The organism is Nocardiopsis sp. NPDC006938, assembly GCF_042869555.1.
Lineage (GTDB): Bacteria > Actinomycetota > Actinomycetes > Streptosporangiales > Streptosporangiaceae > Nocardiopsis.
Map to the genome: position 1 here is coordinate 12,988 of NZ_JBIAGA010000009.1, position 57,671 is coordinate 70,658.

Sequence of the window (57,671 nt, forward strand, 5' to 3'; positions counted from 1 at the left end):
TTCTTCGGAGCCCATCTCTCCGGCGGCGAGGTGTTCTTCGGCCACGCTGAGTTCTCCGCTGGGAGAATCTCCTTCGCTGGGGTCCGGCTCTCCGAAGGGAGGGTGTCCTTCGAGGAGACCCAGTTCACGGGCAGCGAGGTGTCCTTCTTCGGAGCCCATCTCTCCGGCGGCGAGGTGTTCTTCGGCCACGCTGAGTTCTCCGCTGGGAGAATCTCCTTCGCTGGGGTCCGGCTCTCCGAAGGAAAAATGTCCTTCGAGGAGGCCGTGTTCGGCGGCGGGGAGTTGGATTTCCGTGGCGCTTCAGGTGAACGTCCCCCTGGGCTGATCAGCCCGTGGTGGGACAAGGCAAACGAGGTGGTCCCGGAGCCAGAAGTCCCTTGATCGGCAGGTCGGCCCGTGCTAGCAGGGGTGGCCAACAGCGACCTTCTCTGCTTGAACTCCTGGAGCCAGAGGGCCGACGGGAACGGTCGGTTGCCCTCGATATCCCCGCTGGAGCTGTGGGTTTCTACAGTGGCCTCGTGGCCGGCTCGTCCCCACTCTGACGTGCGAGACAGTCCGGCGCATCGCAGTCGAGAGCGAAGCGCTGACCACCTCGGGGTCGCGCCACACCCAAGAGGGGACGCACGCACAAGGCTTGGCCCAGTCACTCTGGGTCACTCTGGTCCCTTCCGCAGTTGCCGCACCTCACGCCGCACCATTCCCGAAGCCTCCGATCCGCTCCTCCACGCTTTCCAGGGAGGTCTCCCAAGGGAACCGCTCAAAGGCCTCCGTGCCCTGTCCAGCCGGATGGGGGAGGAATCCGCCTACACCCAAGAGCACCCTCACGCCCTCCTCCTGGAGTACGGCCACGCTCCTCCGGAAGGGGGCTCGACCCGCGTAGGCGGAGTTCACGAAGGGCAGGATCGTGACCGGCACGCCCAGTCCGATGGTCTCGTTCAGCACGTCGAGGGCGTAGTTGTCGGCGATGCCCGCGGCGAGCTTGTTGATCGTGTTGAAACTGGCCGGAGCGACGACCACCGCATCGGCCTTGGGCGAGCGCGGTGTGCCCGGCCCCCTGTGCTGGCTGCGCACGGGACGGCCAGTGAGTTCCTCGACCGCGCCAGTGTCGAAGAAGTCCACGGCGGCGGGCGTCGCGATCACCTGAACCCGCCAACCCCGAGCCTGCGCGGGGCGGATCAGCCGGTCTACACGTCCAGCCGGCCCCGCCGCGCACACGACGACGTAGAGCGTGGTGGAAGCGGGCATCAGACCACGCCCACTCGGTCGGCTAAGTGGACGAAGTCACGCTTGAGGTGACCGGTCGACCGTGTCCGTAGCTCGTCGACGAGTCGATGCACCATCGGCCTCTCCTTGAGTTCCTCCGGGGCCAGCCGCTCCGCCGCCGTCAGTGCCTCGTGGGCCTCTCGAAGCTTTCCCCACTGGGCGTAAGCACGCGCGGTGTCCAGGTACAGCACGACCTCGCGCTCGACCAGGGAAACCCGTGCGGGGTCGATCTGGCGTGCTTGGTGAATGGCTTGTCCGGCGTCGCCGAGTTCGACCGCGGTGCTCACTCGGTGCAGGAGCACGTTCGTGGGTCCGAAGGCCGTCCAACGGTGGTTGTGGTCTCCACCCAGTCGGCGAGCGGTCTGATCTGCCTCGTCCAGCAGGGAGAGCGCCCGCACGCGGTCCTCCTGCCTGGCCGCGGCCACGGCACCGATCAGCATCAGGGAGCCGTACACCGAGACCGCTGACGCCGTGGAGGAGGAACCCGTGGGACGACCCAACCGCTCGGCGGTGCTCACCGCGAGGTCGGCCGCCGTTCGGTAGTGGCGTTCGCGCATGAGCGCTCGGACGAACACCCTCGCGCTGGAGCCCACCAGCACGGGGTCCTGGGTGGCCTGGGCCGCCTGGTGGCTGCGGTCCGCCGCCAACCAAGCCAGGCCCCGTTCGTCGCACTTGAGCAACACGCTCGCGGTCACGTGGTACGCGTCCGCCCTGAGCTGGAGCCAGAGACTCCGTGCCCCTTCCTCCAAGGCAGAGGGTTCTTGACCCAGGTGGCGCAGGATACGAGGGAGGCGGCCAGCCGCCTCCGTGTACCGACATGCCTGGTAGGCGTCCTTGACCCACCGAACCTCCTGAGAGAGCCCAGTCAGGGAGGGGGTCTCCAGAGGGCTCGGTGACGGTGCGGTGTGACCGATCAGGGTGTGTGCGAGCTCGTTCAAGTTCAAGATGGGACCCACCTGGGGAACGCGTTGACGGGAACGAGGCGCCCCCGAGGAAGCGCCCTCGGTGACGGGTTCCTCAAGCGGGGCACCGAGCCCTTGGAGTGCCTCGTGGGCCTTGCGCCGGTCAGTGAGTCCCCTCCCGGACTCGGCCCGGTTGATGGTGCTCTGGGCGACTCCGCACATCCGTGCCAGGGACTCCTGGGAAAGGTTACTGACCCGCCGCCGAAGAAACTGGATCACCCGTTGGGCGTCGCGCTCATGGACCGCCGCCACCATTCCCGGGTCACGCCACACCCACGCCGGGACACACTCACAGCCGCCATGGTGGCCCTCACGGGCTCGTCCGCAGTTTCGACAGATCATACGCTCTCACTTCGTGGGCTCACGAGAGTCTTCGCGAGGCGACCGACGCCGGTAATCGGTTCGAGCAGCTCACGTAGCCGGTGTCCAAGGCCAAGGGCGGTCTCCGCGCCGACCTCGTAGGCAGTCGATACGCAACTGGGCCTCGGCCCGCATCGCGGGTTTCTCCGCGTGCTGAGCGAAGTAGGTGGTCATCCGCAGCTCGCGAATGTCCCTCATCAGCTCGAACCCCGACCAGGTGGACACCTCGCCTCCGCCGTACGCCTCCACGAAGTCGGCGTAGTCCTCAAGGCTCAACCAACTGACGGTACGGGCCTTGATCGCGGTCGAGACCAGATCCCATTCGGGTGGCCCGAGTGAGCATCGTTCCAGGTCCATCAGCGCGATGGAGCCGTCAGCGCAACGGGCGACGTTGCCGGTCCAGGCGTCCCCGTGGACGACCCTCCACGGTCGTCCGGCGGGAAGGTGGTCCCATTCCTGGCGGAGCCGCCGCGCGCGCTGGCTGAGCCAGTCGAGGTCGTCTTCGGGCAGGTGACCAGAGGCGTCAGCGATGCGCTCGGGGAGACGGACCAACGGGTCCAACTTCCCGAGTTCCAGGTCAGGAATGGGGAGTGCGTGCAGTTCGCGTAGCAGACGGGCTATGTCGAGGACTGAACCCGGGGAATGCTTGGGCAAGGGCTCCCAGAAGGAGACCGCCCGGCCCTCCACCAGCACGGGTTGTTTCACGGGAAGGGCTCGAACGGCGGGGAAATCGGAATTGGCCAGCCACCGCGCCACGTCCACTTCCCGTTGTGCCGCTCGTGCCTGCCCTTGTCTTGAGACTCGGGCGATGATGCCGGGCAGACGGAAGATCGCGTTCTCTCCGATACGGATGGGACGCGCTTGGGCAGCGATGGGAGGTAGCCCTGCCCCGGCCAAGGCTGAGCTGAGAATTCTCCCCCACGGGGTCTCGGTCTCGGTCATGGTTGGCTCTCGATCACGGTCGCGGTGTGTTCGCTCAGCTCGCTCGCCTGATGACGGGCCGCGGTGACGCTCAACTCCTTCAGGTCGTCCAAGGCGCGCTTGGAGTGCACCTGACCCATGTCGCTCAGCGCGGTCACCGCCGTGGACTGGGCCTGTTCGTGGTCTCCGAATCGCAGTCGCAGGGACGCGAGTTTGATACCGGAGATCGCTCGTGATCTGCGGTAGGCGTCGGGATGGCCGTGCACCGCCGCCGCGAGGCGCCACTCCGCGTCCTTGGGCGCCCGGAGCCCTTCCACCGCCAGGTCCCACAGCGCGTGTCCGGTATCACCGTGGTGTTGCGCTTGGTCGTAGTAGGTCATCCACGCGGGTGGCGGCACTCGTTCGGTTCTGTTGAAAGCTTCGTCCGCGGCGCCGATCGCGGCCAGGGTCGCCTGCTTGTCCTGGAGTTTGGCGAAGGCTCGCGCGCGTGCGGTGTGCAACATCGCCTGTTCCACCTCGGATAGACGATCGGCGCGCACCAGGCCGAGTTCAGCGAACGTGAGCCCCTCTTCGGGGTTGCGGCACCAGATCTCTTGCCGGGCTCGGTGGGAGAGGACCTTGGCCCTCAACTGCCAATTTCCGGCTTCTTCGGCCGCTTGGGCGGCGAAGGTGAACATCGTGCGCGCGTGTGTGTGGGCGTAGGCGTCGAAGGCCATGAACCCACTCACCATGGCTAGCCGTGCCACGGCGGAGAACACCTCAGCGTGGTGCTGCGCCGGGATGTTCCGCTCCAGCAGTTCGACCGCCCATTTCAACTGGGCCGAGACGACGGCACGCACACCCGAACCGCCATAGCTGTGGTCCCAGTTTGAGAACATCGTCGCGGCCTGGTGGACCTGGGTGATGTCGGCGACGGTTACCGCCGACGAGGTGTTGGGGAGACCGGTCAAGCTGAGCAACGGTGCCGTCGCCACACCGGTTCCGACCGTACGAAGGAAACGTCTTCTCTCCACGTCTGCCAGCTTCACCTGAATATCGCCGGATGGAACTACTTGGGCGGTAGGAAATCCCGTGAGAGGCATCACCCGATCTTCGTTTTCCAGAGGTGCCCCGAGTCCTTGGAGGGCTTCCACCGCCCTGCGCCGGTCAGTGAGTCCCTTCCCGGCTTCGGCTCGGTTGATGGTGCTCTGCGCGACCCCGCACATCCCTGCCAGGGCTTCCTGGGACAGGTTCTTCACACGACGCCGCAGGAACTGGATCACTCGTTGGGCGTCGCGCTCACGTACCGCGGTCAGCACCTCGGGATCGCGCCACACCCAGGCTGGGACGCACTCGCAGGCCTCGCGGTGACCGTCGCGGGCTCGTCCGCAGTTTCCACAACGCATCGGGGGTTCCTCCGCCACCTGGGGGTGTAACGAGATGTGCCTACCGTAACCGTGAATCCTCCAGGTGGTGGAGGCTCTTCTTGGGCTGAAGCAGCGTCGATGGAACCTTTGGGCTTTTCAGGGGCAAGGAATCGAACAGCGCGCATAAATCGAACAGGACGCTTATCCGCGTGCGCATAGGTTCCCGTACCGGAGGGCCGGACACTGCTGGACATGACGACCACGACCCCTACGCCACCGCGCTTGATGAACGCCTCGGCACCGACCCCCGAACACCACGACGACCTCCAACGCCTGTTGAACCAGCTGGTCCAGCGGACCGGCACCTCCTACGGGGTGGTGTTCGGCACGCACGGGCTGCACCTGTTGCGCGCCGGAGACCTGGACCAGGTCGGCGCGGAGAGCGTCACCGCGATCCTGACGAACGTGCTGCTACTCTCCCGCGGAGCTGGGAAGCTCACCGATCGCGGCGAGGCCGAGACGATCGTGGTCCGCTACGAGTCGGGGGCGCTCGTTCTGGCCCCGCTGGGTAGCGCGTTCGGCCTAGGCTTGTTTGTTGGTGGGTCCGACAACGAGTTGAAGCAGGTCGCCTACGCCCTGGCTCGGTTCGCCATCCAGGCCGAGCCCCTGCTGCCTCAGGAAGACCTGGCTTCGCGAGCTGAGCATCTTCGCGGACGGGAGGTCTCGCGGTGAGTGCCCAGGCACCCGCGGCGCTGTTGGTACGCCCTTCCACCGGAGTGGTCATGCACTCGTTGATCGAGGCCAACCCGGCCGTCCCCATCTCCTATGAACCCGATCTTCCCGAGTCGTTCCGCCGCTGTCTCCGGGTGTGCCGGGAGCTGGAGCGGGCGGTGACGGTCGCCGAGTTGGCCGCCCGCATGGGCCACTCCCCCGCCGTGGTCGGGGTGGTGGTCACCGAACTGGCCGATGCGGATCTGGTGCGTGTGGTGCGTGCCCCGGCCTGGGCCGAACGACTGCGTACCTGGGCCACCCTTACCCGCCCGGTACCGGTCGCGGTCTCGGTGATCAAGACGCTCATCGTCAGCACCCGCCAAGACCACACCTACAGCGCGTTGACCAGGCTCTCTGGTGACGATCCGTGGTGCTTGCAGGAATCGCCCCGCGTCGAGGTGGCCACTACCCGCCTGGCCCCGGACCTGGACATGCTGGCCCTGGGGATCAGTGACCTGGGCGGAGCGAGCCCGGTGTGGGGGGACGTGTGCCGCGAGGCGTTCGGGGCCGTGGTCGTCACCAGGGACTCACGGCAGGAACTCGCCGCGACCCGTGAGAGCCTACTGGCCCTGCGTGAGGCCGATGTGCCCGTGGTCGTGCTGGTCCACGAGACCGAAGAGGGCGAGGTGGACACCGATGTGGTGCGCGCCTGTCTCGGCTTGCCCTCACGGACCCCGGTGGTGGTTGGCGACGTACACGGGCGCGGCACGTGCGAGGCTCTCATGGACCTGTGCTCGGCGCTGATGAGCGGCGGTGGCCGATGATGAACCCGGCCCCGCGTGCGGTGGTGTTCGGCTCCGGACACTCCGCTCTCACCTTGGCCACCGGACTGCTGGACGACGGGTGGAGGGTGGACGTGTTCACACGCCACTCCACACCCGAGATCCTGGGCAACCCCGCCGGGCTGACCCAGCTCACCCTGCCCTCGGTGCACGCCACCGAACTCGCGTTGGGGTTGGGGTTGTGGCAGCACACCGCGCCGCCCGCCCACCAGGTGCGCATGCGCATGACCCCACCCGAGGGTGAAGCGTTCGCCTTCACCGCGCCGTTGCCGGGGCCGGCGGTGGCGGTCGATCACCGACTCAAGAGCGCCTACTGGCTCCAACACGTCACCAACCGGGGAGGGCGGGTGCACGAACGCACCTGCACCTCGGGCGATGTGGCCGGGTTCGCCTCCTCCCGCCTGCACGATCTGGTGGTGGTCGCCCCCGGAGTCGACTCCGACCTGCGCCACCTGTTCTCACCCGATCCCGACCGTACCGGTGGGGCCACCGACAGGGTCCTCGTCCAAGTCCACCTGGCCGTACCCGACGAGCTGCTCCCCGAACAGGTGGAGGTGCTGACCTGCCCGTGGGGCGAGGTCATGGTCTACCCCGTCCTGACCGTCGACGGCCTCGCCCCCTCCCAGGTGCGAGCCCTGTCCGCCCTGGACGCCCCACCCGTGCACGTCACCCCGTACGCGGCCCTGTGCGTGCAGGTCATGGCCCGCACCCACAGCCCACTGGACCCCGCCTCGGCCATCACACCCCAGGGCGATGACTCCGAGACGGGTTCGGGGCTACCGCGCAGGCACGGCGCGCACGCCCAAGCGGCCTGGGCCCACGTGCTGGGCCAGCTTCCCGCGCTCGCCCCCGAACTCGCTGGGCTGTGCGCCCAGGGGAGAGTGATCCCAGGGTCTGAGCTGGTGCGCGAGGTCCATCCGCAGGTGCGCCGTCCGGTCACCACCATCGCCGGCACACCCGTGGTGGGCATCGGGGACGCCACGATGACCGTCGAGCACGCCTCCGGCCAGGGTGCCGGGGCCTCGACCTGGGTGGCCTCGACGCTGCGCGACCAGATCCGCCAGCAGCGCCAAGCCAACGGAGTGCTGGACTCGGCGTTCCTGACCGGGGCCTGGGAGGCCTACTGGGCCCGACACGGCCAGTACACCTCAGCCTTCGGCGGATTCGTCTCCGCCTACTGGAGCGGTGTCCTGCCCGAGCACGTCCTGACCGGTTTCGCCGAGACCGTCTCCACCCCCGAGGGGGCCGCGGCGTGGGCGGCCGGGCTGGACGACCCCGCACGGATGAACCACCTGCTCACCCTCTGACCCCCACTTCCCCTGTCCTTCTTCGAGATGGAAGGCGTCACCGCGCCATGCCCGAGAACACCCCCCGCACCACCCGTTCCGCGCCCAACCCCCGCTTGTACAGCCACCGCAACCTCAAGCGCTACGGCCAGGTCGTGGTGCGCTGGTCGCACCGCCTGGCGTGGAAGGTCGACAACGAGAAGATCCTGGACCTGTACGCCCTGTACATGGCCCCCACCCACCTGGAGGTGGGCCCCGCCGACGGTCACTTCCTGCTCCGGGCGCCCGCCCCGGCCACGCCCGCCGGCGAAGTGGTGTCCGCGCGACTGCGGCAGATCCACCTGATGGACCTCAACCCTGCGCCGTTGGACTACTGCGTTCCCAAGCTGGCCGAGCACGGCCAAGTCATTGCGCACGAGCACGACGTGCTCACCGCCCCGTGGCCGCTGCCGGATACTTCAGTGGGCTCGGTCGCGATGTTTCACGTCTTGCACTGCGTTCCCGGCCAGACGATGCGGCACAAGGCCGCCGCGTTCTCCGAAGCCGCTCGGGTGCTGGGCGATGGTGGGGTGTTCTTCGGCTCCACCCTCCTGGGTACCGGGGACCCGCGCACCAGCAACAACTGGCTCGCCCGCCGACTCCAGGACGTCTACAACAAGCCGGGCCGGAACATGTTCCACAACAGCGGCGATCGGCTGGTCGATCTGCGGGCGATGCTGGATCTGCACTTCGCCCGCGTGGACCTGACCGTCATGGGCTCGGCGGGCGTGTGGGTGGCCCGGGAGCCGCGCCGATGACCACGACCTCCCTCACCCAAATGCGTGAGCCGGTGGCGATCATCGGCATGGGTTGTCGGCTCCCCGGGGGCGTCAACGACCCCGACCAGTTGTGGAAGGCCGTTTCCCAGGGCCGTGATCACATCACTCGTGTCCCCGAGGACCGGTGGAAGGCGATGGTCGAGCGTATGCATCCCACGCAGGTCCCGGCCGAGCCCTTCCCTGCTGGGATCGTGGACCATGGCTTCGACCACGCCTTCTTCGGGGTCACCGCCGATGAGGCCGCTGAGATGGACCCCCAGCAGGGGTGGGTCCTCGAAGTTGCCTACGAAGCGCTGGCGGACGCCGGTATCGCCCCTTTCTCGCTGGCCGGGTCACGGTCCGGGGTGTACGTGGGGGCGGCCAGCGTCGACCAAGCCGCGAAGAACTTCGCCCCCAGGAACCGGGCCGGGGTGTTCACCTCCTCGGGTGCGGGGATGGCGATCCTGGCCAACCGGCTCTCTCACGCCCTGGACTTGGACGGGCCCTCTCTGACCCTGGACACCGCCTGTTCCTCCTCGCTGACGGCGTTGCACTACGCGGTGCGCGACCTACGCACAGGCGACGTAGACCAGGCCCTGGTGGCAGGCAGCAACGTCCTGACCAACCCGGTCATCACCACCTCCTTCACCGAGACGGGGGTCCTGGCGCCTGACGGCCGGTGCAAGCCCTTCGACCAAGACGCCGACGGGTACGTGCGCTCCGAGGGCGCGGTCGTGCTCGTGCTGACCCGCGCCAATCTGGCCGTCGAACGTGGGCACCGGGTGTGGGCGAACGTGGCCGGGACCGGGCTCAGCCACGGCGGCCGGTCCCCGCACCTGTTGGCCCCGCGCTCCAGCCGCCAGGCTCAGGCGATCCGACGGGCGCTCGCCGACGCCGGGGTAGCGGCCAGGCGGGTGGGGTGGGTACAGGCCCATGGAACAGGCACCAAGGCCGGAGACCGCGTCGAGGCCGTCGGGATCTCCCAAGGGCTGGAGCAGGATCTTCCGGTTGCGGTGGGGTCGGTCAAGAGCGTGCTCGGCCACCTCGAAGGCGCCGCCGGGGTTCTGGGAGTCATGGCCGCCGCCTTGGCGGTCCACCACGGGCAGGTCCCGCCCACGTCGCACCACCATCGGCTCAGAGACGGGTTGGAAGGACGGATCCGGGTGCCCATCGAGTTGGAACCCTGGCCCTACCGGACTGGCGATGACGGAGGGCGCGTGGCGGGGGTGAGCGGTTTCGGGTTCGGCGGTTCCAACGCACACGCCCTCCTCGCGCAAGCCCCCGGGCTCGAATCGCCAGAGCGTGAGGACCCGATGCCGCTACCGGAGACGGTGTTCGTCTCCGCCCACACCCCCGCCGCTCTGTCTGCGGCCGCCGGGCACCTCGCGGTCAACGCTCCCCGGGGCGGGTCGGTGGGGACGGTGGCCGATACCTCCCTGGCGCGCGGCCCCCACCACCGTTACCGGGCCGCCGTCACCACAGCTGACCTGGGATCCCTGGTACAAGGACTGCGCGCCCTCCAAGACGGTACCCCCGATCCCCACGTCGTCGCCCCTCGCTCTGCCCCGGATAAACGACCCCGAGTCGTGTTCGTCTACACCGGGCACGGCGGACACTACCCGGCGTCCGGGGCTGAACTCATGTGTCTGCCGGCCTTCGCCCGGGCGGTGGAGGAAGCACGGGCCGCCCTGGCGCAGCAGAGCGGGTACCAGGTATGGGCGCCGGGCGAGGCCATCACCGGTTTCGTGGATGCCCAGCACTGCACGACGCTGACCCAGATCGGCCTCACCGCTCTGCTGGCCCAACGCGGAATCGAACCCGACCTGGTGCTGGGGCACTCGGTCGGGGAGATCGCCGCCGCCCACACCGCCGGGGTCCTGGGCCTGGACGCCGCTACCCGGGTCCTGGCCCGACGGTCCGAACTCCTTTCGGGCTTGTCCGACGTCGGTGGGCTGCTGGCGATCCGTGCGAGCGTCGATGAGTTCGACGCCTTCACCGCGCCCGATGAGGGCAGGGTCACCATCGCCTCCTACAGCGCACCCGCCGTGCAGGTCGTGGCCGGACCTACCCAGGATCTGGACCACCTCCAGGCACGCCTGGCCGAACGGGACGTGTGGTGCAAGCCGGTGCCCGACGTGATCCCCGCCCACTCCCCGTTCGTCGAACCTCTCGTGCCCGCGCTGCGCGAGGCCTTGGCCGGGCTGGTCCACCGCCCCGCCCAGGTCCCGATCGTCTCCACCGCCCACCCCGACCACCCCAGGGACACGGTTGGTCTGTGGAACCCCGCCTACTGGTCCGAGCAAGCCCGGCGACCGGTGCGCTTCACCCGAGCCTTGAGCGCCGCCGCGAGCGAAGGTGAGGGGCCGGTGGTGTTCGTGGAGATCGGGCCTCGCGCCCTTCTCGTGGAGCACGTGGCGCACACCCTCCCCCAGTCGGCGACATGCGCGGTGACAGGTGACCCGTATGGCCTCGCCCAGGGGATCGGGGAGCTCTACACGGCGGGGGTCACACCCACCGGACCGATCGAGCGGGCCCACCCTCACCTGGTGATCGCTCCGGGGTGGGACCGCACCGGCCGCGCCGCGCCCGTGGACGACGGCGGAGCGCTTCCCGTGCCCGCCCCTGATCAAGTCGAGGCACACCTGATTACTGAGGTTTCCCGTCTGCTCCCCTTGCCCGAGGGCCTGGACATGGACGGCACTTGGATCGAGAGCGGGTTGGAAAGCCACGGTCTGCTCCAGCTCACTTCACGGCTACGCCGTGTACCCCCGTGGGCCCGGATCGACGTCCAGGCGTTCCTTCCCGACCAGACCTGGCGCCAGGTCGCCGCGGCCCTGGTCGAACGCCTGCCCGACCCGCACCAGCCCTCCCCGGAAGGGTCTCCGTCCGTTCTCCCCTGACCCCGGAGGCGCCCCGCTGTGGTCCCGCTCCGCGAGGGACCGGAGCGGGGAGCCAACTTCGCTGAACCAGGCTGTTTCCCCTGGCCCGTCAGTTTCGTCGGTGCCCCAACAGCCCGCTGCCGTTCTACACCATCAGGTTCCCGCGTTACTCAGCAGGAAGCTCCTGCTCTTTCACCCCGCCGCCGAGAGAGTCCGCGATGGCCGCGAACTCGGAGAGTGCTGCTTGGAGGTCCTCCACAATCTCCGCGGCGATAACCTCTGGCGGAGCTAGGGAGTCCGCGTCGTCGAGCCCGGAGTCACGCATCCAGGTGATGTCGAGGTTGACCTTGTCCCGGGCCAGGAGCTCTTCGAGGGTAAACGCTTTGAACCGCTCGGTCTCGGCCCGGGTGGTGCGGTCCTCTCCTGGCTTGTAGCAGGTGACGAAGTCATCCAGGTGGGCGCGGGTCAGCGGCTTCTGCTTGAGGGTGAAGCGCTGCCCGGTGCGGAAGTCGTAGACCCACAGTTTCTGGGTCCGCCACTCGTCGGTGCTCACGGTCCGACGCTCGAAGAACAACACGTTGGCCTTCACACCACCCGCGTAGAAGATTCCGGTAGGCAGGCGGAGCATAGTGTGCAGGTCGTAGTTGCGCAGCAGCCGCTTGCGGATGGTCTCCCCCGCCCCGCCCTCGAAGAGCACGTTGTCAGGGAGGACGACGGCCGCACGCCCGTTGATCTCCATCAGCGAGGCGATGTGCTGGAGGAAGTTGAGCTGCTTGTTTGTGGTGGTGGCCCAAAAGTCCCGGCGGTTGTAGGAGATCTCCTCCCGGTTGGCTTTGCCCTCCTCGTTGAACACCGTGATGGAGGACTTGCGCCCGAACGGGGGGTTAGCCAGGACAAGGGTAGCCCGCTTAACGGGTGGCTGGGCGAGGGAGTCCCCGACCGTGATCAGCTCGGGGCCGTTGTGTTTGCCGATCCCGTGCAGGAGCAGGTTCATCGCGGCGAGACGCGCAGTGCCGTTGACAAGCTCGTTACCCCAGATCCCACCCCCGTGCAGGTGCTTGTGCTGTTCCGGGGTCAGGGAACCGCCTTTCTCTTCCGCTTTCCTCCCAATGTAGGCGCGCGCCGCGAGCAGAAAACCACCCGTTCCCGCTGCCGGGTCGGTAATGCTGTCCTCCGGTGTCGGTTGGACGCAGTCCACCATTGCGTCCACCAGAGCACGCGGGGTGAAGTACTGACCCGCGCCGGTCTTGGTGTCCTCCGCGCCCGCCTGTAGCAGTGCCTCGTAGGCGTCGCCGTTAACGTCGGTTCCCTGCTGGGACCACTGTTCCTTGCCGATGTAGTCCTGGACCAGGCGCTTGAGCTTGGCAGGGTCCTTGATCTTGTTCTCGGCCTTTCGGAAGATCACGCCGAGTGTTCCCCGCTGGGTCCCGAGGTCGTTGAGCAGCTCCTGGTAGGCCTTCTCAAGGTCGGCGCCGTCGTTGCGAACGAGCTCCGACCACCCCCGGTCCTTCCATGCAGGACTGTCCGGCAGGATCCGCTCCGGGTTGAGACCGCGGTTCTCCCGCTCATGCGCCATCTTCAGGAAGAGCAAGAAGGTGAGCTGTTCGACGTAGTCGATGGTGGAGACGCCGTCGTCGCGCATCACGTTGCGGAAGTTAATGAGCTTGCGGACGAGCCGCTGTGTCTCAGCGGCACGCTTGGGATCGGTCACTGCTCAAAACTCCAGGGTGGTCTGTTCACCGGCGTGTACCGGTTGAGGATCATCAGCGATGCGGGTGGGGGTCGCGGAGCTCGTCCGCACAGGGGCGCTAGTGGCTTTGGGCGTGGCGGTTCGGCGCCCGCGTTTGGGCGCGGGAACGCTGGCGCGCTCGGCTTTGAGCCGGTCGAGGAGTACAGAGGCCGGTTCGTCGGCCGGGTCCTGTGGGATGAGTTTGCCGGTGAACGCTGTGTTCAGCAGCGCCTGCCTGAGAGCAGCCGCCTTGACTCTGGCCGACGCCAGTTGTTCAGCGGTCCTGTCGAACACCGACATAGCTGTTTCCAGCTTCTTGACGAGTTCGGCTTGCTCCTCCTCCGGGGGGACGGGAACGGGCAGAAGTCTGATCTTGGACAGACTGATCGAGGCCAGGTTCACACTCTGCTTGCCGTTGGCCTGACACCAGCGCTGACCGAACTCGTTCGCGTGCCAGGACAACAACTTCGGGTGGATCACCTCGTCACGTACTCGTGCCCTGAAGACGTGATTCTGGTGGATGCACCCGGGGATCTGCCCCTCCCAGACCCAACCGCGTCCCAGTTTGTCGCGGTCGCCGCCCTCGTTGAGAAGAACGTCTCCGGGCAGGAGCTCCAGCTGTGAGGCCTTCTTCGGGGGGACCCGGATCGTTTTGACCTGGGTGAGGTCGAGTTCCCCCTTCTGAACGTTCGCCACCCGGAGGTAGGGAACTTCGGCACAGTCTGGATCACTCTGCTTCCGCGCATCCTTCGTCACGCCGCCGACCACGTCGGCGACCTCTTGGAGCCGCTTCCATTCCCAACCTGCGGGCAGTTCAGGAACCATGCCGTCATCGACTCCAGCAGGGGCGAGCCGCGCAGAGCCATCACTGGCGTACCCCCGACCTAGGCAGGTCTCTTCAACAAAGCGAGCACGCAGGTTCACCAACCGCTCTTGCGCTCGGGCCAACTGCCGGTCAGCCGCGTCCAACCGCGACAGCTCGACTTCCAGGACAGTAGTAATTTTTCGCTGCTCAGAAGATGGAGGGAGAGGGAACCTAATATTCCTTAGTTTTTGCTGTGGAATATGCTTGATTGTACTACCCGTAGCGTACGGAAGCAATTTCCCAGACCGACTCAAGAACTCAAATACATAGAGAAGGTATTTTGCCTCAACGCCCCGAAATGTACGCACGCGATGAAGAGCCTTTTGAAATGCCATGTAAGAGACCCCACCAGCCCACATGGCACAGCGACCAATTTCGCCCCCCTCGCAGATGATCAGGTCACCTTCTTGCAGTCGAAAAAGTTCCTGTTTTTCTGGAGGTATCTCCATCGAAAGCACGTCAGTAAGGTCAATATGCCCCCACTGCACGTTCACGTTGCGCAGATAGGGAACTGCGTGCTCTCCAGTGTTCTTCGCACGGTCGAGCATCTTACCCAGAGTCGTCTCAGCGACCTCTCCTACTGACGCCCAGACCCATCCATCGGGCAGTTCCTCGGTCACGCGCTCAGCTCCCGCTCAAGTTCATTCAGCAATGCTTCAGCCCGGTCCTCACCGAAGACACCGACGAAACCGTCCACGCCCCCGCGCTCCAGGAACGGGGATTCGTCCAGGTGTTCGGCACCGAAGGCAACACTTGTGGAGACCACATCCACGATCCTGTGCAGCCACCAGCCCTGTTCCTCGGTGAACACAGCCCCAGCCTGTTCCTGACGAGCCAGCCATGCCGAGAAGCGCTCCTCAACCAGGCTCTTGTAGGGTCTGACCTCCTGGTCAAGCCCTAGCTCGAAACGAAGGATACCGATAAGGTCCGCCACTCCACGGGTACTTCCAGGCTGTTCGGCGGCCTTGCCCAGCTCAACGTAGGCGTTGTACAACCCTTCCGGTGTCCAGTTGTAGCGCGGACGTGCGATCGCAGCTGCCAGGGCCTTCAGGTTCCGGTACACCTCACGCGGCTCTCCGCCCTCCCGAAAGGCCAGCTCGAAGGGGGCGATCTGTTCCTGGTTGGCTTGCATCCACTCGCGGAAAGAGCTCACTCGGCGCGTGACCAGCTCCTCCGAGGAGATCCCCGTGGCCTCGATCACCTGGTCACGGCTGACCTCGTCGTAGACGATGTCGTGCTTGCGGCGGATATCCACCAGCAGGTTCCTCAGCTCCGGGTTGGCGGCCAGTGGAGTGCAGGCCTCCCTGATCATCCTCTGCGGGCCGTCCTCTCCGTACCGCTGCGTCGCCTTCTCCTGCTCATCGATGTCCGCAGCTCGGACCAGTCCGTTGACGATGTCACGTAGGGGCCTGCCCGCCGCCTGTTCCACCTGCTCCTGTTCCTCGGGGCTCAGCTCGCACGCGAGCCGGGACAGACGCCCGGCCAGCGTCGCCGTCTCGTCCTCGGTCAGGGCCATGGTCGCGGCCTTGTCCATCAGCCGCTTCAGGCTGACCTGCTTCTCCTTCGAGCGCATCAGCGGGCGGGCATCCACCCGCGGTGAGTCGGTGACTCCCACCGCGTCCACGATCACGAACCGAGTCTTAGCCACGGCATCGGGGGTCACGGCCTGGAACTCGGTGCGGTCGATCGTGCGTGCACCGCGGCCCTTCATCTGCTCGAAGTAGGCCCAGCTCTTGACGTCGCGCATGAAGAACACGCACTCCAGCGGACGCACGTCCGTGCCAGTGGCGATCATGTCGACGGTGACAGCGATACGCAGATCAGGACTGTTGCGAAAGGCCTGGATGAGTTGATCGGTGTTCTTGGCAGCGTGGGTGATCTTGACGCAGAAGTCGTCGCCGAGTCCGAACACCTGGCGGGCGATGCGCACGATGTCCTCGGCGTGGTTGTCGTCGCGGGCGAAAATCAGAGTCTTAGGAACCACACTGCGTGACCCGCCTTGCTTACCGTTGCCCTCCGGCGGGAACACGTGGGTGAACAGGTTGTCCCGGAAGGTGTTCAGGACGGTACGGATCTGGTCCTCGGCGATCACCGATTTGCCCAGGTCCGCAGCGGTGTAGTCGTGGTCCTTCTCCAACTCTCGGTAGCGCTGCTGCCGTGTCCTACGGTCCTTGACCGGCACGACAGTCTCGGCGGGGATGGAACCTCCGCGCTCCCCCAGATCGGTGCGGATGCGAAACACGTCGAAGTCGACGTTGACCCCATCGGCCACAGCCTGCTCGTAGGTGTACTCGCTGACCAGGTTCTGGTGGAAGAACCCGAAGGTCTGAGCGACCGGAGTCGCGGTCAGGCCGATCAGGTGGGCGTCGAAGTACTCCAGAACGGCGCGCCACTTGCCGTAGATGGATCGATGGCATTCGTCCACCACGATGAAGTCGAAGGCCTCTGGCGGCAGGTCGGGATTGTAAGAGACCTCGGCCGGCCCGTCGATGAGGTCGTAGCGGTCCAGGTCGGAGTCGTCGGTGTCAGGGTCGGGTACATCGTGTCCGGTGAGAGCCATCCACAGGCGCTGGATGGTGGAGATGACGACCTTGGAGGAGTCGAACATCTGCGCGCCGGAGAGACGGTCCACCCCGTAGAGCTCGGTGAATTTGCGGCCGTCGTCCGGCGGCTCGTACTGGGAGAACTCCGTGTAGGCCTGTTTACCGAGGTTGTTGCGGTCGACCAGGAACAGGACCCGCTTGGCCCGGGCGTGCCTGATGAGCCGGTAGCTCTCGGCCACGACCGTGTAGGTCTTGCCCGCGCCGGTAGCCATCTGGATCAGGGCACGCGGGTTGTCCTTGGCCAGGGACTCCTCCAGCCCCTTGATGGAGCGCTCCTGCGCCGGGCGGAGGGACTCGTTCTCCAGGTAGGTGTGCGACAGCTGGCGCAGGCGTGCGCGCAGCGTGGGAGCCTGCTCGTACTCCTGGGCCTCGGCGATCCAGCGTGCAAGAGTCTGCGGCTGGTGGACAGCGAAGACGCGGCGCGAGCGTGCATCGGGGTCCAATTCGTTGATGAAACGGGTCTCATTGCCATCGCAGACGTACTGGAACGGTAGAGGGCTGCGCCAGGCTGAGACCTTCTGGTTGACGGTGAGTTTCGCGGCGTATCGGGCGGCCTGTTTCTGAGCGGCGGTCAGGTCAGCCCCCTCGCGCTTGGCCTCGATGACGCCAACCAGACGGTGATCGACGTAGAGCAGGTAGTCGGCGCGGCCCTCGGCCATAGAGACCTCGCGTACCGCCACGCCCTGGGCCGCGGTCAGGTTCATCATGTTGAAGTCCTGTACCTGCCAGCCAGCCTGGGTCAGCAGGCGATCGATCTCAGCCCGCACCTGGGCCTCGTTCATGGGCGGACGGGCAGCGCGCTGGGCGTGCTCGATGAACGCATCACGCTTGGCAGGGCTGGCCTTGGCGAAGCTGGGGTGGGTAAACCCGGCGCGTAGCTGCTCCAGCTCATCGGCCTGGGCGGTGACGAATTCCCGCAGTTCTTCGGAGTCGCGACGTGCCCGCTGGAGTTCGCGCTCGGCCCGCTCGCGAGCCACACGCTCGCGCTCCAGCCGGTCAGCCTTGCCGTCGAAATGCTCCCGGGCCTGGGCAAGCTTGTCCTCGTACTCGGCCAAGGTGGCGCGCAGCTTGTCGAGTTCGTGCTGCTCGGCATCAGAGGTCGGCACAGGACCGGCAGTGCCGGGTTGTGGAGCAAGGAAGACCCGGTGTGTCCTGTCCTGGGTCAGAGCGCGATGCAGCCAGTCAGCGAGATGGAAGCAGTTCTCGACAGCGGCCAGGGCCGCGCGAGCGCGGCGGTAGTGCTTGTGAGCGGCCCTGTTACCGAGATGGCGTACAGCCTCAAACCACTCGTGGACCTGAGGAACTAGCACACCCGTGTGCTTGAGGGCGTTGATCCGGTCGATCTGCCTGTCGCCGTCCACCCGGCAGTTGGTCAGGCGCACCAGGAGACGGGTGAGGAGCTCACTGAACAGGCGCGCCTTGTACATGGCGGCGTTGGGATCGGTGTAGACGTAGGACTCAGCTTGAGCTCCCAGGAGCACCAGCTCGTGGTCGTGCTCCAACAGGAAACCGAAGTTGGGGGTCCGCTCGGCGATCTGTCTGATACGCCGCTCGTCATCGGGGGGCAGGGAGGACACTGGTCCGGCTCCAAACAACGCTCGGGGGTGAGCAAAGCCTTGCAGAATACAGCTTCTAGCGCAGTATAGGCAAGGGTTGGGGCAGGACGCCTTCCCTGGCCAACGAATAACCAGGTGAAAGCATGTTTCAGCGTCGACCTCAGGGTTTCTCTGAGAAGCAGTGGCGCCCCTGTTCCTGCTGTGGAATCCTGAAAGGCTTTGCTTCTCCAGAGAACGGTGTCCCCAGTGAAACTCCTGCACGCAGCGGACCTGCACATCGACAGCCCCATGCGCGGCTTGGTCCGATACGAGCGCGCCCCCGTCGAACAGATGCGCGGAGCCACCCGCGCAGCCGTGGAGAACCTCGTAGACCTCGCACTCAAAGAGCAGGTCACAGCAGTTCTTCTGGCCGGGGATGTCTACGACGGCACCTGGCGGGACGTCAACACTGGCCTGTTCTTCACCGGCCAAATGGCCCGTCTCCAGGAGGCCGACATCCCCGTCTTCATGATCTCGGGCAATCACGACGCCGAAAACAAGATGACAATGGAACTCCCCCTGCCCGGGAACGTGCACCGGTTCGACAGCGGTTCCCCCGGCACCAAGGTCCGGGAGGACCTGGGCCTGGCCGTGCACGGAGAGAGCTTCGCCCGGGGCGCGGTCCCCCACAACCTCGCGGAGGGGTACCCATCGGCACGGTCCGGCCTGTTCAACGTCGGGCTGCTGCACACCTCGCTCAACGGCCGCCCCGGCCATGACCGCTACGCGCCCTGCACCGTGGAACAGCTCGCCAACCACGGCTACCAATACTGGGCTCTGGGTCACGTTCACCACCGGGCCGTCGAGCACAGCGACGGCCCGTACGTGGTCTTTCCCGGCAACACCCAGGGACGCGACGCCGGGGAGACCGGCCCCAAGGGTTGCACGCTGGTCACCGTCGAAGATCTCCAGGTGCTCGGCTCACCCGAGCACCACGACCTGGACAGTTCCGCCCGCTGGCACGAGGTACGGGTGGACATGGCCGACGTCGAGGACCTGGCAGACGCCTGCGTGCAAGTCGAGGAGCAGTTGACTTCCCAGGTCGTGGACCGGGCCCAGCCGGGACAGGCCAACGCCGTGCGCGTGGTCGCCTTCGGCCCCAGCGAGGCCCATACCGCTCTGGTCCGAGGCCGGGAGGACTTCACCAACGCAGTGCGTCGGATCGGCCAAGAGCATCCGTCGGTATGGATCGAGAAAGTCCGCGTCGAAACGGACCACCCCCGAGAGTGGGTCGACCCCGAGCAGGTGGCGGACATCGTGGCAGGGGTGCGCCAGGAGGGAGAGCGCCTGCTCGCCGACCCCGAGCAGGTACGCGGCATCGTTGACGCCACACGAATCCGGACCAAGCTGCATACCGACCTTCGGGGCTTGTTCACCGAGGACGGATGGACCGGGCGGATGTCCGGGGAGGCCGTGGAGCTGTTGACTGCGCTGCTGGAGGAGAAGCGATGAGGATCGAACGCCTGGATCTGGCCGCTTTCGGCCCTTTCACCGAAGAGAGCCTGGACCTGAGCAGGGCCGGGGTGCACGTGGTCCACGGCCCCAACGAGGCGGGCAAGAGTTCAGCTCTGGCCGCACTGCGCGCTCTGCTGTACGGCATACCGATGCAGACACCCTTCGACTTCGTGCACGCCAAGAGGCAGCTACGGCTGGGCGCGGTGCTGAGCGACGGCGACGACATTCTCGACGTGGTACGGCACAAGCGACGTGAGAACACACTGACCACCCCGGCGGGCGAGCCGGTTCCTGAGGGCCATTTGCTCGGGTTCCTCAACGGGGTCTCCGAACACGTCTTCACCACGACCTTCGCGCTCACCCTCACCGAGTTGAAGAGCGGCGGGCAAAGCCTGGTCCGGGGCGAGGGTGACATCGGCCAGGCCCTGTACTCGGCGCAATCCAGCCTGAACCTGGCCGTAGTCCTGGAGGAGCTGAGGGCCAGGAGGGAGGAACTGTACCTGCCCAAGGGCCAAAAACGCCCCCTGAACCTGGCCTCCTCGCAGTACAACGAGCTCACCGAAAGAATCGAGCAGGAGGCGACGGCGGCCGAAGGGTTCGTCCGCCTACGCCAGCAGGTCGAAGACGCCGGGAAGGAGTTCGCGAGACTGGACACGCTGTTGGACGAGGCGCGTTCGGAGCACGAACAGTGGAAGGACGTGCGCTCGGCCCTTGCTCCCCTGCACACCAGGAAGCAGGCACTGAGGGAGAGAGCAGGTCTGATGGCGGAGGGGCCGCTGGCCAGTCCAGCGGCAGAGGAACGCATGCTCTCCCTACAGGAGGAGGCCACCTCCAGCCGTTTCCAACGCGAGGAGGCCCAACGTCTCCTGGATAGGCACCGGGAGGAACTGGGCCAGCTCAGCGTTGACGCACGTCTGACGGCAGCCCGTGACGCGGTTGCGGCGCTGACACGTTCGGTGGAGGCGAACACCCAGACCGTCAGTTCCCTACAGGGGTTCGAACGCGACGCGCAGCGGTTGCGCGCGGACGCCGCGGAGCGGCTGCGCCGGGCCCGTCCCGAAGCGGCGATCGACGCGGCTGATGCCTTCCATGTGCCCGTCGCGCTGGAAACGCGGATCACCTCGCTGACTAAGGAGCACCCCGCCCTCGTCACCAGGGTGAACCATGCCCAGGCGCAGCTCGAAACCAAGACCGCTGAGGCGGACCAAACCCGCGCCCTTCTCGACGGCCTACCCGAGGCCGACAGCCACGACGTACTGGCCACCGTCGTCAAGAGCGCGCCTCAGCGCCTGGTGGAGGAGGTCACCCGGGCCCGGAAGGATCTGGCCGCCACCACGGCGGAACTGGCCAGCCTCACTTCCGAGGCCGGCTGGGACACCGAAAACCACGCAGCCGTCCTGGACGCCGTCGTTCCCACACGGTCCGAGGTCAGCGCGTACCGGATTCGCGTCACCGCCCACGCCGCCGAGGCCAAGAGCCAGCGTGCCGAACACTCCAAGATCCGCACCGGCCTCGCCAAGGCCCGGGAGGAGCTGGCGGCACTGCGCTCGCTTATGGATCCGCCCAGTGTCGAGGACCTGCACGATGCGCGGGAGCGGCGTAACGCGCTGTGGACACGGATCCGGCGGGAGGAGTCTACCGAGGACCTGTTCGGGGAGTTCGAGTCGGCGCTGGGTGTCACAGACCGCCTTGCCGACCGTCTGAGAGACCACTCCGAGGCCATCGCCCAGCGCCTCACCCTCGAAAAGCAGGTACGAGGGCTGGAACAGGACGTGCAGCACCGTGCCCAGACGGTGGAGGATCTCGACCGGGAGCGCTCCGAGCTGGATCGGGAATGGGAGTCCCTGTGGCCCGGGGAGGCGGTCCCCGCTCCGCCGTTGGACGCGGCGGAGACTGTGCTGGAAAGGCTCGATGCGCTGCGCCGCCTGTACCGGCAACGAGATGAGCAACAGCAGGACCTGGAGCAGTGGGAGCGGACCGCCCGAGCCCTCATCGACTCACTCTTCAGCATACTGACCGAAGCGGGCACCCCCCTGGAGGCCCTGGCGTCACAGACAGTGGACAACGGGCAGATCACCCTGCTCGTACCCGCACTGCTCGACCTGGCCAGCAGCGAACTCCAGCGGCGGGCCCAGGCCGTCGAACAGCACTCCGAAGCCCAACTGAGGGCCAGAACCGCCGACACGAACCTGGAGCAGGCCTACCTAACTGCGGCGACCGCTGAGACAGCACTCGCGGACTGGACCCAGCGGTGGGACGAAGCCGTCGTGCCCGCCGGGTTCGCCCCCGGCACAGCCCCGGAGGAGGTCCAGGCTGAACTGGAGCTGCTGCGCGAGGCCAACGATCTGCTGCGCCGCGCCGACGAGGCTGAACGGGACGCCGAGCAGGCACACCGAGAAGTAGATGAGTTCGACGAACGTCTCGCAGCGGCCTTCGCGCTGTGCGCACAGGAGCTGCCAGACAGCCCAAGTGAACGCGCCCGGGCTCTGGAGGAGCTCCACCAGCGGGTGACAGCGAACGCCCGCGACCACGAGAGGGCGGAGAAGCTGCGCGAGAACATCGCCTCGGCCGAGTCCGCGCTCGGGACAGCACAGGCCAGCGAACGCAAGATCGCGGAGGACCTGGCCGCACTGTGGAAGGAGTACGGGGTTACCGACAGCGCTGCGCTGCGGTCCGCGGTCGACCGTGCGACCAAGGTAGCCCAGCAGCAGAAGCGGATCGCCGAGGCCGAGGAGCACCTCGCCCAGTTGGGCGATCTCACCGCCCTGGAGCAGCAGGCCGAGGGCCTCACCGACGCCGAGATCCGGGAGCGCCTGGAACAGGCGAGCCGCCACCGGGTCGAGGTGAGCGGCCAGCGCGACGCGGCCAACACCACCCTGGCCGATGCGAACAGCGCGTTCGCCCGCGTCAACGGAACGGCCAAAGCCGCCCGGTTGGCCGAGGAACGCGCCGAGCTGGTGGCACGGGTCGCCGAGCAGACGGAGGAGTACATACGTCTGACGCTCGCTGAGCAGATCCTGCTGTCACGGGTGGAGGCCTACCGGCAGCAGAACCAGGACCCGATCCTGCGCCGGGCCGAGGAGCTGTTCGCGTTCCTCACCCTGGGTCGTTTCACCAGGTTGCGCCCAGAATTGGACGACAAGGGAAACAATGTCCTGTGGGTCGTGCGCCGCAACGGTCGTGAGGAGAAGGTCTCCGCGCTGAGTGAGGGCACCTCCGACCAGCTGTACCTGGCGTTGCGGCTGGCCTCGTTGGAGCGGTACGCAGAGTCGGGGCAGACCATGCCGTTCGTGGTGGACGACGTGTTTATGACCTTCGACGACGAGCGCAGCGAGGCTGCGCTGAAGGTGTTGGACGGGATGGCTGACCGGTTTCAGGTGGTGGTGTTCACCCACCACGATCACCTCGCGCGCCTGGCAGAGTGGGTGCTTCCCGACAACCGGGCGCACCTGCACTCGCTCCCCCGCTTCGACCCTCCACAGCACAACATCACTGCCCCAGGAGACGGAACGGCAGATGCGACTACAGGGAAGACACCCCGAAGCGGGGCGGCCCTTGCCGCTTCCCCCGGAGAGCGCACCTGCCGCAACTGCGAGAACACGTTCGTCCACACCAAGCGCGGCCGCCCTCCAGTCTTGTGTCCGCCGTGTCGGGACAAGGTTTCTGCTGTCCCAAAAGACGGTCTTAAACGATCGCAATGATGGCAGCCGAGGGACGCCCATTCCAGGACGCCATCCGAGCCAAACAGCACTTCAGACATCAATAATATTTTCCGGCTTCAAAAAATTCGAGGGGCCGTAAAGCACTAGTGCCCAACGGCCAGATTCCCACTCCATCGCAGATTTCCCGGTGTCGCCCACGCGAATCCAGCGCAAATTGGTTCGATATGTTGTTTCGTTCACGACCAGTTCGACGTCGGCGAGAGCAACAGCGGCCGCGACGTGCCGCACGCATGAAATTTTCCACTCAGAGAGTTCAAACGCCCGATACAAGTCTCTGGCCATAGGCGCAAGCTTGCCAATCGATGACCTGGCACTAATTTCCAAGAAATAAGAACCGACTAGCCCCCATTGCCCCCTCTGCCACTTCTCCAAGAAATCCACACAGACACGGGCAACCTCAGGCAAATCCTCGGAGGAAAAATCAGGCACATACTCGTAGGGCTTCCAATCCTCCACCCTGGCCTTCCGCTGCTGAGCATCCTTCCAACCAAGAAAGGATTCTCGAAACGTGGGGGTGGGCTCGACGGGTTTCGCGTGACGCTCCCGAGAATCCGCCCAGTCGACAACAGCAAAGAGACGGTTCCATGCCTTGGTAGCAACTATCTGGTTGTCAAAATTTACCAGAGTACCGTGCATGATACCGTTTCGGAACAGCTCGTTCACTTCGGCAATTTCGGTCTTTTTGTAGCTTTTAGTAAATGATCGATGGGCATGAGCCAGCCCCAAGTGGTGACCTACCACGCTGTCCCATGCCACCATATCTTCTTCCGCTTGCGCGTGAAGCCCCCGGCGAGCCGCTCTGTCGATGTCGTTCACAAAGCCATCCATCACAGAAAGCAACACGAATACCGTACTGTAGTAACGCCCAGCTTCATAGTCGGCAAGAGCCTTTTTAAGCATCTCCATCCGTGGCCGCATCGCTTCGAATCGAGTCAAGCGGTGAAGCGAAAACGAAATTCGACCTTCCCTCTTATAGTATTCAATGAGGCGTGTTTCGGCTGTCACTGCATCCTCGGTATCAATAACATGCTCGACCTCAGACAGGTTGAGGTCTTCTGTGAACACCCAGTTTCGCCCCCCAAGAAGTTCATAGAAGACATCAACGATGTTGGTTATACGACGATGTTCGCCTTCAAATTCCCTGAGCTGGTTTCGCTTATCCTTGCCCAAGAGGAATGCGAAAAGCCTAAGCCCCGCCATTTGCTGTTCTAACTCTTTGACAGTTGGAAGGTCACGCGCGGATCCGTACGGGCCCATCTGAGATTTGTCCGACATAAACTTAACCGTATCATCTGGGCACCGAACTGAAGTGGGAGTCGCCAACGCTGATTTCATCGCGACTTCCTGGGCGGCCGCTACGTGGGTTTGAACGGAGTCACTGCGAACCGCGATGACTGCGACCCGGTGGGTCAGTTACAGCAGCGCCGACCCGCAACTGTCTGAAACTTCCCCATCATCGCGCCCGCGTGAGTTCCCAGGCACCGGCCCCAGAGGTTGGTTGCAAAGGAGAGTCGCAGTGTGCAAAGAACCCGGCACGAAACACCCTGCGCCTATGTGCAGGTTTCGTGCCGGAGAGGATGCGGTGTCCGAGGCCGTGGCCATACTGGGGTGGTGAGCGTTCTCGAACAGATCATCCAGGACGCGAGCACCAGCACGGTGCCGGTCTCTGACGTGCTGCGCAAGATGCTGGTGGTGAGCCACCGCATCAGGTCCCAGGAGACCCTCACATGGGTCAAACAGGAGCTCCAGGGCTACCCGAGCAACACTGGTGCTCGGCTACCGCCGTACAGAGGCCCGTTCGTGCTGCCTGTCCAGGGCATTTACAGGGGGTCGGCCGGTGCCCAGGAGCGTCATACCTTGAGTCGGCGCGGAGTGCCCAAGGAGTATGTGCCCGCCATGTTCGAGGCCCGGATGAACGAACCCATCGTCGAGCTGGAGGCATTGACCACCGGCGAGGGAGATCCAGGCTTCCCGTGGGAGACCGACCTGATCGCTCACTGGCAGGGGTGGGAGGACGAACAACGCGTCACCACAATACCGTTCATGCGTTTGGTCGCCGCTCACGCCACCCTGCCTCGCAGCAAGGTCACCGGAGTTATCGACATGATCCGCAATAGCGCCTTGCTCTTCGCGCTGGAGTTGCAGGAGGCACATCCCCAGGCAGGTGAGGAGCAGGGACCCACCATCCACGACCCTCAGATCCAACAAGCCGTCACCTTCCTCATCACCAACGTCCACGGATCGCACAACAACGTCACCGTGGGCGATGACAACACCATGAGCCTGACGGTGGAGCAGGGAGACCTGGAGAGTCTTCTCAAAGCGGCCTCGGCACTGGGGTTGGACAAGATGGCCCGCGACGAGTTAACCGAAGCAGTGACTGGCGACCACACCGTGGAGGAGAAGCAGTCACGGCTAAAACGGTTCACTGGTCGAGTCCAGAGCGGTGCGGTCTCACTGACGGGGAATATCGCCGCGAACATCGCGGCAGCACAGATCCTGGACTGGGGAATGAAGTTCCTCGGTTGAGACCACCAGAGTCTGCTCGCCCACTGTGGCGTTCACGTCCCCCGACGGGTCGCGGCACCCGCCGACCGGTAACACGCTCCAGCAAAGCCTGCGCGGTCACGCGAGTTTGGGGGTGGGGTCAAGGCAGCGGCGCGCACTGCCGCTGCTCGCAGCGGCACCGGCGGCGTTGATGAGCAGCGATCCAAACACCGCCAGACCTTCCAGGTCTAGCACCACTCTATGAGGGCTTGATGGCTTCAGCGGCACGGCTCGCGACCAGTTCGGAGTGGCCGAGAGTGATCGCGACGCCGGCAGCCGCATGGTATTCGGTTGCCAAAAGCCCTTCTGTGTTCACCTGGCCACTATCCCTGCTCTCATGGGCCATGGTTCGGGCCTGATAGATGAGTTCGGACAAACACATGACAGACTGGACATAAGCACCATTCCGATAAAAACTACCGACCAGCGCCCCTTTTTCTTTCCACATATTCCTCAACCTACACCACAGCATCACTCATCTTCCCATCCACGAAACGAGTAAGGTGGACCAGCACAGAACAGGAAGTGGTCCGAAAGCCACTCCAGAACTTCAACTGGCAATAGACTCGGGCGTGTCATTAGCGAGGCGGTCAACTCCTCTGGGGGAGGAGTTGACTTGGGCATCTCAGAGACAGCTTGCGCACCTCTCTCGCCTCCATGCCAAGCAGGATGATCCGGATTCTCGAACAATACTCGGATACGTTCGACGATCTTCGGCCAATTCGGCATGCCAAGATGGTCTCGACCGTAGGTAATAGCATGCCTCACCAAGTGCACATCCCACGGATCATTAACGCACGTGTGGTCACGCAGAGCCAACAGCGTATCGACACGGCCCTTCAGATGCTGGTCATAGGCACCCAGGTGGCCGTAACCAAGGTCGCGTAGGGTCTTGCCGTCTGTTCCCGCCCACACACGCGACCGCTCCAGCAGCAAGCGCTCGAAGTCCAGGAGAGCTGTCGCACCGTCCTCAGCCCTTGTGACATCGAGTGCTCGGGCGTGCAGCGTAGTCGACTCCGCGAACATCGCTGCATCGCTCGGCCCCCTACGGCTGGCGTGGATGTTTTCCACAGGACCGTTGCGCCAAACTTCGATGACCAACCCCACCGCCTTCGCCTTGGCATGAGCTTCACCGTCAAGGATCCCGTTTTCTTCGCAGAGAGCGATGTGGTGTGCGTCGAGCGATCGCAGCAAGCGACAATTAGCAGGTGCTCTCTCACATCTTTTCTCCGAAACACGCGGCATGCCATTCCCTTCCTTGAGCACACTTTTGGATCCGAATATATCCATAACGGCCTCCCTGCCGGGGCTCGCTTGAGCTCACAAGCCCCAGACCGCTCGTTGTGATTCTCGATCGTCTCAGGGAGGGCCGCCACAGCGAGGCCGAGCTGGTCTCGGTGCGATTCGCCCACGTGGGATCAGGGTGAACCGCGCTGGCTACGACACGTGTGCAGGTCTAAGGTTGGCACATGGTTGTCAAAGTGTTTCAGAACAACGAATCCGAACGCTACTTCCAAGACGAGCGTGGGAAGAGCACGTACCGGTACGACATCCACCCCAGTGGAGCGCTACGCATCATCAAGACCCCCGAGTACAGCAAGGGACTCGACTACTCGTTTGTGGTTGTCACCTACGGGCCTACCGCTTGGAACGCTGTGAGCGGTACTGGGTGGGGTGGCACTGACGACGATCTGACGGGCCCGCACCACAACGACGACCCTCCGAGCGATGAAGGCTTCACCTTCTAGCAGTTCTTGGGCGTCGTCAGCTCGGGTTTGACTCTCACCATGTCCTGCTGATCATCTGCGTACGCTTCTCACGGTGCTAAGGATTTCATCCCGATCGCTCTTCCTGGTGACCGAGAGACCTTGGCAGAGTCGAGTAACCGCCTCTCGGGGGGTGAGAAAGGAGTCTCTCACCCCCGAGAGGATCTGCGAGAAATCAGAACGTCCCCCAAGGGCTTCCAGCCGCCGCGAAGATCCCTCCATGGCCCCCGAACAGGGCAAACACTCATGGGCGCAGGTCGTTGCGGCGTCTGAACTACCTCGACACGGCAGACGTCACCGGAGGCAGCGCATCCAAGCGGCCCTGCTTGCCCCATTCCTTGATCAGTCGCCCCCACCGCTCTTTACGGCCGAAGCGTGCAGCGATCTGTTCGCCAGTCGGCAGTGAGCCGTCCTCCTGTGGATTCGCCAAAGCCCACCGCCAGGCATCCCGCTGCACCTTAGGAGGAAGAGGAAGCCGATCGCCAGCACCTGCCTCAACCGGGTCAATGCCCTCTGAGACCACAGTCTGGTCTTGAACCACATGCAGGCGGCGACCGCCCTGTGGCACCTCATCGGAAGTCTCCACCTTCTCCTCACACTGAAGAAGAAGGTGTTCGTCATTCGTGTGCGTACGCTCTGCGTCAGCAGTGCGTACGCTGCGCGCGGCCGTGCGGAACTCGCGCATGAGCAGTTCGTACGCACCGATCAACGCAAAGCTCGGCCAAGCGTGAATGATCCGCGACCACATGGTGGGGTCAGCGACCGCGACGTTGGCCGCCAAAGACGCACCAGAACCGATGATCAGCAGAGTCCAGGGCAGCAGGCCGCCCTTGCGGCCGTTGCGAGCATCGCTCAGCAGAGTCATGGAGGAGGCAACAATCATGCCGTCCACCGAGAGCGGGAACAGGGCCGCTCTCCACGGGGGTTCGCCATGGCGCAGGGCGAGTTCGTACATGTGCGAGTAGGAAACTACGGCCGCGATCACGGCCAGCATCAGCACGGCGGCGATGGTCGTCCAGCGGGACCAGCGGGAGGGATTCATCGCCTACCACCAACCCGCTGAGGTGCCAGTGGCCGAAGTTCTCCGCGAGGTTCGACGGTGAGCTCCGACGGCTCGCCGCGGCCCGCCCCTGGTCTCAGTTCTGTTCGCAGTTCACCAGCGTTCGCGGGGGTACACCGAAGTACACCACCGCAGGTCAGAACCTCTCTGAACCACCGTGAACGAGATGTGCTCGCTCTCCTAAAGCGGGTGTCGCGTGCCCCGCGTTGACGGCCGTGAAGATGGGTTCTGGCACTGCTCTTGTGGTTCTCTCACGGAGCGTTACGAAGCTCTGTGCTCCTGAGTCACACGCGCACTTCAGGAAGCCGATGAGGACTCCTGGATCTCCTCCTTTTGCGTCACGGACCGTGCCACATCACAAGATCAGTGCCAGAACCCCTTTTCAAACGACGTTGACATCCCCTGCTTGGGAGAACCTGCGCTCGTAGAGACCGCGTTCCTTCACGAGTCGGCCCCACCGTTCCTTCCGGCCGAAGCGTTCACCGATCGCCTTCCCATCGGGTAGTTCTCCGTGCTCCTGCTCCCACGCCTCAGCCCACGCCCATGCTCTGGCTTGGAACGGTGAGTGCGGCCTGGGAAGCTTCTTCTTTCCCGACGAATCCACAAGGTGCAGACCTCTTCCCTGAGATGGAGCCAGCCCGCCACGTGAGTCCTGCTCATCCTCTGCGGACGCACTGCGTACGCTGCGCGCGACCGTGCGGAACTCCCTCATGAGCAACTCGTACGCACCGATCAGCGCGAACGAGGGCCAGGCATGGATGATCCTCGACCACATCGTGGGGTCGGCGACCGCCACGTTCGCCGCCAAGGAGGCGGACGAGCCGATGATCAACAAACCCCATGGCAGCAGACCGCCCTTGCGTCCGTGGCGGGCGTCGCTGAGCAGGGTCATGGAGGCGCCCACGATCATGCCGTCCACCGAGAGGGGGAACAGGGCGGCTCTCCACGGGGGTTCGCCGTGGCGCAGGGCGAGTTCGTACATGTGGGAGTAGGACACCACCGCGGCGATGCCCGCGAGCATCAGCACGGCGGCGATGGTCACCGTTCGTGACCAACGGGAGGGCTCCATCACGATCACTTCTTTCCTGTGATCGAGAGACCTTCAGCGGCAGAACCGCCGGGGGTGGGTGGTGGGAGACGGCCGTCTCCCACCACCCCCTGGGAGATTTTTGGGAGACGCGAACGTCCCCCAACGGCTCCCAACCGCCGTGAAGATCCCTCAACGGAACCCTCTGAACTGGGCGAATGCTTGTTGGCACAGGTCACTGCGACGCTTGAACTACCTCGACACGGTAGGGGTCACAGGTTCGAGTCCTGTATCGCCCACATCACGCGGAAGCGGGTTCCCTCGGGAGCCCGCTTCCGTCGTTTCCGGTGTCCCGGCCCTCAGGGGCGGAAGACCACCTTGAAGGCTCCCTCGGTCTTCTTCTGGAAGTTCTCGTAGGCCCAGGCCGCGTCGTCCAAGGACACGTGATGAGTGGCGAAGTCCGCCACTCCGAGGACGTCCTCGCCGTCCAGAAGCGGGAGGATCTCCGGAGCCCAGCGGCGGACGTTGGCCTGGCCCATCCTCACCTGGATCTGCTTGTCGAAGAGCGTGAGCATGGGCAGAGGGTCGGCCATCCCTCCGTAGACGCCGATCAGTGAGATGGTTCCCCCGCGACGCACGAGATCGATCGCCGTCTGGAAGGCCGCCAGGCGGTCGACTCCGGAGGTCTCCATGAGTCTGGCCGCCGCGCCCTTGGGGAGCAGGTTGGCCGCCCGCTGGGCGATCCGCGCAGATCCGTGTCCCTGCGCCTCCATGCCGACGGCGTCGATGACGGCGTCCGGCCCCCGGCCGTCGGTGCGCTCCCGAATCCGACCGATGAGCTCGTCGGTTCCGCCGGTCGGATCGAACACCTCCACCCCGCGCGCCTCCGACCGGGCGCGGCGCTCGGGAACCGGATCGACGCCGAAGACACGCCCCGCCCCCAGGTGCCGGGCGACGCGGCAGGCCATCTCTCCGATCGGTCCCAGACCCAGTACCGCGACGGAGCCGTCCCGCGGGATGTCCGCGTAACGAACCGCCTGCCAAGCCGTGGGGAGGACGTCCGACAGGAAGACGTACCGGTCGTCGGCCCCCTCACTGGAGACGGGAATGGCGTTGGCGTCCGCACGGGGAACCCGCAGGTACTCGGCCTGAGCTCCGGGGACGGAACCGTAGAGCGCGCTGTAGCCGTAGATACTCGCGCCCGTGCCCTGGTCCTCGACGCGCGTGTTGTCGCACTGGGTCTGTAGGCCCGACTCGCACATCGGACAGTGTCCGCACGAAATCTGGAAGGGGACGACCACGCGCTCCCCCGGTACCAGCGAGGTCACTCCCGGCCCCACCTCCTCAACCACTCCCAGGGGCTCGTGCCCCAAGATGTCTCCCGCACTCATGAACGGCCCGAGCACCTCGTACAGGTGCAGGTCGGAGCCGCAGAGACCGGAACTGGTGACACGGACGACCGCGTCACCGGGCTGCTCGATGCGCGGATCGGGTACGTTCTCGGTCCTGACGTCGCGCGTGCCGTTCCACACCACTGCTCTCATGGAGTCTCCTCCGTTCAGTTCGTACCGTCCCGTTGTTCCACCGGCCACGAGGTTCGTGGTCACGCGGGGTCGAGCCGCGCGGGCTCAGGCGGAGACGGTCCCGGTCGACCTGTTCCAGTGCCGGTGCCCCCCGACCAGGCGGGCGAACTCCCGGGCCACGCTCTCGTCCACCCCGGGGGCCCGAACCACTCCCGCGATGGTTTCGGGAACCGTGGGTGGACGTCCGAGGGCGTCCGGTAGCCCAGGGGCGTCGAGCAGCGAGGTTCCCGCGCCGACCGCAGCGATCGCCTTAGCGTGCTTGTAGGCCTCAAGGACGAAGTGCCGGGCTTCGCCGTCTTGGGCGAGGGATGCAGCGGCGTCGCCGCCGCCGGGGACGACCACCGCGTCGTAGAGGACCGAGGAGACGGTCGTGAAGGCGCGGTCGACTGGCAGGGTGCCGCCCTCGCGGGTGCGCACCGAACCGTCGAGCCGGGCGAGCGCCTCCACCACGGCCCCCTCCCCCACCAGCGTCCGCCGGAGGGTCTCGACGTCGGCCCCGTCCACGCCGTGGTCGACGAGCACGGCGACCTGGCGTCCGGTCAGGTCTCCGAACGCGGTGTTGGCCTGGCTGAGCGCGGGCGAGGTCCGGGTGTGGCGCCCGGTGCCAGGGTCCTCGGGCGGCTCCACTCCCAGGCCCTCGGCGACCTCGACCGCCAGACCGTGGTCGACGTGGGCCAGATTGGCGACCGCCCGCTGACGCACGGCCAGCTCCTCGCACTTGCCCAGCTCGAAGCGGAACGCGGCCACCAGGTGTTCGCGCTCCCAGTCGGCGAGGCTGTTCAGGAACAACCTGGCTTGGGAGTAGTGGTCCTTGAAGCTCTCCGCCCGTTTGCGGATCTTGTTCCCCTCGACCTTCTCCGTGTAGTGCCGGTAGACGTTCTCGTCGGCCAGCGCCGGACAGCCGCCGCCCAGGGAGTTCGGGAAGTAGGAGGTCTGGCCGCGGTGTACCCGGTGCTGGGCGAACCCGTCACGCTGGTTGTTGCTCACCGGCGCCACGGGCCGGTTGACGGGGATCTGTTGGAAGTTGGACCCGCCCAGGCGCAGCAGCTGCGTGTCCAGGTAGGAGAAGTTGCGGGCCTGGAGCAGCGGGTCGTTGGTGAAGTCGATCCCGGGGACGACGTTCGCGGTGTGGAACGCGATCTGTTCCGTCTCGGCGAAGAAGTTGTCCGGGTTGCGGTCGAGCACCATTCGACCGACGGGGCGTACCGGCACCTGCTCCTCGGGGATGATCTTGGTGGCGTCGAGGAGGTCGAAGTCGAACGCGTGCTCGTCCTCCTCCGCGACGAGCTGCACACCCAGCTCCCACTCGGGGTACTGGCCGCGTTCGATGGCCTCCCAGAGGTCGCGCCGGTTGTAGTCGGGGTCCTTGCCCTGGATGCGCTGGGCCTCGTCCCACACCAGCGAGTGCGTGCCCAGGACCGGCTTCCAGTGGAACTTGACGAACGTCCCCCGTCCGTCCGCGTTGACGAAGCGGAAGGTGTGCACACCGAAGCCCTGCATCGTGCGGTAGCTGCGCGGGATGGCACGATCCGACATCAGCCACATCACCATGTGAGTGGTCTCCGGTTGCAGTCCGACGAAGTCCCACAGAGTGTCGTGCGCGGACTGGGCCTGGGGGATCTCGTTGTGCGGTTCTGGCTTGACGGCGTGCACGAAGTCGGGGAACTTGATGCCGTCCTGGATGAAGAAGACCGGCATGTTGTTGCCGACCAGGTCGTAGTTGCCCTGTTCGGTGTAGAACTTGACCGCGAAGCCCCGCACGTCGCGCACCGTGTCCGCCGAGCCTCGAGATCCGGCCACGGTGGAGAAGCGGACGAACACGGGGGTGGTGACGTGGGGCCCGCTGAGGAAGTGGGCGCCGGTCAGGTCGGAGAGGTCCTCGTAGGGCGTGAAGTGGCCGTAGGCCCCCGCCCCCCTGGCGTGGACGACGCGTTCGGGGATGCGCTCGTGGTCGAAGTGGGTGATCTTCTCCCGGGCGTGGAAGTCCTCCAGGAGAGTGGGGCCGCGTTCGCCGACACTGAGGGAGTTGTCGGTGTCCTCGACCCGGACTCCGGTCTCAGTGGTCAGTGGGTCCCGGGAGTCGGTGCGGTGCTGTTCCAGCATCCGGTCCTTGTCGTTACCTCGTTCGGTCATGTCGGACTCCCCCGTCAGTTCGCGGTCGTGTCGAGCGACTGCCCGTCGTGCGTTGCCATGACCGACGGGGTCTGCTCGTAAACACCGCGTACGGGACCGCGCGAATTCGGCCGCGCACCGCTGGGGCCGTAAGCGTGACGAGGGCCGTTCACGGGCTCGGATACGGTCGCTCCCGGAGTAGGCGCGCCAGGTGCGCGGCGTTGCGGGCCACCGTCGCCGTGGTGGTCGCCACCGCTTCGGGAGTGCTGTCGAGATCGATGTAGTCCTTCGGGTTCATCGCCTCGGAGTTCCAGTAGGTGGACCCCGTCGCCGGAAGGGTGAACCCGCAGTCACTCAGCGCCTGGGCGCAGTCAGCGACGATCTTGTGCGCCCCGTCCTCGTTACCGACCACCGCGATCACGGCGACCTTTCCGTACATCGACGGTCGGCCTTCGTCGTCGGTCTCGGAGAGCTCGGCGTTGATCCGCTCCAGCACCCGCTGCGCGACACTCGACATGTGGCCCACCCACGTGGGTGTTGACAGGACGAGGATGTCGGCGGCGACCAGCTTCTCCCGCAACTGGGGCCACGCGTCGCCCTGGCCCGTGTCGACGGTCACTCCGGGATTGACCCGGTGGTCGACGACGCGCACCGACTCCCCTCGCACTCCGTGCCCGGAGAGTTCGTCGAGAACCTGCCGAGCGAGCAACTCACTGCTGGAGGGTGTCGGACTGGGCTTGAGGCTGCAGGTCAGGGCCAGGGCCCGAAGTTCGAAAGGCATGGGAGGACCCTACGTGTCACCCGGCCCGGGCCCCCTTGGGTCCGGGCCAGTGGCGGACCATTTTTCGAAAACGCCTCGTCAACAGCCCGCCCCACGGGGGTTTCTCCGAGCGCGAGTGGTCGGGGGCGGACGACGGCCCACGAGTTTGCGTGGGATTGCCCGTAGATCCGGGCGGGGCGGGCAGGGGCACTGGACCGTCACACGAGTGTGGGAGGAAACATGATCGCGAAACTGTCCGAGCTCGGCGTCACCTCGGAGATGGCCTACACCGCGGGTGCCGTCAGCATCGGCCTCTCGTTCCTGAGCTGGGCCGTGTCCAAGAAGAAGGAGGACGCCGGCACCGACCGCGCCGACCGGTGGGGCATCTTCGTCGGTCAGTGGGCGCCCACCTTCTTCACCCTGGGCGTCGCCCTGCGGCTCGAAGAGACCGGGACCTGACTCCTTCACGGGACGTCGGCTGTAGTCGGCACCGATGGAGGTCGGCCCCTGGCACCGTGTCAGGGGCCGGGCAGGGACCTCTGACCGCCGCCCCCGCTCAGCTCGCCAGGATCTGCGGTGAGAGCGTCTTGAGCATCGCCCGCGCCCAACGCATCTGGCGCAGGGAACGGGGCTGGCACCGTCGGGCGACCGCGAGCAGACCGGGGTCCGCGACCACCTGAGCCCCCTGACCGAGCAGATCCCAGTCGAGAGCGACCCCGCCGCTCATCCGGTACAGCCGTCTGAGGTCCGCGAGGAGCGCCAGGTCCGGGTCCGACCCCTCCCCCGGAAGTTCGCGGCTCCCCTCCTTCTCGGGATCGGTGCTCCGGAGGTCCGTCAGGGTCACACCGTACCGGGGCGCGACGGAGACGATCTCGCTCAGGTGTTCCCTGGACCACACCGCCAGATCGGTGGTCACGTGCTGGATCTCCTGCTCCTTCGCGTGCCGGTCGGCCACCCGCGAGAGCTCCGTCACGAGGGAGCTCTCCGCATGGTGCAGCTCTCTCAGGGCCGCTCCGATCCTCATCGCGTCCCCTCCCGGTGGCACTGTTCCAGAGTGTCGGCTTCCCCCCGGGTGGCCTCCACGGCCTCCGCCGCCTCGCCAACCGGTGCGGAGGCGGTCGTGGTGGGAGCCGGGGAAGGGCGCCCACCGCCACGGCTCAGGACACGCACACGCGCTGCCGCGGTCTTGAAGAGGGGCTGCTTGGAGACCGGGTCCCAGTCATCGGCGGTCATCTCGTTGGCGGCTCTGGCTCGTTCCCCGTCCGAGGCGGCCGCGACGTCGACGTCCCAGTATCCGTAGTGGAAGGGAACGAACAGTACGCCCGGCCGTACTCCGCTGATCCTCGCCCGGGCACGGACAGCACCCCGCCGCGCGCGCACCTCCACCACGTCTCCCTCCCCGATCCCCTCCGCTCGTGCGTCGGAGGGCGCGATCTCCACCCACACCTCAGGGGCCGCCCGGCGGAGTTCGGGGGCTCGACCGGTCTTGGTCCGCGTGTGGAACTGGTACAGCGTACGGCCGGTGATCAGCGCGTACGGGTACTCCCGGTCCGGCGTCTCGTGCGGGGGCACGAAGTCCACGGCCTTGAGCATCGCCAGGCCGCGGGGGTTGGCCGCACGGTACTCCTCCTCTTCCAGCGGAGCTCCCGTGACGAGGTCCTTGCCGTAACTCTCGCACTCGTCCGGCCCGGCCCAGAACCGGCCGTCCGCGTAGAGTCTCGGAGTACCCTCCGGGTTCTGTTCGTTACAGGGCCACTGCACTCCGCCGGTGGACCGCAGACGTTCGTAGGACAGTCCGGAGTAGTCACAGGGGCGTCCCTGGCTGGCCCGTTTCCATGCCTCGAAGGCGGATTCGGCGTCATCCCACTGCGGGAACGGGCGCCCGTCGTCGTCCCGGAAGCCCATCCTCCTCGCGTAGTCCAGGAAGATGTCCAGGTCGGGCCGTGCCTCACCCGGCGGTTCCACGGCCTTCTCGGACAGGTGCACGGTGCGGTCGCTGTTGGTGAACGTTCCGGTCTTCTCACCCCAGGTGGCCGCGGGCAGCACCACGTCGGCGAGTTCGGCCGTCTCCGTCATGAAGACGTCCTGCACCACCAGGAACAGCCCCTCCTTGGAGAGGAACTCACGCACCCGCCGCAGGTCGGGCAATGACGCGGCCGGGTTGGTCGCGCTGATCCACAGGAAGCGGATCGAACCCTTCTCGACGTAGCGCATGATCTGCATGGCGTGCGTGGGCGGAGCGTAGTGGGGGACGCGTAGCGGGTCGAGGTTCCAGAGCGCGGCCAGTTCCCGGACGTGCCGGTCGTTGTTCCAGTTGCGAAACGCCGTCAGGTCGCCGTCTGCGCCGCACTCACGCGTGTTCTCCGCCGTCGGCTGACCGTTCATCTGGAGCACACCCGCTCCAGGCCTGCCCAACATGCCCCGCAGCAGATGCACGTTGTTGACCTGTACGGCGGCCCCGGTGGCCTGGTTCGACTGATAGAAGCCCTGGAGGACGGTCGACACCAGCCGCTCCGCGCCACCCAGCAGTTCGGCGGCCGCGCTGATCTCACGGGCGGGCACGTCGCAGATCGCGGCGGCGCGCTCGGGCGGGTATGCGGCCGTCACCCGGACCAGTTCCTCGTAGCCGACCGTGTGCGCCTCCACGTAGGCGTGGTCGACCCGGTCGGTCCGGACGAGTTCCCGCAGGATCGCGTTCATCAGCGCGACGTTGGTGCCGGGGCGCGGGGCGAGGTGAAGCGTCGACCTCCGAGCCACGGGAGTGGCCCTGGGGTCGACGCACAACAGCCGGGGAGGATTCGCCCCGGCCAGCCGGTCGAGGACACGGCTCCACAGCACCGCCTGCGTCTCCGCCATGTTGTGCCCGTACAACGCGATGACGTCCGCGTGGTCGATGTCCTCGTAGGAGCCCGGCTGTCCGTCGCAACCGAAGGACTCCTTCAGGGCGCTCGCCGCCGTGGCCGTGCACAGCCTGGTGTTCCCGTCCAGGTGGTTGGTACCGATCGCGCCGTGAGCGATGGCGGCGAGCGTGTAGTACTCCTCCAAGAAGAGCTGTCCGCTGGTGTAGAAACCCAGAGCGCTGGCACCCCGGTCCTCCAGGGTCCTCCCGCTGTGTTCCACCACGAGGTCCATGGCGGTGTCCCAGTCGGTCTCGACCAGCTCCCCTCCCCGGCGCACGAGAGGGCGTGTGAGCCGGTCCGGGGAGTGGTTGGCCTGCCAACCGTAGAGGTCCTTGGGGTCCAGGCGGCCGCGGTTGACCCGGTCCTCCCCGCGCCCGCGCACGCCGACGATGCGGCCGTCCTTGACCGCGATGTCCAGCCCGTCACCGTTGGAATGCAGAATCGACGCGGAGGGCACCCAGCGGTCCACCTCGTGGGGGGCCACGCCCCGGGCCAGATGGAGGTCGACCCGCACGGGCCACGGCTGACCGGAGCCGTAGGGGGTGCGCGTCCCCCAGGGCTCGGCGATCGGGTCCTTGGACGGCACGCGGGTCCCCTCGCTCGTCGTCGTACCTGGAGCGGCGTCGGAAGATCCCCCTCAGTATGGGCGCTGAACGGGCGGATGGCCGGTGGCACACGCGGTCCGGACGGGTCCCGGTGCGGGCCCGCGGACTCGAGAGGGCGCCGTCACGAGCGCGGCGGCGTTCCAAACCGGCAGCAATACGGTGCCAAGTCCTGACATCCGGCTTTTCGCTCGGTGGTGCCTCGGGCATGGAGAGGGCGTCATCCGTCCGTTTCACGTTCTGGCTCCATGCCATCGTTGCGAGGACCCGTATGAGCTCCAGCACCGAGACACCCACGGCGCCGTCAGACCTCAGCGCCCACACGAACGAGGGGCCGGCCGAGGACGCCTCGGCAGAGGAACTCCTCCAGGCACTGGAGGACGAACCCGAGGGCAGCGTGACCGCCGTGCGGCTCAAGGAACGCATCCTGGACCACTACCGGCCCCTGCTGAACCGCCTCGCCCGCCGCTACGGCGGACGAGGCGAGAACCTCGAGGACCTGCGGCAGACCGCTTGCCTGGGGCTGGCCAAGGCCATCCAGGGGTACGACCCGCGTAAGGGCAGGCCCTTCATCGCCTACCTGCTGCCCACGGTCACCGGAGAGATCAAGCGGCACTTCCGTGACCACACGTGGGCGGTGCACACACCGCGTACGGCCCAGTCCCGCCGACCGCTCATGCGCCAGGCCCGCCAGGATCTGGAGCAGCACCTGGGCCGCCACCCCTCCAACAAGGAGATCGCCCGGAAGATGGGGGTCACGGTGGCGGACGTGGAGGAGGTTCTCCTGATCTCGGAGGCCTACAACACCTATTCGCTCAACGAGCCGGACCTGCGTGGTGAGGAGTCCGGCCTCGCCTGGGAGCGCTTCATGGGTGTGGAGGACCCGGGCCTGGGCCTGGTCGTGGATCGGCAGGCCGCACGGTCGGCCCTGGTCCGGCTGACGCCCAGGGAGCGGCACATCATCAAGCGCCGCTACTTCGACGAGTGGAAGCAGGCACGCATCGCCCGCGAGGTCGGATGTTCGCAGATGCACGTCTCCCGGCTGCTGTCACAGGCCCTGGAGTGGCTGCGCGCCGAACTGAGCGCCCCCGAGGCGCCGACGGGGCCGACCGCCGTGACGGGACGGACCCCGCCCGAATCCGTGTCGCACACCGAGACGGCCGATGACCGTCCGTGAGGACCAGGGCCGTCCGCGCTGTACGCCGCGCGCCACGAACACGGAGAACCGTTCACTCGGCCGGACCCGAGTTCCGCCCTGATGAAGTCCTCCAGTCGTGCGAGGTCGTGCCGTTCGGGGACCAGGTCGATCATGGAGTCGGCGCTGTTGGCGCCGTCGGCCCGGTGTTCTGCCTTGTCCGGCACGCGACCCGCACGGCGGTGTTCCACCGCCCGACACCCGCGACACGTACCGGCGTGGGCCGTCGGGCTCCTGCCGGTGAACCGGCGCCCTCGTATGGCCCGTCACCGCCCCGAGTCGGTCTCGCCCTCACGGCTCCGGTCTCCCTCGCCCGGGCTCTCCGTAACGGGATCGACGATGTCGGCTTCTGGCGACGCACCCACGATGAGGCCGAAGAACACGTGGTCGACCAAGAGGGCGAGCCGCTCCCGCGGGCGGGCCCGACGGGCGTGCGCCAGGCCGAGGGCGGGAGCCAGAGCGAGCTCGAACAGCCCCCAGGACAGCAGTCCGTAGAGGGGTCCGGTGAGCCTGGACGCGCGTAGACGCGAGGGGACCAGGGCGAAGGCCGCGCCGGCCCCCGCACCGTACCCCCAGTGCGCGAACTCGATGAACGCCGTCCGTCGGTGCTCGGGAACGGCGCGAAGCATCGTGGGAACGCCCTCGAGCAGTATCGCCTCGGGCGGCGTCCTCTCGATCATCCCCAGGCCCACCGCCGCCTGGCGCATACCGCTCATCGCCATCGCCGCCACGGCCCCCCGAGCGGCTCCCCTCAGCAGGGGCCGACGAGGAGGGAGGCGAGTCTGGTCCGGCATGGCTACCTCCTGACATCGCTGTTGTCGCGTCCCTGACCACGTCGACCGCTTCGTACACATCGGGCCCCTCACGTGGGCCGACGCCCCCACCGCTGTTTCGGCGCGGGTTCACCGGGGCAGTCGGTCGACACGGAGTGTCCGCGTCGCGACAGGAGGGGCTCGATGGCGCGCGAGAAGACGACGATCGGTGACCACGGCTTCCTCTCCGACTGTCACACCGCCGCGTTGACCTCCCCGGACGGGGCGATCACATGGTTGTGCACGCCGCGCTTCGACGGCTCCGCCTTCCTCTCGGGGATACTCGACCCCCGGGTCGGCGGAGAATGGGGCCTGGAGGTGCAGGGCGCACTGCCGGTGGCACGCTCCTACATGGAGGACAGCCTCGTCCTGGAGACCCTGTGGCGGGGGGACGACGTCGAGGTGCTGGTGCGGGACCTGCTCGCGGTCGGCCGGGGGGAGGGCGGCGCGGGCCCGTTCAGGGAGGGCCTCCTGGTCCGTATCGTGGAGTGCAGGTCCGGTACGAGCGCCGTGCGTTCGCGTCTACGCGCCCGTCCCCGTTTCGGTGGCGCGCGGCCCTCCTGGCAGACCGTCCGCGGGTGCCTACGTGAGGCGTCCGGACCCCTCCTGTCCGGTACGCCGCCTCCCACTCTGGGCCCGGGTGGAGACCCCGAGTTCCGTGTGGAGCTCGCTGAGGGAGAGACGGCCGTCTTCGCACTGGATTACCTCACGGGAGAGCGCGGTGTCGTTCCCGGGCAGGGACACGCACTGCTGCGAGAGACCCTCGAAGCCTGGCGCGCCTGGTCGGCCAGGACCGACTACGACGGGGTGGGGGCGTCGCAGGTGCGGCGAAGCGCCCTGGTTCTGCGGGGGCTCCTCCACCAGGAGAGCGGCGCCCTCATCGCGGCGCCCACGACCTCCCTGCCGGAATGGCCCCGGGGGCCGAGGAACTGGGACTACCGCTACGTCTGGCATCGGGACGCCGCTCTGGTCGTCCTGGCCTTCCTCCGTTTGGGGCACGCGGAGGAGGCCGGGCGCTACCTTCGTTACCTGCTCGGCGCGTGCGGTCGGCCGGTCGGCTGGGTCGCCCCCGTCCACACCGTGGACGGTCAGCCACCTCCCACCGAGACGACCCTTGGTCACCTCGCCGGACACGGCGGAGCCCGGCCGGTGCGGGTGGGCAACTCCGCGTTCTCACAACACCAGCTGGACGTCTACGGACACATCCTGGACGCGGCGCACTGCTACGAGGAGGCCGGAGGCGGTCTCGAACCGCACGAGCTCCGGCAGCTCGACACCGTGGTGGAAGCGGTACGGGACCTGTGGCGCGAACCGGACGACGGCGTGTGGGAGGTCAGGTCCGAGTCGCGCCACTGGACCAACTCCAAGGTGCACGCCTGGGTCTGCCTCGACCGGGCGATCCGGTTGGCGGAAGCCACGGGGCGGGCCGACCAGGTGCCGTTGGGGGAATGGCGTGCGGAGGCACAGGCCATCCGTGAGCAGGTGCTCGAGCTCGGTCACGACCCCGTGACGGGGTCGTTCGTCCAGTCCTACGGCTCGACCAACGTCGATGGGGCGTTGTTGAGGATTCCGCTCCTGGGCTTCCTCGGCGGGAAGGACCCCCGTGTGCTCCGGACCCTCGAACGGGTGGAGACCGAACTCGGAGACGAGAGCGGGCTCGTCCACAGGTACGAGCCCGAGGAGACCGCGGACGGCATCGGCACCCCCGAGGGCGCCTTCTTGCTGTGCTCCTTCGACCTCGTGTCAGCGCTGGTGCTCGCGGGACGGGAAGCGGAGGCCTCACGCAGGTTCCACCGCCTCTGCGCGACCGTGGGCGGCCTGGGTCTGCTGTCCGAGGAGATGGCGCCGGACGGCACCCTTCTGGGGAACTTCCCCCAGGCCTTCGCCCACCTGGCCCTGATCGAGGCCGCTGTCAACCTGGAGGGCTCGGGCGGCGGCGAGGCGCTGCACGCGTGGGCCCGGGGCAGGGCCGAGAACCGCGACCGCTCCACCTCGAAGGGGGCGGCGGGAGAGCCGGGAGCGAACGGGACCGATGACTGACCAGGGCGCCCGCGCATCCCGGTCCGACATCGACGAGGCGGAGGTACTCGCCCATGACGGAGAACGCACAGCCGAAACGCCACACGACGAGTCTGCCGGAGACCGCGCGGGTACTGTCCACGGTCCTGGTCCCCACCGCGGCCCGTGGCGCCATCGTGCGCCGCCCCACCGGAGAGGCGCTGGTGGCGGCCCTGAGCGCGGACCACAAGAGTGTCGGGGTGCTGCGCGAGCTTCGACGGCGCCATGGCGACGACCCGCTCCCCCTGGGCTACACGGGCCGCCGCATCGCGCTGGTGCTGTCACCTGAGGACGTTCGGCGGCTTCTGTCGGAGACCCCGGACACGTTCTCCCCGGGCGGCGCGGAGAAACGGGGGGCGCTGAACCACTTCCAGCCCCATGGAGCCCTCGTCTCCGATCGACGCGACCGGCCTGACCGGCGCCGTGCCAACGAGGAGGCCCTGGCTCCGGGACAGCGCCTCCATCCCGACGCCCCCGCCATCGCCGAGCACGCGGAAGAGGAGGCCCGATCCCTCGTCAGGGCGCTGCGCGGCCCGGGGCCGCCGGGCGGGGTGCTGGACTGGGCACGGTTCTCCGAGACCTTCGACGCCCTCGCGCGACGGGTGGTCTTCGGCAGGGCGGCCGCCGGGGACCGCCGCAGTACCCAACTGCTGCGGCGGCTGAGGCACAGGGCCAACTGGTCGTATCTGCTGCCGGTGGACCACAACCGTCGAGCGGAGTTCCTCGACCGTATCCGCACGGGCATCGACCGTGCGGAACCCGGTAGCCTCGCCGCCCGGCTCGGGCCTCCGGGCGCGAGCGAACGTCCCGAGGACCAGATCGCACACTGGTTGTTCGCGTTCGACGCCGCCGCGGTGGCCGCGTTCCGGTCACTGGCCGTGCTGACCTCCAGCGGTCCCGAGGTGGACGCCGTCCGGGCCGAGGCGCTCACAGAGGACGGTCCCGATCTTCCGATGCTGCGCGCCGCCCTGCGCGAGTCGGTCCGCCTGTGGCCCACGACCCTGGTGGTGATTCGCGAGAGCACCCGGGAGACGGTCTGGCGGGAGCGGAGCATCCCACCCCGAACCGCCTTCCTGGTGCTGAGCTCCTACTTCCACCGCGACCCCACCCGGCTCCCCTACGCGGACGCCTTCGCCCCCGCCATCTGGAACGACGGCCGTGCTGAGGACGACCCCGGGATCGTGCCCTTCAGCTACGGGCCCGCCGGCTGCCCGGGCCGTGATCTGGTGCCCCTCACCGTTTCCTACCTCTTGAGGGCCCTGTTCAGGGTGGGCGGTCCCCTGCCGGTCGGCGGATCGCCGGAGCTGCGGACCGACGCCCTGCCAGCGTCACTCAACCACTTCGACCTGCGGTTCGTACTCTGAGGCCCGACCGGTCAGGCGGGTGTGGGTGCCTGGCAGGGGCCGGACCGGCGCCGAGCCGTCCCAGCGTTCGTGTCAGCGCACCGGCAGCACCCAGCGCTCGTGGCGCACACGCACCCAACGCGTGGTGCCGGCCCGGGGCGTGTGCAGGCCCCACCGGGCGGTGAGGAAGTGTTCCAAGGGCGTCGGAGCCGTCGGGCGGGCCTCCACGCGCAGCCGCCATCGTCCGTGGGCCCCGCCCTGGGGCCACCGGCGTCTGACCGCACCCGCGCAGGGCCCGACACCCGACTGTCGGAGGCTGGTGTCGGACCACGTGTAGGGCATCCTCGGCACCGTCCTGGCGACGAGTACGCCGGGGAGCGAGTCGGCGTCCAGGGAGAGGAACACCACGCCCCGCCGTCCCTGGCCGTCCACTGAGTACAGTCGGACGTTTACCTCGTCGAACGCACCGAGGGCGCGCACGCCGAGCACCCGGGTGGTCGGGGCACGGAAGGCCACGAGACCCGCGTAGGTCGTTCCGTCGAACAGATCGGGTCGGGTGCCGAAGGGAAACAGGTGGGTCACCGCGGCGGGATCGACCCGCCAGTGCAGGAAGACCACCCCCGCCCACACCTGACGCAGCACCGCCGGCCCCGGAAGCGGCGGCGCTTCCACGGGGGGTACCTGGCCCTTCCGTTCCATCTCCCCGGTCACCTCGTCCTCTTTCCCGCCGTGCCCGACGACGACACGAAACCCAGTGAACACCATGAGCGACTTTCCTGTCACGGCGAGTTAACGTCGGGGTGTGCTCTCCCATCCGTCGCCGTCACGTGATCCCTACCCGGGCAGACCCCGCCGCATCACGGCCGTGGTCGCGTCATGGCTCGTACTGGTGCTGGTCAGCGGCTGCACCGGGCCCACCCCCACCGAATCGCTGTACCGGGACGCCGCGGAACAGACCGTCACCGCCCTCCTCTCCGCCGTGGGAACGGGGATCATGCTCTCCGAGATCCATCGCCGGGACATGGCCTTCTCCCCCTACACGGAGACCACCGTCGAGGACGCGGAGGACGCGGCACGCTCCGTCAACGACACCTTCGGAACACGGCAACCGCCCACGCCCCGGGCGCGGTCGCTGCGCTCGGAACTGGCTCCGCTGTGTGACAGCGCGGTGAACGCCCTCTCTGACCTGCGCATCGCCCTGCGCGAGGACGACGGTGCCGCAGTGCGGACGGCGGAGAGAAGCTTGAGGAGCGTCGCCGTCGACCTCACCGAGCTCCAGGACGAGCTCTCTTGAGGTGGCTGAGCGCCGTGACTCTCGGCCTGCTCACCGCCGTGGGCGGCTTCCTCGACATCGGGGACCTGGTCGCCAACTCCGTGGTCGGCTCCCGGTTCGGGATGAGTCTCGCGTGGGTCGTCCCCGTGGGAGTCGTCGGCCTCATGGTCTTCACCGAGATGTCCGCCCGGGTCGTCGCGACCACCGGACGCGGGACCTTCGACCTGGTACGCGAACGGCTCGGCGCCCGGGTCGGGCTCGCCAACCTGCTGTCCTCCTACCTCATCACGTTGCTCACCCTGTCCGCGCAGATGGGCGGCATCGCCCTGGCGCTCGAACTGGCCAGCGGCATCCACTACCTCCTCTGGGTTCCCGTGGTCGGGTTCCTCGTGTGGGTCGTGTTGTGGCGCCTGCCGTTCGAGAAGATGGAGAAGACCTACGGTCTCCTCGGCCTGACCCTGATCGTGTTCGCCGTGGCTCTGTGGCGGCTGGGTCCGGACTGGGTGGCGCTCGCTTCCGACGCGGCGTCCTTCTCCCCTCCACCGAACGAGGGCGTGGCCGTGTGGTGGTACTACGCCATCGCCCTGTTCGGCGCCGCCATGACCCCGTACACAGTGCTCTTCTTCTCGTCGGGGGGCGTAGAGGAGAAGTGGACGACCCAGGACCTGGCGACGGCCCGGATCAACGCCTTCGTCGGCCTCCCTCTGGGAGGGCTGCTCTCCCTCGCCATCATGGGATGCGCGGCGGTCGTCCTCATGCCGGCCGGGATTCAGGTGTCCGACCTGGGGCAGGTGGCCCTGCCGGTCGTCTCGACCCTCGGCAAGCTGGGGCTCATCGTGGTGATCCTGGGATTCTTCGCCGCGACCTTCGGCGCCGCCTTGGAGTCGGGGCTGGCCGCCGCCTACGGCGTCGCCCAGTACTTCGGCTGGCGCTGGGGGAAGTCACTGCCGCCTGTACGGGCACCCTTCTTCCACCTGGTCATCATGGTGAGCCTGCTCAGCGGCACCCTTTTCGTCCTGACCGGGGTCGACCCGGTGACCGTCACCGAGTACAGCCTCATCCTCTCCGCGGCGGCCCTTCCGTTGACCTACCTGCCGATCCTCGTCGTGGCCAACGATCACGGCTATCTGGGCGACCGGGTGAATTCGCGTTTCACCAACGTCCTGGCCTCGGTCTACCTGGTCCTGGTGTGCGTGGTGTCGGTGGCCGCGATTCCCTTGATGGCCTACACGAAGGCGGGGCAGTGAGATGACGCAGGACAGGAGCGAGCACGTCTTCCGGATCGGCTTCACGGTCCTGGACCGTCAGGTCGTCGACCGGCACGGAGAGAACCTGGGCAAGGTCGACGACGTGGAGTTCACGTGGCAGCCGGGGCGGGCCCCGGCCATGACGGCCCTGGTCGTCGACGCCGCCTCGCTCGGCGGTCGGCTCGCCGGCCGGCTCGGGCGGTCCTGGGAGGCGGTCCTCAAACGCCTGCGCCCTCTGGATCACTCCCCCACCACGGTCGCGGTCTCCGACGTCGAGGAGTTCACACCGACCACGGTGCTGTCCACGAGGGCTCCGACAGGCGGGCGTCCCGTGGAGGACTGGATCGCCCGCAACGTCATCGCCCGGGTCCCGGGCGGCACACGGTGAGTCGGGTGTTCGCCGGAGACGTGCTGGGGTCACGGATCGTCGACCGCTCGGGCCGGTCGATCGGGTCGGTCCAGGACGTCGTGGTCCGCCGGGACGACGACGGGTACACGGTCCTCGGCCTGGTCCTGGGACGTTCCGCGTTCGCCGGGCGCCTCGGGTTCGGAGACTCCCTCGAACCCCCCACCCCCTGGAGGCACGTGTTGGCCTGGCTACGGCGACACGAACGCTACGTCAGGTGGGAGGACGTCGTGTCGGTGGAGACGGGACGCGTGACGATCGCCGTGGACCATGACTCCCTTCCCAGGCACTGGCATCAGCAGGCGTGAGTCCGCGCGGTGCCGGGGCCCCGGGAACCCGGGAGGTCGCCCGCACCTCCGGCTCCCGCTCGCCCCGGTTCCGGAAAAGCTGCCCCTCCAGTCGGTTGAGGCGGTCCCCGAACCCCCCTGCGGCACGCGGTGAGCTCCGGGCCGAGGTCGTCACGGGCAGGTCGCACGGGCGGCTCACACGGTGTCCGCGCCGCACCAGTTCGTTGACCAGGGCCTGGTCCTCCGCCATCCGCAGTGCCTCGAAACCGCCGCAGTCCAGGTAGGCGGAGGCCCGCACCCCGAGGTTGGCCCCGTGCACGTGGGGGTGCTCCCCGCCCCGGACCACCGGATAGGTGCGCACGAAGCGCTCCGCCAGTTCGGCGCGACGCCCGGACCAGTCCGCGACCTCGACGGTCCCCGCCACGGCGTCGGCGTTCCGGGACAGAGCCAGCTGGGCCGGTATCCAGCGCTCCGGCACCACGCTGTCGGCGTCCGTGAAGGACATCCACACGTCGTCAGCGGGACCGACGAGGTCGAGCGCCAGCTCGGCCCCGGCCCGCCGCACCGCTCCGACGTTGCGACACGCGACCTCCAGCACGTGGGCGCCCTCGGCGCGGGCCAACTCCGCCGTCGGGTCGGCGCAATCGTCGGCGACCACCACCACGCGCCGACGCCTCGGGGCCAGCCCGCAACGGCGCAGGGAGGCGTGGACCGACCGCAGGCAGGCGACGATGCTCTCCGCCTCGTCATGTGCGGGGATCACCACGGTGACGGCGTCCATCAAACCAGCCCCTCCCGCTCGGCGACCGAGCGCGACCCCCGGACGCCGGGGCACTCGTAGACGCCGAGCTGGAAATCCCGCTCGACGTGCAGCACCGTTCGGTCCAACCCCGGCACAGCGTCGACCGCCCGGTGTGCGTCGTCCCCGGAGCGCACGTGGTCGCGGACCGGGTGACGCCAGTGCACGGCGACGACCGTCCCCTCCGGTGTCAGGGAGCGCACGGTCAGGGCGAGCACCGTGGCCAGGTCGGCGTCGTCGAAGTAGTAGAGGAGTTCCGAGAGCACCACGAGATCGAAGCCTCCGCCGGGCCACTCCTCGGGAACGGCGGCGCGGCCGACCTCGACGTGCTCGGCGCCGGTCAGCGCGCTCCTGGCGCGGGCCGCGGCCTCCGGAACGACCTCCCAGGCCAGGAGCGCGTCGCACCGCGCCGCGAGCCCACTCGTGAGGACCCCGATCGAACACCCGGGTTCGAACGCCCGCGCGTACCTCTCACGGGTCAGGGACGCGAGAGTGAGCGCCCGCTTGCGGTGCTCGTACCAGCGGCTCCGGAAGCCCCACGGGTCCGCCTCTCCCGCGTACACCGAGTCGAAGTATCCCCGCCCCACACTCACCGGAACACCACCTCCCATCCGCGCCGGAAGTGTGCCAGCATCGCCTCGTCGAGGACGGCGCCGTCCGCCGCGGTCGGGCCGATCGGCCCGGTCTGCGTGGTGAAGGCGCCCAGAGCCCGGGCCTTGAGCCGGCGTACGTCCGGCGGCAGGTCGATCCGCCGCGCCCGTGCCCAGGGCACCGAGGCCTCGGCGGGTCGGGCCCAGTGCCACGTCCACACGGGGTAGGAGACGAGTGCCGGGCCCGGCCCCGAAACCGATCCCGCCCCGTTCGCGCGGTCGAGGGCCTCACGGGCCGCGAGACCGGTCGCACGGTGGTCCGGATGCAGGTCGCCCTCCCAGGTGGCGACGCACAGTTGGGCGCCCGCGCACAGTTCCGCGAGGCGCTCGGTGAGCCGGGCGCGGCACTCCTCGACCCGGCCGTCCGGGAACCCCAGCCGGACGACGCGGGCGCCCCCGGCTCCCAACAACGACAGTGCCCGCGCGCGCTCGTCGGCGCGCGCCTCGGCCAGGGCCCGCGGAGGAAGGCTGCCGCCGGGGTGGGAGCCCTCTCCGTCGGTGACCGCCACGACGGTGATCCGCGCGCCCAGCGCCGCCAACAGGGCCGTCGCCCCGCCGAACCCCAGCGTCTCGTCGTCGGGGTGGGGGGCGACCACCACCGCGTCCGTGACTCCCGCCAGGGCGAACGCTGGCAACCGCCGCAAGACGCCCCATTTGCGCCAGAGCCGTTCGGGGGTGCCCTCGGCGTCGATCGGGTGCGCGTCGCCGCGGGTCTCAGAGGCCATGGGGTTCGCCCCCCTCCGAAACGTCCATCCCGCCCAGGGCCGCAAGGTCGCGGTCGGCGTGGTGCTGGCTCAGGTACACGGCGAGGTCGGCCGCCGCACGGGCGTAGTCGGCGTCGGCCGCGAGCGGGCCCGCACCCAAGGCCTCGCCGGTGCGTCTCAGGACGTCCCCGCAGACCCCGGCGACGACCGCGCGGACCCGTGCGGCGCGCGGGGCGGCACGGTCCAGGACGTCCTCGGGGTCGGCGTCGATCTCGTCGGCCGCCCGGCCCAGCACGGAGGCGGCCGCGTACAGGTCCCGATCCACGCTCCCCCACGCCGTGCGGGTGTGCACGTCGGCCGTCTCCCGCGCCGCCCGGGCCGCCAGCGGCGCACTCACCGCGACCGCACCGCCCAGCCAGCAGGCGGCGACCCCGGCGCCGCCGTGGTGGAAACCCGGCCTCCGCGTATAGGCCCCCGGGTCCCCGACCGCCTCGGCGGGCACGTCGTCGAACCGGAGCGTCAGTGTGTCGCTGGCCGCCATGCCCGCGCTGGCCCACGTGCCCTCGGGCGGCCCGAGGTCAGCCGTGGCGACCGCGAAGAGGCGGCGTCCACCCCCCGCGATCTCGGCGCTCACCAGGGCGTGGGTACAGCTGCGCGCACCCGAACAGAAGGGTTTGACACCCCTCAGAAGCCAGCCCCGGTCGACGGCCAGGGCGGTGAGGCCGGGGCCGGGCGGATGGGCCGCCCACACACCCCATCGCTGTCCGTGCCGGGGCGGCTCCGCGCCGAGCTCGATGAGGATCGCCACGGCGTCCGCGTGTCCCTCGGCGAGCCGGGCCAGGCACAGGTCCTCGCGCGCCAGGTTCCGGAGAGCCCTCCACCGGCTCCGGGTGCGCCCCCGGCCCGGAAGGGGAAGCTCCAGGTCGCCGGAGCGGACCGCTCGGGCGAACGACGCGGCGACCCGGCGGCGGCTCACCTCCGGCACGCCGTCACGTGGCGCCTCCCCCTCCTCCGCTTCCACCGGTGCCCGCGAGGTGGTCGGTCGGCTCATCGGTCCTCCCCTGGCCTCTCCTCGGTCCCGCCGCGCACACGCGGGGTCCGCCCGTGCCCTCCTTGGGCGTCTGACCCGGTCAGCCCTCCCCCAAACCCGCAGTGCCGGTCCGGCCGCCCCGGGCCCACTCCGGTGCGAGCGCCCGGGTCAGACGTGGTCTCGGGGGACACGCTCGGTCCACTCCCGGGAGAAGACCCGCTCCCCCGATTCGTAGGCGTCGAGGGTCGCGTGCACCCGGAACTCCTCCTCGGTGCACTCCAGCGCGGTGTACGTCTCGGTACGGGTCCGCCACCCGCCCCGGGAGAACCGCATCGTCCACGCCGTCCGCCCCCGCACCGACGTGAAGTCGTCCCCCACCGCCTCGTACAGCTCGTGGGCCCGACGGGTGGCATCGAGGCCGATCTCGTCGTAGCGCAGCACCCCGCCGTCCTTCTCGATCTCCAGGACGAAACGGTTGTCCGCCATGTCGCGCCGGACCGTCCAGTGGTGCTCACCGGGTCGCATCCGTGTGGTGGGTGCCGGGGCCACCGCCTCCGGTTCCGCGAACGCGTCACCGCCGGGTTCACCACCCTCGACGCGCCGCACCGGGAGGACCAGACTGCTCCGGTCCGGGTACACCGTCAGGAGCACGGGCCGGGGCGGCGGCCAGGCCAGCGGCCAGTAGGAGGTCGACAGCGACAGCCGAATCCGGTGCCCGGGCGGGAAGGCCTGCGCCACCCCGTTCAGGGTGATCTCCACCCGGTAGGTCTCCCCCGGAACCAGCGTCGTCGGCGCGTCGTCGCGATCACGGTGAGTGAGGTTGAGTAGCCCGTAGGTCACCCGTGTGGCGCTCCCGTCCGGGGCGACGTCGCACAGCCGCGCGGCGACCATCGCCACCGGCTCGGTGACGCACAGTTCCAGGACCGCGCGCGCCGTCCCCAGGATCTCGCACCGCTCCTGGAGTGGTTCGGTGTCGAACACGAGGGAGCCGCCGTCCTCCTCGCGCTGGTCGAAGGGCAGGTCCGGCGGCGCGCTGTAGGAGGCCCACTTGCCTGCGAACTGTCCCACCGACAGCGGGGAGCGCACCGTCCTCTCCGCGGTACCGCCCCGCGTCTCGGGCGCGCCCATCGCGTTCTCGGCCAGCGTCAGCTCGCGCTCCTCCACCCGGGCGCACGGCCAGCCGGGTTCACGGACCCAGCGGCCGGGACGCTCCTCGTAGGAGGTGGAGGGCGGGACGCTCTCCTGCATCCACGCCCACAGGCCGGTCTCCCGCTCCACACCGTTGTCCTCGCCCTTGGTCCAGTGGTCCAGCCAGCGCACCACCTCCTGGAGGTAGCCGATCGCCGGGCCGGGCACTCCCAGGTGCGGGTACCGGTGCGACCAGGGGCCCACCAAGCCCTTGACGGGGGCTTCTAGGTGCTCCAGCAGGCGCAGGACGGCGTTCGAGTAGCCGTCGGCCCAACCGCTGGTGGCAAGGACCGGGCACCCGACGCTGCCGTAGTGCTCGCTGACGGAGGCATGCCGCCAGTAACCGTCCCTGCGCTGGTGGCGGAGCCACTCCACCACCCAGGGGCGGTTGGCCTCCAGCCGCTCCAACCACATGTCACGCCAGGCCGGGCCGACGGTCTGCGGATCGGGCGGGCAGGTGGCGAACGCGAAGGTGGTCCCGGCCTCGGCCAGGTTGTCCGACAACAGGCAGCCGCCCATGTAGTGGAAGTCGTCGGCGTAGCGGTCGTCGGTGAAGCAGCTGACCGCGATGGCGCGCAGGCTCGGGGGACGCCGCGCGGCGACCTGGAGGGCGGCGAACCCACCCCAGGACAGACCCATCATCGCGGTGTTCCCGTCGCACCAGGGCTGGTCGGCGAGCCAGGCCAGGACCTCCTCCGCGTCCCGCTGCTCGCGGTCCAGGTACTCGTCGGTGAGCACCCCCTCGGAGTCCCCCGTGCCCCGCAGGTCGACCCGGACGCAGACGTACCCGTGCCCGGCGAGGTAGGGGTGGTGCGTGGAGTCGCGCACCGAGGTGAGGTCGCGTCGCCGGTAGGGAATGTACTCCAGGACGGCCGGGACGGGGGACTCCTCGGCCGTGCGCGGCATCCACAGCCTCCCCGCCAGGCGCACGCCGTCCGACATCGGAATCCAGAAGTGGTCCTCGGCCCGGACCTCGTGGGGCAGGTCGTCGACCGTACGCATCAGCGCACCTCCTCTGCCTCAGCCGCGCACGACGTCCGCGGCCTGGGCGTCGTTGCGGAACTCGAACCGCAGAGCCCGCACGCAGCGCTCGAACTTGGCGCGCAGCTCCAGTTCGTCGGCCCCTCCGGTGATGATCTTGGCCAGCTCGTAGCTGTAGCTGTCCTGGGCGAGCATGTCGGAGAGACGCTGGCCCTCCTGCGGCACCACCTGGACGCTCACCCCCGTTATGGACTCCCTCAGTGCCACCACCTCGTCCGGGGTCGGTACCCGGGTCACCACGCCGTCGCGGAATCGGCGCAGGTACCACTCAGCGGCCACGGGGAACCTGTCCCCGGCCGACTCGGTCGGGTGGGGGTCGCGCCCCAGGGCCAGGCGGAGCATCCGCTCGTGGTTGGCCACCCCGTCGACGACCTCGAACAGCGCCGCGTGGCTCTGGGAGTGCCGGGGGTTGACCTCCACGACGCCGAGGCCGTCCGTGATCGGGTCGTAGAAGAACTCGACGCTGAAGGTGGCGTCGTCCAGCCCGTGCGCGGTGATGACGCGTTCGGTGGTCTCGACGATCCGCCCCCGGACCCGCTCCGGAAGTCCCGACGGGTACTGGTGACACAGGAACGACGCGTCCCCGGGGTAGTCGACCGAGTCGAGTACTCCGTACACGGTGACCTCACCACGGTGGACGCACCCTTCCGCGGCGGCCTGTACCCCGTGCAACTCCCCCTCGGCCAGGCAGTGTCTCCGACCGGCCCTGGCGACCTCGGCGGGCAGGTCCACCCGGCTCAGGACGCTCTCGAAGGGGCGCCCCAGCCGGTCGACGCCCTTCCTCAAGCGCGCGACCGCGCCGTCGAAGCCCTCGTCGTCCTGCGCCCGGAACGCGAGTTCGGAGGAGGCCGACTTGATGGGCTTGATCCACAGCGGGTAGTCGAGCCCGTGACGGGGCCGCTCGGCGTCCAGGTCGACCAGGGCGAACGGCGGGAGGGCGTCGGTCGCCCCGGCCTGGATCAGCCTGCTCCAGTACTTGTGCTCGCAGCGCACCACCGCGGCCAGGTCCGGTGCGGGCAGGCCGCGCTCCGCGCACAGGATCGGGACGAGCAGGGTGACTGGGAAGTCCCGGAACCCGAGGATGGCGTCGACCGTCCCCTCGAAGCCCTCCAGGACCCCGCGGGCGGCCGCGAGCGTTGTCTCGACGTCGATCTCGCCGCGCTGGAGCTCCTCGATGCCGAGGAGTGTGTGGAACCGGCACTCCCGTCCCGTCGGGGTCCTCTCCAGCAGTCGGCGGTTGCGCTGGTCCAACCCCATCACGAAGACGTTCTTCATGGCTTCTCCCTCCTCCCCACGCGTGCGCGAACGGACGTGCGGGCTCACTCGCGCGGCTACCCCGGCTCCCGGGGCGGTACACGTACGTCCGGAACCGGAAGGGCCGCCCGGGGCCCCGGGCGGCCACCAGAGGCGCTACCCCACGTACCGCCGGGCCTCGGACCTACGGCGCGGCCCCGCGAGCAGGCGCAACCCCTCTTCCACGTGCGCGGGCACCGGGCGGCGTTCCCTGAGCACCCAGGGGAGCCCGGCCAGGGCGTCGAGCACCGCCAGCGCGCTGGTCACGTCGTACGGGACCGACCCCAGCACGGACCGAGTGTGGTCCAGTGCCCCGCTCGGGGCGCGGCGCAGCCAGGCCGTCCACAGGGTGTTGCGGATGCCCTGGCGCCTGCGTCGACGCGGCTGCCGGACCTCCGACGCCTCGTGGTGGGCCACCATGGCCTCGTCCCAGCACATCCACCAGCCGTCGGCGGCCAGGTCCAACGCCAGGAGCTCCTCCTCACCGCCCAACCACAGACGCGAGGAGAAACCCCCGGCACGGCGGAACGCCTCCACCCGGAACACGGTCACCCCGGCAAGGACGCCCAGCAGGGCGGGCCCGGGAAGCCAGTCGGGGCACGGCAGCGGCGAGTGGCGCAGCTCCGGGGTGAGCGGATCTTCCTCGCCCCGGGGCTCCACCAGTAGGCGGGCGGTGATCGCCCCGAGGCGCGGGTGTGCGTCGAGCAGGCGGACCGCGCGGCCGAGCGCGCCCGGCTCCCACCAGGTGTCGTCGTCGCAGAAGGCCACATAGGGGGTGGGCAGGGCCTCGACCCCCAGGTTACGGCCCACCGCGCCCAGGTTGGCACCCGCGCGGATGAGGTGCGTCCCCGGGTGCTCCTCCTCGACGGTCCGCGCGGTGCCGTCGGTGGAGGCGTTGTCCACGACCACGATCGGTGGCGACTCCGGCAGTTCCTCGAGGAACCGCAGGGTCCGGGCCAGTTCACGCCTTCGGTTGTGCGTGATGACCACGACGCCGATCCGGGTGTTCACGTCCGTTCCAGACACGCGAGATCCTCCTCCACCGACGCGGGCAGTCGACTACGCGCTGCCCACACGCGGGGCGCCATGGCCACCGCCAGGCGCAGCGCCCGGCGGGCCTCGGGGTCCCGCACCCCCCGCGCCAGCGCCCTGGCCGTGCGTTCCAGGACCACCCCGGGTCTGCGCCGCAGCCACACGGTGAGCAGCGCGTTGCGCTGCTCCAGAGTGCGCCGCCACCGGCTGGGCGGGCGCGACGCGGACGGCCGGTGGTGGGCGTGCACTTGCGGCAGGTGGCACAAGCCCCACCCGCGGACGGTGAGGTCCTGCGCGAGGAGCGCCTCCTCACCGCCGAAGAACAGCAGCGAACCGAACCCTCCCACCTCGTCGTAGGCGGCTCGGCGCACGACGCTCGCACAGGCCAGGAACCCCAGGGCCCGGGGCCAGGGCAGGTCGGCCGCCGGGGCCAGCGGGCTGTGCAGCAGGTCCCCGTTGACGGGGTCGGGGCGCTCTTCCTCCCCCACGTAGACCGCCGCCGCCACCAGGCCCAGCCGGGGGTGCGCGTCCAGCGCATCCGCCGCGCGTTCCAACGCACCCGGGTACCACCAGGAGTCGTCGTCGCTGAAGGCCACGTAGGGAGTTTCGGTGAGCGCGACCCCCGTGTCCCGTGCCGCGCACCCCGCGTTGCGGTCGTTCTCCACCAGTGTGACCTCGGGGAACCTGCTCCGGACGGTCTCTCGTGTGGAGTCACGCGAGGCGTTGTCCACGACCACAACCGGCGGCGCGGGCTCCAGCGAACGCAGGCGGGTCAGGGTACGGCACAACTCCCCGACCCGGTCACGGGTGATCACCACGACCGACACCCTGGATCGCTTCGTGTCCGGCTCCATCCTCTTCCTCCCTTGCCTGGCGGAGCACCCCGTCCGCCTTGTCGGCGATGTCCATCTCCGCGTGCCGACCCATGAAATGGGCGAGCGTTCGGCGCAGGCCCTCTTCCAGCCGGACACGCGGGCTCCAGCCCAGGGCCCACCCGGCCCGGGTGATGTCGGGCCTGCGGAAGTGCGGGTCGTCCTGGGGCCGGTCGACGAAGACCACCTCCGAGCCAGAGCCGGAGAAGTCGCGGATGAAACGTGCCAGCGTGAGGACGCTGACCTCCTCCTGGCTGCCGATGTTGACCGGCCCGGGCTCCTCGGACTCCTCCAGGAGCAGCAATCCCTCCACGGTGTCGTCCACGTAGCAGATCGAACGCGTCTGGTGCCCGTCGCCGGTCACCGTGATCGGACGTCCGGACAGCGCCTGCGTCATGAACGTGGGGATCATGCGCCCGTCGTCGGGACGCATCCTGGGGCCGTAGCTGTTGAAGACCCGGGCGATACCGACGTCGGTCGCGCCCTCCCTGTGGTGCGCCATCACCAGCGCCTCGGCGTACCGCTTGGCCTCGTCGTACACGCTGCGCGGACCGACCGGGTTGACGTGTCCCCAGTACGTCTCTCGCTGCGGGTGCTCCCTCGGGTCCCCGTAGACCTCACTGGTGGAGGCCAGGACGAAACGCGCGCCGTGCGTCCTGGCGCAGGCCAGGGCATTGCGGGTGCCCAGGCTTCCGGCCTCCAGGGTCGGGATCGGCAGCCGGAGGTAGTCGGCGGGCGAGGCGGCGGAGGCGAGGTGGAACACCGCCGAGACGGGTTCGTCGACCTCCCAGGCCTCCGTGACGTCGGCCAGGTGGAGGCGGAACATCGGGTGGTCGAGCAGGTGGCGGACGTTCTCCGTCCGCCCGGTCGCCAGGTTGTCCAGGCACACCACCCGGCGGCCCCGTTCCACGAGGCGATCGCACAGGTGTGACCCCAGGAATCCGGCGCCTCCCGTCACCAGGACGGCGCCCTGTCCGGAATGCGGCATGTCTGTTCCCTCCTCTGGATACGGGCCGCGCCGGCCCGGGACGGTTGCTCGTTTCTCAGGGCCACGAGGTCTCCATGGACGGACACACGACCATCTCCCGCACCTCACACCCGCGCGGCTGACGGAGCGCTGTCAGCACCGTCGCCGCGACGTCCGCCGGATCGTTGAGCTTGGCGTCCGGCCCCGGCTTGTACTGCTCGGGCCGATCGTCGAAGAAGGCGGTCCGCATCCCGCCTGGTACCAGGAGCGTGACGCCGACGGACCCGGCGAGTTCGGCGGCCAGAGCCCGGGTGAATCCCACCACGCCAAACTTCGAGGCGCAGTAGGCGGTGGCGTCGCTGAGCGCCCGCAGGCCCAGCGTCGAGGCACAGTTCACGACCGTCCCCCCGCTCGCCCGCAGGTGCGGCAGGGCCGCGCGGGTGACCGCGACCGTCCCCAGCAGGTTGACGGCGACCACGCGCTCCCACTCGTCCGCCGCGACCTCCCCCAGGGTCCCGCAGGCGTCCGTCCCGGCGGCGTTGACCACGGCGTCGATCCGCCCGTGCCCCTCCACCACGTGGGACACCGCCCGTTCGACGGCGTGCCGGTCGGCCAGGTCGACCTCCTCGAAGGCCGTGCCGTTCCCGGGGTGGCGGCGGTCCAGCACCACCGGCGTCCCGCCCTGTTCCGCCACGGCCCGGGCGGTGGCGGCTCCGAGCCCGGAGGCTCCGCCGGTGACGATCGTCGTTCCGATCTTCCTCATGGTTCCTGCTCCTTCCAGTGGGTGCGTTCAGGTCGCGGGAACGTCCTCGTGTTCGCGGATGCGGTCGATGAGCCGGGTGGAGGAGCGCCCGGCGAGCAGGGGCACGGTGACCACTTCGCCGCCCGCGTTCCGCACCGCGGGTGTCTCCGGCAGGAGATCCGGGTCGTAGTCGCCACCCTTGACCCACATGTCCGGTCGCAGCCGTTCCAAAGCCCGGACCGGAGTGAGCTCGTCGAAGAGGACGACCGAGTCCACGCAGTCCAGGGCCGACAGGACCCTGATCCGGTCGTGCTGGTGCACCACCGGACGCCCCTCCCCCTTGAGAGCCCGGACCGAGGCGTCGTCGTTGAGCAGAACGACCAGGTGGTCGCCGAGCGCGCGGGCGCGTCGGAGCAGGTCCACATGACCGGCGTGGAGCACGTCGAAGCAGCCGCCGGTCGCCACCACCCGTCCGCCGCCCCGACGGACGGCTTCGGTGACCGGCGACGGGGTGTGGAGGGTGACGGCGGGCCCGCGGCCCGGTACGGGGGTCGTGTGCGCGCCCGCCGCCCCCCGGCCGACGAACGCGGTGGCGGCCCTGGCGCCCTCGCACACGGCACGGTGCGTGTCCGGTGCGGAGGCCAGAGACCTGGCACAGGCCGCGGCGAAGGCGTCGCCGGCCCCGCAGGTGTCCACCGGGGTGCGCACCGGAGACGGGGCGGTCCGCCCCCCTTCGTCCCAGCGGTCGCACCACACCGCGCCCTCCTCGCCCAACGTGACAGCGACCGCGTCCGCCCCCCAACGGGCCACGAGGCTCCGGGCCCGTTCCTCCGGGGTCCTCAGAGCTCCGGCGCCGCCCAGGAAGGACTCGGCCTCGTTCGGTGTGACCAGGGCGGTGCCGGGAACGGGCGGGGCACCCCTCGGGTGCGGGTCCCACACCACGGGCACCCGCCCCACGACCCGGGCCAGGGCGTCGCGGACGATTTCCTGGCCCGTCATGCCGAGGCCGTAGTCGGAGACCAGGACGGCGCTGGCCCCG

The 57,671-nt window shown here is 68.1% G+C and carries 47 protein-coding genes, 1 tRNA gene and 2 pseudogenes (1 of these 50 running past the window's edge); 19 read left to right on the plus strand and 31 right to left on the minus strand.

Annotated elements, in window-relative coordinates; translation table 11 throughout:
* Positions 1-381: pseudogene (locus ACFYL4_RS15235) on the plus strand (hypothetical protein); the annotation flags it as partial.
* 303 nt (positions 382-684) lie between these two features.
* Here ACFYL4_RS15235 and ACFYL4_RS15240 read toward each other — a convergent pair.
* The 5 genes and pseudogenes from ACFYL4_RS15240 to ACFYL4_RS15260 all read right to left on the minus strand — a co-directional run bounded on the left by ACFYL4_RS15240 (position 685) and on the right by ACFYL4_RS15260 (position 4,804).
* Positions 685-1,245, minus strand: coding sequence for a flavoprotein (locus tag ACFYL4_RS15240; protein WP_387518841.1), 561 nt, complete (start codon positions 1,243-1,245; stop codon positions 685-687).
* Positions 1,245-1,958 (minus strand): hypothetical protein, encoded by a 714-nt coding sequence (locus ACFYL4_RS15245; RefSeq protein WP_387519043.1) that lies wholly within the window; start codon positions 1,956-1,958, stop codon positions 1,245-1,247. The genes ACFYL4_RS15240 and ACFYL4_RS15245 overlap by 1 nt, the downstream gene beginning before the upstream one ends.
* Positions 1,959-2,288: 330 nt before the next feature.
* A pseudogene (locus tag ACFYL4_RS15250) lies at positions 2,289-2,567 on the minus strand (helix-turn-helix domain-containing protein); the annotation flags it as partial.
* A gap of 69 nt (positions 2,568-2,636) precedes the next feature.
* Positions 2,637-3,527 (minus strand): aminoglycoside phosphotransferase family protein, encoded by an 891-nt coding sequence (locus ACFYL4_RS15255; protein ID WP_387518842.1) that lies wholly within the window; start codon positions 3,525-3,527, stop codon positions 2,637-2,639.
* Positions 3,524-4,804, minus strand: a complete 1,281-nt coding sequence (locus ACFYL4_RS15260; protein WP_387518843.1) for a helix-turn-helix domain-containing protein — start codon at positions 4,802-4,804, stop codon at positions 3,524-3,526. The genes ACFYL4_RS15255 and ACFYL4_RS15260 overlap by 4 nt, the downstream gene beginning before the upstream one ends.
* 300 nt (positions 4,805-5,104) lie before the next feature.
* Between ACFYL4_RS15260 and ACFYL4_RS15265 the strand changes: the two genes are divergently transcribed.
* From ACFYL4_RS15265 to ACFYL4_RS15285, 5 genes are read left to right on the plus strand one after another with little or no spacing between them, the layout of a single operon-like run.
* The gene (locus ACFYL4_RS15265; RefSeq protein WP_387518844.1) at positions 5,105-5,584 is read left to right on the plus strand and encodes a roadblock/LC7 domain-containing protein; all 480 of its coding nucleotides are present in this window, start codon (positions 5,105-5,107) and stop codon (positions 5,582-5,584) included.
* The gene (locus ACFYL4_RS15270) at positions 5,581-6,387 is read left to right on the plus strand and encodes a DUF742 domain-containing protein (RefSeq protein ID WP_387518845.1); all 807 of its coding nucleotides are present in this window, start codon (positions 5,581-5,583) and stop codon (positions 6,385-6,387) included. The genes ACFYL4_RS15265 and ACFYL4_RS15270 overlap by 4 nt, the downstream gene beginning before the upstream one ends.
* A complete protein-coding gene (locus ACFYL4_RS15275; protein ID WP_387518846.1) occupies positions 6,354-7,712 on the plus strand; it encodes a hypothetical protein in 1,359 nt (452 codons plus the stop codon). Before ACFYL4_RS15270 ends, ACFYL4_RS15275 begins: the two co-directional genes overlap by 34 nt.
* Positions 7,713-7,759: 47 nt before the next feature.
* Positions 7,760-8,488, plus strand: coding sequence for a class I SAM-dependent methyltransferase (locus tag ACFYL4_RS15280; RefSeq protein ID WP_387518847.1), 729 nt, complete (start codon positions 7,760-7,762; stop codon positions 8,486-8,488).
* Positions 8,485-11,388 (plus strand): type I polyketide synthase, encoded by a 2,904-nt coding sequence (locus ACFYL4_RS15285; protein ID WP_387518848.1) that lies wholly within the window; start codon positions 8,485-8,487, stop codon positions 11,386-11,388. Before ACFYL4_RS15280 ends, ACFYL4_RS15285 begins: the two co-directional genes overlap by 4 nt.
* Positions 11,389-11,533: 145 nt before the next feature.
* Here the strand turns inward: ACFYL4_RS15285 and ACFYL4_RS15290 are convergent, their stop codons facing one another.
* Genes ACFYL4_RS15290 through ACFYL4_RS15300 form a run of 3 tightly spaced genes read right to left on the minus strand, consistent with a single transcriptional unit; the run spans position 11,534 to position 18,141 of the window.
* Complete coding sequence (locus ACFYL4_RS15290) at positions 11,534-13,078, minus strand: N-6 DNA methylase (protein ID WP_387518849.1); 1,545 nt, start codon at positions 13,076-13,078, stop codon at positions 11,534-11,536.
* A 3-nt stretch (positions 13,079-13,081) separates the two neighbouring features.
* Positions 13,082-14,581, minus strand: coding sequence for a restriction endonuclease subunit S (locus ACFYL4_RS15295; RefSeq protein ID WP_387518850.1), 1,500 nt, complete (start codon positions 14,579-14,581; stop codon positions 13,082-13,084).
* On the minus strand, positions 14,578-18,141 hold the full coding sequence (locus tag ACFYL4_RS15300; RefSeq protein ID WP_387518851.1) for a DEAD/DEAH box helicase family protein: 3,564 nt from the start codon (positions 18,139-18,141) through the stop codon (positions 14,578-14,580). The genes ACFYL4_RS15295 and ACFYL4_RS15300 overlap by 4 nt, the downstream gene beginning before the upstream one ends.
* Before the next feature lie 225 nt (positions 18,142-18,366).
* On the opposite strand from ACFYL4_RS15300, the gene ACFYL4_RS15305 reads away from it, so the two are divergent.
* Together ACFYL4_RS15305 and ACFYL4_RS15310 are read left to right on the plus strand one after the other, a co-directional pair.
* The gene (locus ACFYL4_RS15305; protein WP_387518852.1) at positions 18,367-19,611 is read left to right on the plus strand and encodes an exonuclease SbcCD subunit D; all 1,245 of its coding nucleotides are present in this window, start codon (positions 18,367-18,369) and stop codon (positions 19,609-19,611) included.
* A complete protein-coding gene (locus ACFYL4_RS15310) occupies positions 19,608-23,315 on the plus strand; it encodes an AAA family ATPase (protein WP_387518853.1) in 3,708 nt (1,235 codons plus the stop codon). The genes ACFYL4_RS15305 and ACFYL4_RS15310 overlap by 4 nt, the downstream gene beginning before the upstream one ends.
* Positions 23,316-23,366: 51 nt before the next feature.
* On the opposite strand, the gene ACFYL4_RS15315 is transcribed toward ACFYL4_RS15310, so the two are convergent.
* Complete coding sequence (locus ACFYL4_RS15315) at positions 23,367-24,611, minus strand: hypothetical protein (RefSeq protein ID WP_387518854.1); 1,245 nt, start codon at positions 24,609-24,611, stop codon at positions 23,367-23,369.
* A gap of 336 nt (positions 24,612-24,947) precedes the next feature.
* On the opposite strand from ACFYL4_RS15315, the gene ACFYL4_RS15320 reads away from it, so the two are divergent.
* On the plus strand, positions 24,948-25,865 hold the full coding sequence (locus ACFYL4_RS15320) for a hypothetical protein (protein ID WP_387518855.1): 918 nt from the start codon (positions 24,948-24,950) through the stop codon (positions 25,863-25,865).
* A 217-nt stretch (positions 25,866-26,082) separates the two neighbouring features.
* On the opposite strand, the gene ACFYL4_RS15325 is transcribed toward ACFYL4_RS15320, so the two are convergent.
* Both ACFYL4_RS15325 and ACFYL4_RS15330 read right to left on the minus strand, forming a co-directional pair.
* Complete coding sequence (locus ACFYL4_RS15325) at positions 26,083-26,331, minus strand: hypothetical protein (protein WP_387518856.1); 249 nt, start codon at positions 26,329-26,331, stop codon at positions 26,083-26,085.
* A gap of 23 nt (positions 26,332-26,354) precedes the next feature.
* Positions 26,355-27,077 carry a hypothetical protein gene (locus ACFYL4_RS15330; protein WP_387518857.1) on the minus strand — a complete coding sequence of 241 codons (723 nt, stop codon included), beginning with the start codon at positions 27,075-27,077 and terminating at the stop codon, positions 26,355-26,357.
* A 275-nt stretch (positions 27,078-27,352) separates the two neighbouring features.
* Between ACFYL4_RS15330 and ACFYL4_RS15335 the strand changes: the two genes are divergently transcribed.
* Positions 27,353-27,631, plus strand: coding sequence for a hypothetical protein (locus tag ACFYL4_RS15335; RefSeq protein WP_387518858.1), 279 nt, complete (start codon positions 27,353-27,355; stop codon positions 27,629-27,631).
* Between the two features lie 292 nt (positions 27,632-27,923).
* Here the strand turns inward: ACFYL4_RS15335 and ACFYL4_RS15340 are convergent, their stop codons facing one another.
* Both ACFYL4_RS15340 and ACFYL4_RS15345 read right to left on the minus strand, forming a co-directional pair.
* Positions 27,924-28,691 carry a DUF2637 domain-containing protein gene (locus ACFYL4_RS15340; RefSeq protein ID WP_387518859.1) on the minus strand — a complete coding sequence of 256 codons (768 nt, stop codon included), beginning with the start codon at positions 28,689-28,691 and terminating at the stop codon, positions 27,924-27,926.
* Between the two features lie 400 nt (positions 28,692-29,091).
* Complete coding sequence (locus ACFYL4_RS15345; RefSeq protein WP_387518860.1) at positions 29,092-29,778, minus strand: DUF2637 domain-containing protein; 687 nt, start codon at positions 29,776-29,778, stop codon at positions 29,092-29,094.
* Positions 29,779-29,948: 170 nt separating this feature from the next.
* On the opposite strand from ACFYL4_RS15345, the gene ACFYL4_RS15350 reads away from it, so the two are divergent.
* Positions 29,949-30,035 (plus strand) — tRNA-OTHER (locus tag ACFYL4_RS15350).
* Positions 30,036-30,095: 60 nt separating this feature from the next.
* Here the strand turns inward: ACFYL4_RS15350 and ACFYL4_RS15355 are convergent.
* The 3 genes from ACFYL4_RS15355 to ACFYL4_RS15365 form a co-directional block, all read right to left on the minus strand.
* Entirely contained in the window at positions 30,096-31,280 is a 1,185-nt protein-coding gene (locus tag ACFYL4_RS15355) for an alcohol dehydrogenase catalytic domain-containing protein (RefSeq protein WP_387518861.1), read from the minus strand.
* 84 nt (positions 31,281-31,364) lie between these two features.
* Positions 31,365-33,452: a catalase gene (locus tag ACFYL4_RS15360; protein ID WP_387518862.1), complete on the minus strand. Its 2,088-nt coding sequence runs from the start codon at positions 33,450-33,452 to the stop codon at positions 31,365-31,367.
* 148 nt (positions 33,453-33,600) lie between these two features.
* The gene (locus ACFYL4_RS15365) at positions 33,601-34,212 is read right to left on the minus strand and encodes a flavodoxin family protein (protein WP_387518863.1); all 612 of its coding nucleotides are present in this window, start codon (positions 34,210-34,212) and stop codon (positions 33,601-33,603) included.
* Between the two features lie 219 nt (positions 34,213-34,431).
* On the opposite strand from ACFYL4_RS15365, the gene ACFYL4_RS15370 reads away from it, so the two are divergent.
* Positions 34,432-34,650 carry a hypothetical protein gene (locus ACFYL4_RS15370; RefSeq protein WP_387518864.1) on the plus strand — a complete coding sequence of 73 codons (219 nt, stop codon included), beginning with the start codon at positions 34,432-34,434 and terminating at the stop codon, positions 34,648-34,650.
* Between the two features lie 97 nt (positions 34,651-34,747).
* On the opposite strand, the gene ACFYL4_RS15375 is transcribed toward ACFYL4_RS15370, so the two are convergent.
* Together ACFYL4_RS15375 and ACFYL4_RS15380 are read right to left on the minus strand one after the other, a co-directional pair.
* On the minus strand, positions 34,748-35,215 hold the full coding sequence (locus ACFYL4_RS15375) for a hypothetical protein (protein WP_357759264.1): 468 nt from the start codon (positions 35,213-35,215) through the stop codon (positions 34,748-34,750).
* Entirely contained in the window at positions 35,212-37,677 is a 2,466-nt protein-coding gene (locus ACFYL4_RS15380) for a molybdopterin oxidoreductase family protein (RefSeq protein ID WP_387518865.1), read from the minus strand. The genes ACFYL4_RS15375 and ACFYL4_RS15380 overlap by 4 nt, the downstream gene beginning before the upstream one ends.
* Positions 37,678-37,964: 287 nt before the next feature.
* Here ACFYL4_RS15380 and ACFYL4_RS15385 point away from each other — a divergent pair, with 287 nt between their 5' ends.
* Positions 37,965-38,870 carry a sigma-70 family RNA polymerase sigma factor gene (locus ACFYL4_RS15385; protein WP_357759259.1) on the plus strand — a complete coding sequence of 302 codons (906 nt, stop codon included), beginning with the start codon at positions 37,965-37,967 and terminating at the stop codon, positions 38,868-38,870.
* Between the two features lie 284 nt (positions 38,871-39,154).
* Here ACFYL4_RS15385 and ACFYL4_RS15390 read toward each other — a convergent pair whose 3' ends face one another.
* Positions 39,155-39,610, minus strand: a complete 456-nt coding sequence (locus ACFYL4_RS15390) for a hypothetical protein (protein WP_357759517.1) — start codon at positions 39,608-39,610, stop codon at positions 39,155-39,157.
* 234 nt (positions 39,611-39,844) lie between these two features.
* Between ACFYL4_RS15390 and ACFYL4_RS15395 the strand changes: the two genes are divergently transcribed.
* On the plus strand, positions 39,845-41,740 hold the full coding sequence (locus tag ACFYL4_RS15395) for a glycoside hydrolase family 15 protein (protein ID WP_387518866.1): 1,896 nt from the start codon (positions 39,845-39,847) through the stop codon (positions 41,738-41,740).
* A gap of 53 nt (positions 41,741-41,793) precedes the next feature.
* On the plus strand, positions 41,794-43,122 hold the full coding sequence (locus tag ACFYL4_RS15400) for a cytochrome P450 (protein WP_387518868.1): 1,329 nt from the start codon (positions 41,794-41,796) through the stop codon (positions 43,120-43,122).
* A 72-nt stretch (positions 43,123-43,194) separates the two neighbouring features.
* On the opposite strand, the gene ACFYL4_RS15405 is transcribed toward ACFYL4_RS15400, so the two are convergent.
* Positions 43,195-43,800, minus strand: a complete 606-nt coding sequence (locus ACFYL4_RS15405; protein WP_387518870.1) for a YqjF family protein — start codon at positions 43,798-43,800, stop codon at positions 43,195-43,197.
* 103 nt (positions 43,801-43,903) lie between these two features.
* On the opposite strand from ACFYL4_RS15405, the gene ACFYL4_RS15410 reads away from it, so the two are divergent.
* The 4 genes from ACFYL4_RS15410 to ACFYL4_RS15425 are packed head-to-tail and all read left to right on the plus strand — an operon-like array spanning position 43,904 to position 46,335.
* Complete coding sequence (locus ACFYL4_RS15410; protein WP_387518872.1) at positions 43,904-44,395, plus strand: hypothetical protein; 492 nt, start codon at positions 43,904-43,906, stop codon at positions 44,393-44,395.
* Positions 44,392-45,621, plus strand: a complete 1,230-nt coding sequence (locus tag ACFYL4_RS15415) for a divalent metal cation transporter (RefSeq protein ID WP_357759244.1) — start codon at positions 44,392-44,394, stop codon at positions 45,619-45,621. The genes ACFYL4_RS15410 and ACFYL4_RS15415 overlap by 4 nt, the downstream gene beginning before the upstream one ends.
* 1 nt (position 45,622) lies before the next feature.
* On the plus strand, positions 45,623-46,009 hold the full coding sequence (locus ACFYL4_RS15420) for a hypothetical protein (RefSeq protein ID WP_357759241.1): 387 nt from the start codon (positions 45,623-45,625) through the stop codon (positions 46,007-46,009).
* 20 nt (positions 46,010-46,029) lie between these two features.
* Positions 46,030-46,335 carry a PRC-barrel domain-containing protein gene (locus ACFYL4_RS15425; protein WP_387519036.1) on the plus strand — a complete coding sequence of 102 codons (306 nt, stop codon included), beginning with the start codon at positions 46,030-46,032 and terminating at the stop codon, positions 46,333-46,335.
* Here ACFYL4_RS15425 and ACFYL4_RS15430 read toward each other — a convergent pair.
* From ACFYL4_RS15430 to ACFYL4_RS15480, 11 genes are all read right to left on the minus strand, one after another.
* On the minus strand, positions 46,241-47,095 hold the full coding sequence (locus ACFYL4_RS15430; protein ID WP_357759235.1) for a glycosyltransferase: 855 nt from the start codon (positions 47,093-47,095) through the stop codon (positions 46,241-46,243). The two genes, ACFYL4_RS15425 and ACFYL4_RS15430, sit on opposite strands and share 95 nt — an antisense overlap.
* Positions 47,095-47,706 carry an SAM-dependent methyltransferase gene (locus tag ACFYL4_RS15435; protein WP_357759232.1) on the minus strand — a complete coding sequence of 204 codons (612 nt, stop codon included), beginning with the start codon at positions 47,704-47,706 and terminating at the stop codon, positions 47,095-47,097. Before ACFYL4_RS15435 ends, ACFYL4_RS15430 begins: the two co-directional genes overlap by 1 nt.
* Positions 47,703-48,488 (minus strand): PIG-L deacetylase family protein, encoded by a 786-nt coding sequence (locus tag ACFYL4_RS15440; RefSeq protein WP_387518875.1) that lies wholly within the window; start codon positions 48,486-48,488, stop codon positions 47,703-47,705. Before ACFYL4_RS15440 ends, ACFYL4_RS15435 begins: the two co-directional genes overlap by 4 nt.
* Complete coding sequence (locus tag ACFYL4_RS15445) at positions 48,478-49,518, minus strand: acyl-CoA dehydrogenase (protein ID WP_357759227.1); 1,041 nt, start codon at positions 49,516-49,518, stop codon at positions 48,478-48,480. Before ACFYL4_RS15445 ends, ACFYL4_RS15440 begins: the two co-directional genes overlap by 11 nt.
* 147 nt (positions 49,519-49,665) lie before the next feature.
* Complete coding sequence (locus ACFYL4_RS15450; RefSeq protein ID WP_357759224.1) at positions 49,666-51,687, minus strand: CocE/NonD family hydrolase; 2,022 nt, start codon at positions 51,685-51,687, stop codon at positions 49,666-49,668.
* A gap of 18 nt (positions 51,688-51,705) precedes the next feature.
* Entirely contained in the window at positions 51,706-53,001 is a 1,296-nt protein-coding gene (locus tag ACFYL4_RS15455) for a biotin carboxylase (protein WP_357759221.1), read from the minus strand.
* A 135-nt stretch (positions 53,002-53,136) separates the two neighbouring features.
* Positions 53,137-54,045, minus strand: a complete 909-nt coding sequence (locus ACFYL4_RS15460) for a glycosyltransferase (protein WP_357759219.1) — start codon at positions 54,043-54,045, stop codon at positions 53,137-53,139.
* A complete protein-coding gene (locus ACFYL4_RS15465) occupies positions 54,027-54,905 on the minus strand; it encodes a glycosyltransferase family 2 protein (protein WP_387518878.1) in 879 nt (292 codons plus the stop codon). The genes ACFYL4_RS15460 and ACFYL4_RS15465 overlap by 19 nt, the downstream gene beginning before the upstream one ends.
* Positions 54,853-55,911, minus strand: a complete 1,059-nt coding sequence (locus ACFYL4_RS15470) for an NAD-dependent epimerase/dehydratase family protein (RefSeq protein WP_357759214.1) — start codon at positions 55,909-55,911, stop codon at positions 54,853-54,855. Before ACFYL4_RS15470 ends, ACFYL4_RS15465 begins: the two co-directional genes overlap by 53 nt.
* Positions 55,912-55,966: 55 nt before the next feature.
* Entirely contained in the window at positions 55,967-56,653 is a 687-nt protein-coding gene (locus ACFYL4_RS15475; RefSeq protein ID WP_357759211.1) for an SDR family oxidoreductase, read from the minus strand.
* Positions 56,654-56,680: 27 nt separating this feature from the next.
* Positions 56,681-57,671, minus strand: partial view of a PfkB family carbohydrate kinase gene (locus ACFYL4_RS15480; protein ID WP_387518881.1) — the 3' portion only. It continues 395 nt past the right edge of the window; the window shows 991 of its 1,386 coding nt (coding positions 396-1,386); its start codon lies off the right edge, out of view; its stop codon occupies positions 56,681-56,683.

Coding starts and splice junctions, on each gene's coding strand:
- ACFYL4_RS15240 (WP_387518841.1), bottom strand. CDS start 1,245: ATGCCCGCTTCCACCACGCTCTACGTCGTCGTGTGCGCGGCGGGGCCG.
- ACFYL4_RS15255 (WP_387518842.1), bottom strand. CDS start 3,527: ATGACCGAGACCGAGACCCCGTGGGGGAGAATTCTCAGCTCAGCCTTG.
- ACFYL4_RS15265 (WP_387518844.1), top strand. CDS start 5,105: ATGACGACCACGACCCCTACGCCACCGCGCTTGATGAACGCCTCGGCA.
- ACFYL4_RS15280 (WP_387518847.1), top strand. CDS start 7,760: ATGCCCGAGAACACCCCCCGCACCACCCGTTCCGCGCCCAACCCCCGC.
- ACFYL4_RS15285 (WP_387518848.1), top strand. CDS start 8,485: ATGACCACGACCTCCCTCACCCAAATGCGTGAGCCGGTGGCGATCATC.
- ACFYL4_RS15310 (WP_387518853.1), top strand. CDS start 19,608: ATGAGGATCGAACGCCTGGATCTGGCCGCTTTCGGCCCTTTCACCGAA.
- ACFYL4_RS15315 (WP_387518854.1), bottom strand. CDS start 24,611: ATGTCGGACAAATCTCAGATGGGCCCGTACGGATCCGCGCGTGACCTT.
- ACFYL4_RS15325 (WP_387518856.1), bottom strand. CDS start 26,331: ATGTGGAAAGAAAAAGGGGCGCTGGTCGGTAGTTTTTATCGGAATGGT.
- ACFYL4_RS15335 (WP_387518858.1), top strand. CDS start 27,353: ATGGTTGTCAAAGTGTTTCAGAACAACGAATCCGAACGCTACTTCCAA.
- ACFYL4_RS15340 (WP_387518859.1), bottom strand. CDS start 28,691: ATGAATCCCTCCCGCTGGTCCCGCTGGACGACCATCGCCGCCGTGCTG.
- ACFYL4_RS15345 (WP_387518860.1), bottom strand. CDS start 29,778: ATGGAGCCCTCCCGTTGGTCACGAACGGTGACCATCGCCGCCGTGCTG.
- ACFYL4_RS15355 (WP_387518861.1), bottom strand. CDS start 31,280: ATGAGAGCAGTGGTGTGGAACGGCACGCGCGACGTCAGGACCGAGAAC.
- ACFYL4_RS15360 (WP_387518862.1), bottom strand. CDS start 33,452: ATGACCGAACGAGGTAACGACAAGGACCGGATGCTGGAACAGCACCGC.
- ACFYL4_RS15365 (WP_387518863.1), bottom strand. CDS start 34,212: ATGCCTTTCGAACTTCGGGCCCTGGCCCTGACCTGCAGCCTCAAGCCC.
- ACFYL4_RS15370 (WP_387518864.1), top strand. CDS start 34,432: ATGATCGCGAAACTGTCCGAGCTCGGCGTCACCTCGGAGATGGCCTAC.
- ACFYL4_RS15375 (WP_357759264.1), bottom strand. CDS start 35,215: ATGAGGATCGGAGCGGCCCTGAGAGAGCTGCACCATGCGGAGAGCTCC.
- ACFYL4_RS15385 (WP_357759259.1), top strand. CDS start 37,965: ATGAGCTCCAGCACCGAGACACCCACGGCGCCGTCAGACCTCAGCGCC.
- ACFYL4_RS15390 (WP_357759517.1), bottom strand. CDS start 39,610: ATGGCGATGAGCGGTATGCGCCAGGCGGCGGTGGGCCTGGGGATGATC.
- ACFYL4_RS15395 (WP_387518866.1), top strand. CDS start 39,845: ATGGCGCGCGAGAAGACGACGATCGGTGACCACGGCTTCCTCTCCGAC.
- ACFYL4_RS15400 (WP_387518868.1), top strand. CDS start 41,794: ATGACGGAGAACGCACAGCCGAAACGCCACACGACGAGTCTGCCGGAG.
- ACFYL4_RS15405 (WP_387518870.1), bottom strand. CDS start 43,800: ATGGAACGGAAGGGCCAGGTACCCCCCGTGGAAGCGCCGCCGCTTCCG.
- ACFYL4_RS15420 (WP_357759241.1), top strand. CDS start 45,623: ATGACGCAGGACAGGAGCGAGCACGTCTTCCGGATCGGCTTCACGGTC.
- ACFYL4_RS15430 (WP_357759235.1), bottom strand. CDS start 47,095: ATGGACGCCGTCACCGTGGTGATCCCCGCACATGACGAGGCGGAGAGC.
- ACFYL4_RS15440 (WP_387518875.1), bottom strand. CDS start 48,488: ATGGCCTCTGAGACCCGCGGCGACGCGCACCCGATCGACGCCGAGGGC.
- ACFYL4_RS15445 (WP_357759227.1), bottom strand. CDS start 49,518: ATGAGCCGACCGACCACCTCGCGGGCACCGGTGGAAGCGGAGGAGGGG.
- ACFYL4_RS15450 (WP_357759224.1), bottom strand. CDS start 51,687: ATGCGTACGGTCGACGACCTGCCCCACGAGGTCCGGGCCGAGGACCAC.
- ACFYL4_RS15455 (WP_357759221.1), bottom strand. CDS start 53,001: ATGAAGAACGTCTTCGTGATGGGGTTGGACCAGCGCAACCGCCGACTG.
- ACFYL4_RS15465 (WP_387518878.1), bottom strand. CDS start 54,905: ATGGAGCCGGACACGAAGCGATCCAGGGTGTCGGTCGTGGTGATCACC.
- ACFYL4_RS15470 (WP_357759214.1), bottom strand. CDS start 55,911: ATGCCGCATTCCGGACAGGGCGCCGTCCTGGTGACGGGAGGCGCCGGA.
- ACFYL4_RS15475 (WP_357759211.1), bottom strand. CDS start 56,653: ATGAGGAAGATCGGAACGACGATCGTCACCGGCGGAGCCTCCGGGCTC.